51 protein-coding genes, 1 tRNA gene and 4 pseudogenes (1 of these 56 cut by a window edge) are annotated in these 54751 nt (G+C 67.2%); 25 read left to right on the plus strand and 31 right to left on the minus strand.

What is annotated here, in order from left to right; all coding sequences use genetic code 11:
- Positions 1-114, plus strand: a pseudogene (locus tag ACOHX0_RS15675) (IS5/IS1182 family transposase); the annotation flags it as partial.
- A 430-nt stretch (positions 115-544) separates the two neighbouring features.
- Here the strand turns inward: ACOHX0_RS15675 and ACOHX0_RS15680 are convergent.
- The 7 genes from ACOHX0_RS15680 to ACOHX0_RS15710 form a co-directional block, all read right to left on the minus strand.
- Positions 545-1471 carry a carbohydrate kinase family protein gene (locus ACOHX0_RS15680; RefSeq protein ID WP_420678013.1) on the minus strand — a complete coding sequence of 309 codons (927 nt, stop codon included), beginning with the start codon at positions 1469-1471 and terminating at the stop codon, positions 545-547.
- A complete protein-coding gene (locus tag ACOHX0_RS15685; RefSeq protein WP_420678015.1) occupies positions 1468-3012 on the minus strand; it encodes a mannitol dehydrogenase family protein in 1545 nt (514 codons plus the stop codon). Before ACOHX0_RS15685 ends, ACOHX0_RS15680 begins: the two co-directional genes overlap by 4 nt.
- Positions 3013-3058: 46 nt before the next feature.
- Positions 3059-4063, minus strand: coding sequence for an ABC transporter ATP-binding protein (locus ACOHX0_RS15690; protein WP_420678016.1), 1005 nt, complete (start codon positions 4061-4063; stop codon positions 3059-3061).
- A 12-nt stretch (positions 4064-4075) separates the two neighbouring features.
- Positions 4076-4906 (minus strand): carbohydrate ABC transporter permease, encoded by an 831-nt coding sequence (locus tag ACOHX0_RS15695; protein ID WP_420678017.1) that lies wholly within the window; start codon positions 4904-4906, stop codon positions 4076-4078.
- A 10-nt stretch (positions 4907-4916) separates the two neighbouring features.
- Positions 4917-5747, minus strand: coding sequence for a carbohydrate ABC transporter permease (locus ACOHX0_RS15700; RefSeq protein WP_420678160.1), 831 nt, complete (start codon positions 5745-5747; stop codon positions 4917-4919).
- A 241-nt stretch (positions 5748-5988) separates the two neighbouring features.
- A complete protein-coding gene (locus tag ACOHX0_RS15705) occupies positions 5989-7296 on the minus strand; it encodes an ABC transporter substrate-binding protein (RefSeq protein WP_420678019.1) in 1308 nt (435 codons plus the stop codon).
- A gap of 114 nt (positions 7297-7410) precedes the next feature.
- Positions 7411-8442, minus strand: coding sequence for a LacI family DNA-binding transcriptional regulator (locus ACOHX0_RS15710; protein ID WP_420678020.1), 1032 nt, complete (start codon positions 8440-8442; stop codon positions 7411-7413).
- 236 nt (positions 8443-8678) lie between these two features.
- On the opposite strand from ACOHX0_RS15710, the gene ACOHX0_RS15715 reads away from it, so the two are divergent.
- The 3 genes from ACOHX0_RS15715 to ACOHX0_RS15725 all read left to right on the plus strand — a co-directional run bounded on the left by ACOHX0_RS15715 (position 8679) and on the right by ACOHX0_RS15725 (position 11430).
- On the plus strand, positions 8679-9728 hold the full coding sequence (locus ACOHX0_RS15715; protein ID WP_420678022.1) for an aldehyde dehydrogenase family protein: 1050 nt from the start codon (positions 8679-8681) through the stop codon (positions 9726-9728).
- Positions 9729-9750: 22 nt separating this feature from the next.
- A complete protein-coding gene (locus tag ACOHX0_RS15720) occupies positions 9751-10365 on the plus strand; it encodes a glutathione S-transferase family protein (protein WP_420678024.1) in 615 nt (204 codons plus the stop codon).
- A 234-nt stretch (positions 10366-10599) separates the two neighbouring features.
- Positions 10600-11430: an isocitrate lyase/PEP mutase family protein gene (locus tag ACOHX0_RS15725; RefSeq protein ID WP_420678025.1), complete on the plus strand. Its 831-nt coding sequence runs from the start codon at positions 10600-10602 to the stop codon at positions 11428-11430.
- A 64-nt stretch (positions 11431-11494) separates the two neighbouring features.
- Here ACOHX0_RS15725 and ACOHX0_RS15730 read toward each other — a convergent pair whose 3' ends face one another.
- The 5 genes from ACOHX0_RS15730 to ACOHX0_RS15750 form a co-directional block, all read right to left on the minus strand.
- Positions 11495-13873 (minus strand): methyl-accepting chemotaxis protein, encoded by a 2379-nt coding sequence (locus ACOHX0_RS15730; RefSeq protein WP_420678027.1) that lies wholly within the window; start codon positions 13871-13873, stop codon positions 11495-11497.
- A gap of 80 nt (positions 13874-13953) precedes the next feature.
- Positions 13954-15732: a SulP family inorganic anion transporter gene (locus ACOHX0_RS15735; RefSeq protein ID WP_420678028.1), complete on the minus strand. Its 1779-nt coding sequence runs from the start codon at positions 15730-15732 to the stop codon at positions 13954-13956.
- 39 nt (positions 15733-15771) lie between these two features.
- Positions 15772-16689, minus strand: a complete 918-nt coding sequence (locus ACOHX0_RS15740) for an MBL fold metallo-hydrolase (protein WP_420678030.1) — start codon at positions 16687-16689, stop codon at positions 15772-15774.
- Positions 16686-17123, minus strand: coding sequence for a DUF6691 family protein (locus ACOHX0_RS15745; RefSeq protein WP_420678031.1), 438 nt, complete (start codon positions 17121-17123; stop codon positions 16686-16688). Before ACOHX0_RS15745 ends, ACOHX0_RS15740 begins: the two co-directional genes overlap by 4 nt.
- 1 nt (position 17124) lies before the next feature.
- Positions 17125-17559 (minus strand): YeeE/YedE family protein, encoded by a 435-nt coding sequence (locus tag ACOHX0_RS15750; RefSeq protein ID WP_420678032.1) that lies wholly within the window; start codon positions 17557-17559, stop codon positions 17125-17127.
- Between the two features lie 96 nt (positions 17560-17655).
- Between ACOHX0_RS15750 and ACOHX0_RS15755 the strand changes: the two genes are divergently transcribed.
- Positions 17656-17976 (plus strand): ArsR/SmtB family transcription factor, encoded by a 321-nt coding sequence (locus tag ACOHX0_RS15755; RefSeq protein ID WP_420678033.1) that lies wholly within the window; start codon positions 17656-17658, stop codon positions 17974-17976.
- On the opposite strand, the gene ACOHX0_RS15760 is transcribed toward ACOHX0_RS15755, so the two are convergent.
- From ACOHX0_RS15760 to ACOHX0_RS15780, 5 genes are all read right to left on the minus strand, one after another.
- Positions 17961-18161 (minus strand): hypothetical protein, encoded by a 201-nt coding sequence (locus ACOHX0_RS15760; protein WP_420678034.1) that lies wholly within the window; start codon positions 18159-18161, stop codon positions 17961-17963. The genes ACOHX0_RS15755 and ACOHX0_RS15760 overlap by 16 nt on opposite strands.
- A 143-nt stretch (positions 18162-18304) precedes the next feature.
- Positions 18305-18469, minus strand: a complete 165-nt coding sequence (locus tag ACOHX0_RS15765; protein WP_420678035.1) for a hypothetical protein — start codon at positions 18467-18469, stop codon at positions 18305-18307.
- Positions 18470-18721: 252 nt separating this feature from the next.
- Complete coding sequence (locus tag ACOHX0_RS15770) at positions 18722-18910, minus strand: hypothetical protein (protein ID WP_420678038.1); 189 nt, start codon at positions 18908-18910, stop codon at positions 18722-18724.
- 409 nt (positions 18911-19319) lie between these two features.
- Complete coding sequence (locus tag ACOHX0_RS15775) at positions 19320-19535, minus strand: hypothetical protein (protein WP_420678040.1); 216 nt, start codon at positions 19533-19535, stop codon at positions 19320-19322.
- Positions 19536-19651: 116 nt separating this feature from the next.
- Positions 19652-19813 carry a hypothetical protein gene (locus ACOHX0_RS15780; RefSeq protein WP_420678041.1) on the minus strand — a complete coding sequence of 54 codons (162 nt, stop codon included), beginning with the start codon at positions 19811-19813 and terminating at the stop codon, positions 19652-19654.
- Between the two features lie 792 nt (positions 19814-20605).
- Here ACOHX0_RS15780 and ACOHX0_RS15785 point away from each other — a divergent pair.
- From ACOHX0_RS15785 to ACOHX0_RS15800, 4 genes and pseudogenes are all read left to right on the plus strand, one after another.
- Positions 20606-20941: an ArsR/SmtB family transcription factor gene (locus tag ACOHX0_RS15785; RefSeq protein WP_420678042.1), complete on the plus strand. Its 336-nt coding sequence runs from the start codon at positions 20606-20608 to the stop codon at positions 20939-20941.
- Between the two features lie 49 nt (positions 20942-20990).
- A complete protein-coding gene (locus tag ACOHX0_RS15790) occupies positions 20991-21143 on the plus strand; it encodes a hypothetical protein (RefSeq protein WP_420678044.1) in 153 nt (50 codons plus the stop codon).
- A gap of 110 nt (positions 21144-21253) precedes the next feature.
- Positions 21254-21535 (plus strand): annotated as a pseudogene (locus tag ACOHX0_RS15795) (transposase).
- 379 nt (positions 21536-21914) lie between these two features.
- Positions 21915-22851 (plus strand): annotated as a pseudogene (locus ACOHX0_RS15800) (IS5 family transposase).
- A 75-nt stretch (positions 22852-22926) separates the two neighbouring features.
- On the opposite strand, the pseudogene ACOHX0_RS15805 reads toward ACOHX0_RS15800, so the two are convergent.
- Positions 22927-23435, minus strand: a pseudogene (locus ACOHX0_RS15805) (IS256 family transposase); the annotation flags it as partial.
- A gap of 82 nt (positions 23436-23517) precedes the next feature.
- Here ACOHX0_RS15805 and ACOHX0_RS15810 point away from each other — a divergent pair.
- Complete coding sequence (locus ACOHX0_RS15810) at positions 23518-23754, plus strand: hypothetical protein (RefSeq protein ID WP_420678046.1); 237 nt, start codon at positions 23518-23520, stop codon at positions 23752-23754.
- Here the strand turns inward: ACOHX0_RS15810 and ACOHX0_RS15815 are convergent.
- From ACOHX0_RS15815 to paaZ, 3 genes are all read right to left on the minus strand, one after another.
- A tRNA-Met gene (locus ACOHX0_RS15815) sits at positions 23749-23825 on the minus strand. The two genes, ACOHX0_RS15810 and ACOHX0_RS15815, sit on opposite strands and share 6 nt — an antisense overlap.
- A gap of 215 nt (positions 23826-24040) precedes the next feature.
- Positions 24041-24841, minus strand: a complete 801-nt coding sequence (locus tag ACOHX0_RS15820) for a PaaX family transcriptional regulator C-terminal domain-containing protein (protein ID WP_420678048.1) — start codon at positions 24839-24841, stop codon at positions 24041-24043.
- Between the two features lie 93 nt (positions 24842-24934).
- On the minus strand, positions 24935-26965 hold the full coding sequence (paaZ, locus tag ACOHX0_RS15825; protein WP_420678050.1) for a phenylacetic acid degradation bifunctional protein PaaZ: 2031 nt from the start codon (positions 26963-26965) through the stop codon (positions 24935-24937).
- A 176-nt stretch (positions 26966-27141) separates the two neighbouring features.
- On the opposite strand from paaZ, the gene paaG reads away from it, so the two are divergent.
- Genes paaG through ACOHX0_RS15845 form a run of 4 tightly spaced genes read left to right on the plus strand, consistent with a single transcriptional unit; the run spans position 27142 to position 30296 of the window.
- Positions 27142-27927 carry a 2-(1,2-epoxy-1,2-dihydrophenyl)acetyl-CoA isomerase PaaG gene (paaG, locus tag ACOHX0_RS15830; protein ID WP_420678051.1) on the plus strand — a complete coding sequence of 262 codons (786 nt, stop codon included), beginning with the start codon at positions 27142-27144 and terminating at the stop codon, positions 27925-27927.
- A gap of 2 nt (positions 27928-27929) precedes the next feature.
- Positions 27930-28355, plus strand: a complete 426-nt coding sequence (gene paaI / locus ACOHX0_RS15835) for a hydroxyphenylacetyl-CoA thioesterase PaaI (protein WP_420678053.1) — start codon at positions 27930-27932, stop codon at positions 28353-28355.
- A 15-nt stretch (positions 28356-28370) separates the two neighbouring features.
- A complete protein-coding gene (gene paaK, locus ACOHX0_RS15840; RefSeq protein ID WP_420678055.1) occupies positions 28371-29681 on the plus strand; it encodes a phenylacetate--CoA ligase PaaK in 1311 nt (436 codons plus the stop codon).
- A gap of 18 nt (positions 29682-29699) precedes the next feature.
- Positions 29700-30296 (plus strand): TetR/AcrR family transcriptional regulator, encoded by a 597-nt coding sequence (locus ACOHX0_RS15845; protein WP_420678057.1) that lies wholly within the window; start codon positions 29700-29702, stop codon positions 30294-30296.
- A 94-nt stretch (positions 30297-30390) separates the two neighbouring features.
- On the opposite strand, the gene ACOHX0_RS15850 is transcribed toward ACOHX0_RS15845, so the two are convergent.
- Together ACOHX0_RS15850 and trpS are read right to left on the minus strand one after the other, a co-directional pair.
- Positions 30391-32433 (minus strand): OmpA family protein, encoded by a 2043-nt coding sequence (locus ACOHX0_RS15850; RefSeq protein ID WP_420678059.1) that lies wholly within the window; start codon positions 32431-32433, stop codon positions 30391-30393.
- Positions 32434-32579: 146 nt separating this feature from the next.
- On the minus strand, positions 32580-33608 hold the full coding sequence (gene trpS, locus ACOHX0_RS15855; RefSeq protein ID WP_420678061.1) for a tryptophan--tRNA ligase: 1029 nt from the start codon (positions 33606-33608) through the stop codon (positions 32580-32582).
- Positions 33609-33713: 105 nt separating this feature from the next.
- Between trpS and ACOHX0_RS15860 the strand changes: the two genes are divergently transcribed.
- A complete protein-coding gene (locus tag ACOHX0_RS15860; RefSeq protein WP_420678063.1) occupies positions 33714-34448 on the plus strand; it encodes a rhomboid family intramembrane serine protease in 735 nt (244 codons plus the stop codon).
- 245 nt (positions 34449-34693) lie between these two features.
- Here ACOHX0_RS15860 and murJ read toward each other — a convergent pair whose 3' ends face one another.
- From murJ to ACOHX0_RS15875, 3 genes are read right to left on the minus strand one after another with little or no spacing between them, the layout of a single operon-like run.
- Positions 34694-36244, minus strand: a complete 1551-nt coding sequence (gene murJ / locus ACOHX0_RS15865; RefSeq protein WP_420678064.1) for a murein biosynthesis integral membrane protein MurJ — start codon at positions 36242-36244, stop codon at positions 34694-34696.
- Complete coding sequence (locus tag ACOHX0_RS15870) at positions 36241-39072, minus strand: [protein-PII] uridylyltransferase (RefSeq protein ID WP_420678065.1); 2832 nt, start codon at positions 39070-39072, stop codon at positions 36241-36243. Before ACOHX0_RS15870 ends, murJ begins: the two co-directional genes overlap by 4 nt.
- Positions 39032-40204, minus strand: coding sequence for a penicillin-binding protein activator (locus ACOHX0_RS15875; RefSeq protein ID WP_420678066.1), 1173 nt, complete (start codon positions 40202-40204; stop codon positions 39032-39034). Before ACOHX0_RS15875 ends, ACOHX0_RS15870 begins: the two co-directional genes overlap by 41 nt.
- A gap of 87 nt (positions 40205-40291) precedes the next feature.
- Here ACOHX0_RS15875 and rsmI point away from each other — a divergent pair, with 87 nt between their 5' ends.
- From rsmI to ACOHX0_RS15895, 4 genes are all read left to right on the plus strand, one after another.
- Positions 40292-41152 carry a 16S rRNA (cytidine(1402)-2'-O)-methyltransferase gene (rsmI, locus tag ACOHX0_RS15880; RefSeq protein WP_420678068.1) on the plus strand — a complete coding sequence of 287 codons (861 nt, stop codon included), beginning with the start codon at positions 40292-40294 and terminating at the stop codon, positions 41150-41152.
- Positions 41153-41158: 6 nt separating this feature from the next.
- The gene (locus ACOHX0_RS15885) at positions 41159-41530 is read left to right on the plus strand and encodes a YraN family protein (protein ID WP_420678069.1); all 372 of its coding nucleotides are present in this window, start codon (positions 41159-41161) and stop codon (positions 41528-41530) included.
- Between the two features lie 100 nt (positions 41531-41630).
- Positions 41631-42566, plus strand: a complete 936-nt coding sequence (gene gshB / locus ACOHX0_RS15890; protein WP_420678071.1) for a glutathione synthase — start codon at positions 41631-41633, stop codon at positions 42564-42566.
- Positions 42566-43477, plus strand: a complete 912-nt coding sequence (locus tag ACOHX0_RS15895; protein ID WP_420678072.1) for an alpha/beta hydrolase fold domain-containing protein — start codon at positions 42566-42568, stop codon at positions 43475-43477. Before gshB ends, ACOHX0_RS15895 begins: the two co-directional genes overlap by 1 nt.
- A 14-nt stretch (positions 43478-43491) precedes the next feature.
- On the opposite strand, the gene ACOHX0_RS15900 is transcribed toward ACOHX0_RS15895, so the two are convergent.
- The 4 genes from ACOHX0_RS15900 to cobU form a co-directional block, all read right to left on the minus strand.
- Positions 43492-45003 (minus strand): YifB family Mg chelatase-like AAA ATPase, encoded by a 1512-nt coding sequence (locus ACOHX0_RS15900; RefSeq protein ID WP_420678073.1) that lies wholly within the window; start codon positions 45001-45003, stop codon positions 43492-43494.
- Between the two features lie 131 nt (positions 45004-45134).
- Positions 45135-45830: a glutathione S-transferase gene (locus ACOHX0_RS15905; RefSeq protein WP_420678075.1), complete on the minus strand. Its 696-nt coding sequence runs from the start codon at positions 45828-45830 to the stop codon at positions 45135-45137.
- Positions 45831-45888: 58 nt separating this feature from the next.
- A complete protein-coding gene (locus ACOHX0_RS15910) occupies positions 45889-46479 on the minus strand; it encodes a histidine phosphatase family protein (protein ID WP_420678076.1) in 591 nt (196 codons plus the stop codon).
- Entirely contained in the window at positions 46476-46997 is a 522-nt protein-coding gene (cobU, locus tag ACOHX0_RS15915) for a bifunctional adenosylcobinamide kinase/adenosylcobinamide-phosphate guanylyltransferase (protein ID WP_420678078.1), read from the minus strand. Before cobU ends, ACOHX0_RS15910 begins: the two co-directional genes overlap by 4 nt.
- A gap of 283 nt (positions 46998-47280) precedes the next feature.
- Between cobU and ACOHX0_RS15920 the strand changes: the two genes are divergently transcribed.
- The 6 genes from ACOHX0_RS15920 to ACOHX0_RS15945 all read left to right on the plus strand — a co-directional run bounded on the left by ACOHX0_RS15920 (position 47281) and on the right by ACOHX0_RS15945 (position 54037).
- A complete protein-coding gene (locus tag ACOHX0_RS15920; protein WP_420678079.1) occupies positions 47281-48159 on the plus strand; it encodes an RNA polymerase factor sigma-32 in 879 nt (292 codons plus the stop codon).
- Complete coding sequence (locus tag ACOHX0_RS15925) at positions 48156-49025, plus strand: ChaN family lipoprotein (protein ID WP_420678080.1); 870 nt, start codon at positions 48156-48158, stop codon at positions 49023-49025. The genes ACOHX0_RS15920 and ACOHX0_RS15925 overlap by 4 nt, the downstream gene beginning before the upstream one ends.
- Before the next feature lie 183 nt (positions 49026-49208).
- Positions 49209-50405, plus strand: coding sequence for a bifunctional phosphopantothenoylcysteine decarboxylase/phosphopantothenate--cysteine ligase CoaBC (coaBC, locus tag ACOHX0_RS15930; protein ID WP_420678082.1), 1197 nt, complete (start codon positions 49209-49211; stop codon positions 50403-50405).
- Positions 50406-50442: 37 nt separating this feature from the next.
- Positions 50443-50898, plus strand: a complete 456-nt coding sequence (gene dut / locus ACOHX0_RS15935) for a dUTP diphosphatase (RefSeq protein WP_420678083.1) — start codon at positions 50443-50445, stop codon at positions 50896-50898.
- On the plus strand, positions 50898-51953 hold the full coding sequence (locus ACOHX0_RS15940; protein ID WP_420678085.1) for a HesA/MoeB/ThiF family protein: 1056 nt from the start codon (positions 50898-50900) through the stop codon (positions 51951-51953). The genes dut and ACOHX0_RS15940 overlap by 1 nt, the downstream gene beginning before the upstream one ends.
- A gap of 68 nt (positions 51954-52021) precedes the next feature.
- On the plus strand, positions 52022-54037 hold the full coding sequence (locus ACOHX0_RS15945) for a M3 family metallopeptidase (protein WP_420678086.1): 2016 nt from the start codon (positions 52022-52024) through the stop codon (positions 54035-54037).
- A 137-nt stretch (positions 54038-54174) separates the two neighbouring features.
- Here ACOHX0_RS15945 and ACOHX0_RS15950 read toward each other — a convergent pair whose 3' ends face one another.
- Positions 54175-54751 carry the 3' portion of a 2-hydroxyacid dehydrogenase gene (locus tag ACOHX0_RS15950; protein WP_420678088.1) on the minus strand. 356 nt of this gene lie beyond the right edge of the window, so 577 of the gene's 933 nt are visible here — the last part of the coding sequence; the start codon falls outside the window, past its right edge; its stop codon occupies positions 54175-54177.

The following is a 54751-nucleotide window of genomic DNA, read 5'->3' on the forward strand; positions in this document are numbered from 1 at the left end:
ATCATGTTCGGCAGGCTGAAGGATTGGCGGCGTGTGGCGACCCGATACGACAGATGCCCGAAGGTCTTCCTCTCAGCCATCGCCCTCGCCGCACTCGTCATTTACTGGCTATGAGTCCTGACCCTAGTGCTTTCCGAGGCATCAACGCCGAGACACCCGGCAAGAAAGCTCGCTCCTGCATTTGGGAAACTGGTCCATTCTGAACCGTTGAACCAACAAGCCCCACCGGCAACTTGTTCGGGGCTTGCATTCACATCCAGGTGTACACCCGCAAATGGCGTGTCAGGTAAAAAGGGGCACCCGAACCCCGCACGTTTGATTCTGAATATGTGAATCCGCAAAGTCAGAGGGTCCGCACGCCAAGCCGAGGGCCGGGCCGCAGCAGGCCGCCGGAATAAGTATCAAAAACCATGATGTCTCAGCCCGGCCAAGCCCGGGCGCGTTGGCCGGGCGGCGGGCTTGGCTTTTATACGCTGCTATACGCTGGGTCGGCCGGTTTGACTGGCACCGGACACAACGCAACAGCGGCGCTTGGGAGCCGCGGTTACAGCTCCGCGGCCCAGGGCGGGTTGGCGCCGGGGCGGGAGACAGTCACTGCCGCAACCCGCGCGCCGTGCTCCAACGCCTGTTCGAGGGTTTCGGGCGGCAGGGCGGCGAGCGCGGGTTTGGTGAGCTGTCCCAGCCCGGAAAGTTTGGCCAGCACGCCTGCGTTGAAGGTGTCGCCCGCGCCGACGGTATCGGCAATCTCGGCCCGCACGGCGGGGACCCGGACCTTGGCCCCGCTTGCCAGATAACCGGTGGCGCCCTCGCCGCCACGGGTCAGGATCACCACGGAAGGCCCGCGTTCCAAGAGGGCGGCGGCCTTCTGCTGCAGGGAGAGAGGATCGGGCAGCAGCCAGTTCAGGTCCTCGTCGGAGACCTTCACAATATCTGCTTGCGCCAGCATCCGCTCCAGCCGGGCGCGGTAGCGGGCCTCGTCCGCGATGAAGCGGGGGCGGATGTTCGGGTCGAGCATCACCGCGCGGCCTGCGCCCTCGCGTTCCAAGAGCGCGGCGTAGGCATCGGCGCAGGGTTCGGAGGCGAGGCTGATACCGCCGAAGAACAGGGCCGAGACCTCGGTGGGCAACTCCGGCATCGCTGCGGGCTCCAGCATCCGCCCGGCCGAGTTTTCGTCAAAGAAGCTGTAGCTGGCGTGGCCGTCCACCAGCCGGACGAAAGCGAGGGTGGTGGGGCGGCTGGATTCGAGCACCAGCGCGGTGTCCACGTGGCTGGCCTCCAGCGCCTCAAGCAGCTGGCGGCCGAACATGTCGGTGGAAAGGCCGGTCAGCATCCCCGCCCGCGCCCCCAGGCGGCCGAGCGCGATGGCGGTGTTGAAGACCGCGCCGCCGGCATGGGGGACGAAGCCCTCGGGGCCTCGCACGGTCGGGGCAGGGATCATGTCGATGAGGGCTTCGCCGCAGCAGAGGATCATGGGGCGGGTTTCCTTTGGCTGTCTTGCGCCCCGTCCAGGGGCTGGTCCTGTGCAACATAGGCGCGCAGCGCGGCTTCGCAGCCCTGATCCCAGATCAGAGTGAGCCAGCGGGCGAATTCGGCGGCAAAGCCGTCATCCTCCGCCAGTGTCCCGTAGATGTGGCGCTGTTCCAGCCAGGCCTGAGGGCGCAGCCGGGCCGCCTGGGCGGCGGCGTGCAGGCTGTCCCATTGCGGGTCGTTGGGCTCGATCGCGCTGCCATCCATGCGCGTTCCTGCGCACATCCGGGCCCAAAGCGCCTCCACCAGGCTCAGCCCCGCCACCGGGCCGCCGGCCGCCAGCGCGTCGCGCAGGACCGGCAGCACGAAACCCGGGTGCCGCGACGCGCCGTCGAAAGCCACGCGCCGGGTGGTGTCGCGGATCGCGGGGTTGGAGAAGCGGCGTTCGATCAGCTGCACGTAGTCTTCGGCCGCCATCCCCGGCACCGCGTCCACATAGGGCGCGATCTCCTGCCGCTGGACCTTGCGGAACAGGCCGGAGAGCAGCGGGTGCGTGATGCAATCGGCGATGGTTTCCAGCCCCAGCAGCTCACCTGCGTTGGCCAGCACCTGGTGGCCTGCGTTGAGGATGCGGATCTTCATCGTCTCGTAGTCATGCACCGACGGCGTGAACACCGCTCCGGCATTGTCCCAGTCGGGCCGGCCGGCGCAGAAGTCATCCTCGATCACCCACTGGCGGTAGTTTTCATGGGTGACGGGGGCGGCATCGTCGATGCCCAGCTTGCGGGCAAGGGCGATTTCCTCCGGGCCGGTCGCGGGCACGATGCAGTCGACCATGGAGTCCGGGAAGCTGCAGTTGGCATCGATCCACTCTGCCAGCGCCGGGTCGGAGAGGCCCGCGAGCGAGACCACCGCCTGGCGGCTGATGCGGCCGTTGCCGCGCAGGTTGTCGCAGCTCTGCACGGTGAAGGGGCCGGATCCATCATCGCGGCGCAGCTTCAGCGCCGCCACGATGGCGCCAAAGACGGTGTCCGGATGGTCCGGGTTTTCCACGTCATGGTGGATGTCCGGGTGAGCGGCGTCCAGCCCGCCGGTTGCCGGGTCGAGGTAATAGCCGCCCTCGGTCACGGTGAGCGACACGATGCGGATCTCTGGATCGGCCATGGCGCGGATCAGCGCACCGTTGCCTGCCTCGATCGGCAGGTAGCCGGTCATCGCGCCGGTGACCTCGGCCGCCACGCCTTCGGGGGAAAGCTCGATCAGCGTGGTCAGGCAGTCCTGCGCCAGCAGCTTCTGCCGCATGGCGGCATCATAGGGCCGCACCCCGGCGCCGAGGATGGCCCAGTCCTGCGCCAGCCCCTGCTGCATCAGCCGGTGCAGATACCAGGCCTGATGCGCGCGGTGGAAGTTGCCGAGCCCGATGTGGATGATGCCGGGCGTCAGGGCGCGGCGGTCATAACTTGGGCCCGGGATGCCTGCGGGCAGGCTCTGCAACGCTGCCTCGCTCAGTTTTACGGGCGCGGGGTTTTCCGTGTGCCGTTCCATCAGCCCCTCCATTGTTCACCTGTCCTGCAGTCCGGTTCGCGCGGGCTCATGCGATCCGCAGTCCTTCGGCATCAAACTTGTGGATCACATCGGCCCGCGGGGTCATGAAGATGCGGTCGCCGTGGCGGAAGCTCACTTCGCCGCTGGCGCGCACGGTCATGGTTTCCGCCAGCCCGGTGCCGTGGACATGGAAGAAGGTGTCCGAGCCCAAGTGCTCCGAGACGCTGACCGTGCCCGACCAGACGCCGTCCTCGCCCGAGACGTCGATATGCTCGGGACGGATACCGATGGTGCGGGCGCCGTATTTGTCGGCCTCGGGGCCTTCGATGAAATTCATCTTGGGGGAGCCGATGAAGCCCGCCACGAACTTGTTGCGCGGCGTGTGGTAGAGCTCGAGCGGCGAGCCGACCTGTTCGATCACACCGGCATGAAGCACTACGATCTTGTCGGCCATGGTCATCGCTTCGACCTGGTCGTGGGTCACGTAGATCATCGTGGTCTCCAGCCGTTCGTGCAGCTCGGAGATTTCCAGTCGCATCCCCACCCGCAGTGCCGCGTCGAGGTTCGACAGCGGCTCGTCGAACAGGAAGGCGGAAGGTTCGCGCACGATGGCGCGGCCGATCGCCACCCGCTGGCGCTGGCCGCCCGAAAGCTGGCCGGGGCGGCGGTCCAGGTAATCGGTGAGGTTCAGCGCCCTGGCGGCGGCCTCGATGCGCCGGTCCTGCTCCTCGGTCGGGACCTTGGCCATGCGCATCGGGAAGGCGATGTTCTTGCGCACCGACATATGCGGGTAAAGCGCGTAGGACTGGAACACCATGGCGAGGCCGCGTTTGGCGGGGGGCACATGGGTGGCGTCCTGCTTGTCGATGCGGATCTGGCCCGAGCTTACGTCCTCCAGCCCGGCGATCAGCCGCAGCAGGGTGGATTTGCCGCAGCCCGAGGGGCCGACAAAGACGGTGAACTCGCCATCTTCGATGGTCAGGTCCAGGGGCGGGATGACTTGCACGTCGCCAAAGCTTTTGGAGACCTTGTCCAGAGTAATGCGTCCCATAAGCGTGTCTCCTTATTTCACGGCGCCGAAGGTGAGGCCGCTGACGAGTTGTTTCTGGCTGAACCAGCCGAGGATCAGGATCGGGGCGATGGCCATGGTGGAGGCCGCGCTCAGCTTGGCGTAGAACAGGCCTTCGGGGCTGGAATAGCTGGCGATGAAGGCGGTGAGCGGGGCTGCCTTGGCCGCAGTGAGGTTCAGCGTCCAGAAGGCTTCATTCCAGGCCAGGATCACGTTGAGCAGCAGCGTCGAGGCGATGCCGGGAATGGCCATCGGGGTGAGGATATAGAGCACTTCTTCGCGTAGGGTGGCGCCATCCATCCGCGCCGCTTCCAGGATCTCGCCCGGGATCTCCTTGAAGTAGGTGTAGAGCATCCACACGATGATCGGCAGGTTGATGAGCATCAGCACGATGACCAGGCCGGTGCGGGTGTCCAGCAGCCCCATCTTGATGAAGATCAGGTAGATCGGGTAGAGCACGCCAACCGCCGGCAGCATCTTGGTCGACAGCATCCAAAGGAGGATGTCCTTGGTCCGCTTCGTCGGCACAAAGGCCATCGACCAGGCGGCGGGCACCGCGATGATGATGCCGAGGATGGTGGAGCCGCCCGCGATGATGATCGAGTTCCACAGGAAGCGGCCGTAGTTGGAGCGCTCCTGCACGACGGCGTAGTTCTCCAGCGTCCAGTCGAAGAACAGGAAGATCGGCGGGTCGGCGATGGCCTGAGCCTCGGTCTTGAAGCTGGTCAGCGCGGTCCAGAGGATCGGGAAGAAGATCAGGAGGCCCACTCCCCATGCGACGGCGGTGTTGAGGGCTTTGCGGTGCGGTGTTGTTGCGCGTGCCATGAGAGCCTCCTTACGCGTCCAGGTTCTTGCCGACGATGCGCATCAGGAAGATGGCAACGATGTTGGCGAGGATGATGGCGTAGACCCCGCCGGCCGAGCCGAGCCCGACGTTCTGGCTCTCCAGCACGCGCTGGAAGATCAGGTAGGTGAGGGTGCGGGTGCCGAAGGCGCCTTGGGTGGTGACGAAGATCTCGGCAAAGATCGACAACAGGAAGATGGTCTGGATCAGCACCACCACGGTGATCGCCCGCGACAGGTGGGGCAGGGTGATGAAAGCAAAGCGCTTCACCGGCGGGGCGCCGTCCATCTCGGCGGCCTCCAGCTGTTCGCTGTCCAGCGACTGGATCGCGGTCAGAAGGATCAGCGTGGCGAAGGGCAGCCACTGCCAGCTGACGATCAGGATGATCGACTGGGTGGAGGCCTCGGTCAGCCAGACCAGCGGGTCGGCACCGAAGGCGCGCCACAGATGCGCCAGAAGGCCGTTCACCGGGTCCATAAAGACGTTCTTCCAGACCAGGGCGGACACGGTGGGCATCACGAAGAACGGCGCGATCACCAGGATGCGCACGATGCCGCGGCCCCACATCGGCTGATTGAGCAGCAGCGCCAGCAGCACCCCCAGCACCACGGTGATCACCAGCACACCGCCGACGATCACCAGCGTCGCCTGCACGCTGGGCCAGAAGGCGCTGGAAGAGACGAAGCGGACGTAGTTGTCAAAACCGACCCAGCCGAGGTCGCCGCCGCGCAGCGGCAGGTATTTCTTGAAGGAGAAATAAAGCGTCATGGTCAGCGGCACCAGCATCCAGCCCAGGAGCAGCACCACTGCGGGGGCCAGCATCAGCCGGGCGGCGGCGCGGGCGTGCCGGGAGCCGGCCCTGTGGTCTGCCGGGGCGGGCGGGGTTGCCGCTCCGGTTTCCGGCGCGGGTGTGGCCATACCGAGCCGGTCCGCGGGTTGGGAGTGTTGCGTTGCCATTGGGTGTTCCTCCTCCCTTGGCGGCAGAGGCCGCCTTGGACGATCATGCGCTTTTTGGGGTGCCGGGGCGGCGGCGTGCCGCCCGCCCCGGTCTTGAGCGAAAGCGTCAGCGGTAGCCGGCGGCTTCCATCGCTTCGTTGGTGATGGCCTGCGCCTTCTCAAGCGCCTCGTCGATCGACTGCTGGCCTGCGTAGGCGGCGGAGAATTCCTGGCTCACTTCGGTTGCGATGCCGGCAAACTCCGGAATGGCGACGAACTGGATGCCGACATAGGGCACCGGCTTCTCCGTCGGGTTCTCCGGGTCGGAGGCCTTGATCGACTCGAGCGTCATGCCTGCAAAGGGCACTTCCTGGTAGTTGGCGTTCTCGTAGAGCGAGATGCGCGCACCGGGCGGAACGTTGGCCCAGCCTTCCTTGGCCGCGACCAGCTCGATATACTCCTTCGAGGTCGCCCACTCGATGAACTCCTTGGCCACATCGGCCTTCTGGGTGCCCGCCGGAATCCCCAGCGCCCAGGCCCAGAGCCAGTTGGCGCGCTTGCTTACGCCGTCCTTGTTGGGCGCAAGCGCGAAGCCCACCTTGTCAGCGACCTGCGACTCATCGGAATTGGTCACGAAGGAAGCCGCCACGGTGGCGTCGATCCACATGCCGCACTTACCCTGCTGGAACAGCGACAGGTTTTCGTTGAAGCCGTTGGTGGCGTAGCCTGCCGGACCGTAGTCGTTCATCAGGCTGACGTAGAACTCCAGCGCCTCTTTCCACTCGGGCTGGTCGAACTGGGCGTTCCAGTCCTCGTCGAACCAGCGCGCGCCGAAGGAGTTGGCGGTCACGGTGATGAAGGCGCCGCCTTCACCCCAGCCGGCCTTGCCGCGCAGACAGATGCCGTTGATGTCGGCTTCCGGATCATCCATCGCTGCCGCAGCTTCGCGGATGAACTCCCAGGTTGGCGCATCGGGCATTTCCAGACCGGCCTTCTCCATCAGGTCGGTGCGGTACATGATCATCGAGCTTTCGCCATAGAAGGGCGCCGCGTAGAGCGTCCCGTCATGGCTCAGACCGGCGCGCATGGCGGGCAGGATGTCCTCGGCGTCGTATTCCTCCGACAGATCGTCGAGCGGGACAAGCCATCCGTTCGCCCCCCAGATCGGGGTTTCGTACATGCCGATCGTCATGATGTCGAACTGGCCGCCCTTGGTGGTGATGTCGGTGGTCACCCGCTGGCGCAGGACGTTCTCCTCCAGCGTCACCCATTCGACCTCATGGCCGGTCTTGGCGGTGAACTCATCGGTCAGACCCTGCATCCGGATCATGTCGCCGTTGTTCACGGTCGCGATGGTGATGGTTTCGGCAGATGCGCCGCCCGCCGCGATTAGCGAAAGAGCAGTGGCCGCATAAAGCGCCTTTTTAACAAACATCCTCTACCTCCCTGTTGAGATGTCTGCCGTAAGGGTAGCGCCGTGGCTCCGTTTGCGTCAATTTAAAAATTTACGCGCGTAAAGTTTTTACCTTTGCCGGAAGAAATCAGCACCTTAGGCAGAACCCCGCATCACCAGCCGCCCGTCAAACAGGGTTTCCTGCCGCGAATCGGCGGGGGTTCCGGCCTCGATCAGCGCCATCACGGTTTCCACGCTCTGCCGGGCGATGGATTCGTAATCCTGCGACACGGTGGTCAGGCCCGGGCAGGTGTAGCGCGAGAACGGGTGGTCATCGTGACCCGCCACGCGCAGCGCGCAGCCCGGGTCCAGCCCGACGCGCAGTCCGGCCTCATAAGCCGCTGACAAGACCCCGATCGCAAGGCGGTCGTTACTGCACAGGATCGTGTCTGTGGGCAGGTTCCGGTCGCGTACCACCCGGGTGGCCTCGCGGAAGCCGATCTCCTCGAACTCCCAGCCGTCGCCTTCGGCCTGGATCAGATGCGGCTTGTGCCCCAGCCGCTCCATCGCGGCGAGATAGGCGTTGCGCCGCTTGTGGGCGTTCGGATTGGTGGGTGCCTTCATCTCGAAAAAGGCGGGCGGCTCGCCCGTGCGGCAGAGGTAATCGACAATGAGACCAACGCTTTGGCTGTTGTCTGAGCCGACAAATCCGGCCCCTGCGTCCTCGATGCTGGCGTCGAACATCACCGCCGGCACTTCCTCGCAGAAGGCTTTGATGTAGTCCCGGTCGGAGGTCCGGCCAAGCGGCGCCAGCAGCACGCCTGCGGGTTTCAGGAGCCGCAGGTTTTCGAGGTTGGCGATCTCCTGCTCCGTGCTGCCATGCGAGCCCAGCAGCACGGGCCGGTAGCTTGTGCCCAGGATATGATCCTCGATGGTGCCCGCGATCTTGGCAAAGAACGGGTCGGCCAGATTGGGCACCACGATGCCGATTGTCTTGGTCAGCCGCCGGTTCTGGTTCATCGCATAGAGGTTCGGGCGGAAGTCGTAGCGCTCCAGCGCGGCTTCGATGCGCTGCCGGGTCGAGGCGCGGACGCTGTCCGGGTCGTTGAAGAATTTCGACAGTGTCGGGCGGGAAATCCCGCTGACCGCGGCAAATTCCTCCATATTCCTTATCTTCTTGCCGTCCATACCGCTGTCCGCCTTGCCTTCTGTCCGCAGGGCACTGCCGAGGCGGCGGTGCCGGAAGTCTGCCTGCAACCATAGTTGACGCGCGGAAAATTTTACAGCCCATTTCCAGTCCGGCCCGGAGCGGCCCGGGCAGCCCCGGTCAGCCGGTGCGGCAAAATGGCAGGGGCGGTTTGCCCGGCTGCTTGGAACCGGCGCCTGCTCTGGCCGGTTGTGTTCACAGGACCAGAGGGAGCGCCATGGCGGCCATTACCAAAGAGCGGACTAGTGGCCGCGGCGGCAAGGGCGGCGCTGTCACCTATCAGCCGACCGGCGTGATCTGCTTGATCCAGCCGTGGGATTTCCCGCTCCGCCGGCCGGCACGTGTGCTGGCGGCCGACCTGATCGCGGGTAATGGCTGCACCCTGAAACCTGCCGGCACCTGCACCGGATCGGACCTGCAGCTGCGCGGACTGTGTATCGAGCCGGGGCTGCCCGTGGACCTGGTCCAGGTGATCCTGATCGGCCACGACGTGAGCGACATGCTGATGGGGCACTCCAAGGTGCGCGGCGTCACCATGACCGGCAGCGATGCCGCCGACCGCCACATCGACGCCACCGCCGCGAAGGCGCTGATAAAGACGGTGCTGGAGCTGGGCTCCAAGGACGCCTATCCGGTGCCGGAGGATGGCGGCTTCGAAACAGCCGTGAAATACTCGGTGACGGGTCGGCTCTACAACAACGGCGAGACCTGCGTGCCGGCCAAGTGCCTCATCGTCACGGATATGGCCTATGACGCCTTCACCGCGGCGTTCGTGGATCAGAGGCAAGAGATCCGCATGGGCGACCCGATGAAGAAGGACAGCCAGCCCGGCCCGCTCTCCAGCCAGGAGCAGTTCGGCACCGTGAAGAAACTGGTGGAGAAAAGTGCCGGACTCGGGGCCAAGATGCTCTGCGGCGATGAAGTGCCCACGGGCGGGGGCGCCAATTATCCGGCCGCCGTTCTTGCCGGGCTGAAACCCGGGATGCCCGCTTGTGATGACCAGATGCTCGGCACCGTCGTCTCGACTATCCGGGCCAAGGACGATGCAGACGCGATGCGGCTTGCCAATGAGAGCCGCTGTGGCCTGGGCGCCGGTATCTTCCCGCAGGACGGGCAACGGGCCTTGGAACTTGGGCGGCGTCACCTCGGCACCGGCATGATCCGCGTCAACTCCTTCGGGGCGGCGGACCCGAACATGCCCCTCGGCGGCGTCAAGGACTCGGGCTGCGGCCGCGAGCCCGGCGGCTTTGGCATGAGAAATTCGTAAACATAAAGGCGATCTATCTCCCATGATTACTCTGCACGCACTGAAATACTCCCGCGCAACCCGCGTTCTGTGGCTGCTGGCCGATCTGGACCAGCCCTGCGAGCGCATCGACTACGAGCGCACCGCCGAATTCCGCGCGCCGGAGGCGCTGTCCGGGGTGCACCCCCTCGGCAAGTCGCCGGTGATCGAGGACGGGGGGCAGATGATCGCCGAATCCGCGTCGATCCTGCGCTACCTGGCGGCCAAGTTCGGCGATACCAGCCACCAGCCGGAGGCCGGGACGGAGGCATTCTGGCGCCACGAGTCGCTGCTGGATTACGTCGAGTCCTCCTTTGCCGAGGCGGCACTGCCGGTGATCCTGCCCGCTTTCCGCGGCAAGGCGGCGCCGGAGCAGGCGAGAGCGGCGCTGAACAAGCACCTGAGTTACATCAGCGGCGAGCTGGGCGAGGGGCCGATGCTGTTTGGCAGCCAGCTGATGCTGGCGGATATCCAGATGTCTTACCTGCTGGCGCTGCTGGATCATTTCGGACTGATGGGCGGGCATCCCAAGGTCGCGGCCTATTGGCGGGCGCTGCAGCAGCAGCCCGGATACATCGCCGCGGCCGAGGCCGCAGGCCCGATGGCCCCGCCGAATTAACCCGGTGCGGGGCACCGCGCCGCGCCTGAAAACGAGATGATCGTGAGCCTGAAAGTTCTCGTCGCCGGGGCCGTGGCGACCGGACGCTTGGACGGCCAGGCGTTAAACCTGCAGCCGCTCTGACCCGCGCGCGGCCCTGATACAGGCCCTGACATGCTGCGCATTGTGCTTTCGCCCCGGCTGGCTCATGATCGCGGCCGAAGGGCGGGCCGGGCCCGCGGGGAGGGACAAGACATGACCATCGGCGAGACATTCCGCGCGCTGCATCAGCGGGGCAACCCCTTTATCCTGGCCAACGCTTGGGACGCGGGCAGCGCCAAGGTCCTGGCGGCGCTGGGCGCTCAGGCGATCGGCAGCACGTCGAGCGGCCATGCCTTCACGCTGGGGCGGCCCGACATGGGCCATGTCACCCGGGACGAGGCGCTGGCCCATGCGCAGGACTTGGTTGCGGCGACGCCGCTGCCGGTCTCGGGCGATTTCGAAAACGGCTATGGCGATGCGCCCGGGACCGTGGCCGAAACGGTGCGGCTGGCAGCGGAGGCGGGGCTTGCGGGCTGTTCGATCGAGGACACCGACATGGCTGATGGCGGCGCCTATGGCTTTGATCTGGCGGTGGAGCGCATCCGCGCCGCCGCCGCTGCCGCCCGCGCGCTGCCGCAGGATTTCGTGCTGGTGGCGCGGGCCGATGGCATCATGAACGGCGTCTACGATATCGAAGAGGCGCTGCGGCGCCTGCGCGCCTTCGATGCAGCCGGAGCGGACTGCCTCTATGTGCCGCTGCCGGCTGCGATGGCGGATCTGCAACGGGTTTGCGAAGCCACCGAAAAGCCGGTGAACGTGCTGGCGGCAGGTCCTTACGCCGGTGTACCGCGGGCGGAGTTTGCGCGGACCGGGGCGGCGCGGATCTCGCTCGGCTCGGCGCTGGCGCGGCTCACCCAGACGACGCTGATCGAGGCCGCCCGCGGCATTCTGGGGGAGGGCGATTTCTCCCGCCTGCTTGACGCGATGCCCGGAAGCGAAGTGGACAAGCTGCTGCTGGGCGGGCCGGGCAGCGCCGCGGACTAAGAGCGGGCAGAGGAGGGGGCGCCTCCGCCTGTCGGTGCCCCGTGGCCTGGCGGTCCGGCCGGGCTCAGAAATCCTGCCAGAGATCCTTTGCCGCATTGCCTTCCAGCGCTGCCTTGGCGGGTTTGGGCGGCTGCGCGTCCGCGTGCCAGCCGCGGCCATGGGCCGAGGCGGCCTGCGGCGCCGCGGCTTGCGGGGGCGCAGCGGACGGCGCCTGGGCAGGGGCTGCGGCCTTGGCGGCGGCGCCGGGACCGAGGTTGAAGTGTGAGACGAGTTCGGCCAGCTTCGACGCATCCGAGTTCAGCATGTGGCCGGCCGCGGTGGCCTCTTCGACCATGGCAGCGTTCTGCTGGGTCACCTCGTCGAGCTGGCTGACACCGGTGTTAATCTCGGCCAGGCCAGTGGACTGTTCCGCCGCGCCCTCGGCGATACCCGAGACCAGCCCGGCGATATGGCTCACCCGGCTGACGATCCCGCTCAGCGCCTCGCCGGTCTTGCCGACAAGGTCGACGCCGCGCGCCACGTGTTTCGAACTGTCGCCGATCAGCGTCTTGATCTCCATCGCCGCATCCGACGAGCGCTGTGCGAGCGCGCGGACTTCGCTTGCGACCACGGCAAAGCCCTTGCCCGCTTCGCCCGCGCGCGCGGCCTCGACACCTGCATTCAGGGCAAGCAGGTTGGTCTGGAAGGCGATGTCGTCGATCACGCTGATGATCTGCGAGATATGCGTGGAGGACTGTTCGATCTCGGTCATTGCGGCCACCGCGTCGCGGACCACGCCGCTGCTGGCCTCGGCCTCGCTGCGGGCTTCGCCCATGGTGCTTTCCACCGAGCGCGCGCCTTCGGCGGCGGATTTGACGCTGGCGGTCAGCTCATCGAGCGCCGCGGCGGTTTCCTCCAGCGTTGCGGCCTGGGTTTCGGTGCGGCGCGACAGGTCATCGGAGGACTGGCTGATCTCGCCCGCGCCGCTGCGGATGCTGCTCGCGGCCTCGATCACCTGTGCGATGGTGCTGTGCAGCGTCTTGACGGTCATGTTGAAGTCGTGCCGCAGCTGTTCGTGGCCGGCCGGGAAGGGCGCCTTGATCGGCTGCGAGAAGTCGCCGCCCGCGAGGCGCACCAGCCCCGCGCTGAGGCTTGCAACCACCGCCTCCTGTTCCTGCTGCTGCTGGGCGCGCTTCTCCTCCGCGGCGCGGCCCTCTCGCAGGTCGTCCTGCAGGCTCACCAGGGTCTTGCCGATCTTGCCGATTTCGTCGCCGCGCCGGGCCTCGGCCACTTCGGTGTCGAAATTGCCGCCCGAGACCGCCTCCATGCTGTTGCAGATGCCATCGAGCGGCCGGGTGATCGAGCGGGCAAAGAGCCAGCCGAAGACCGACAGCAGCGCCGCTCCAGCAAGCGAGATCAGGATCTGGATGTTGCGGTCGCGCGCCACCGGCGCCAGCAGCTCGGCGCGGTCCTGCTCGATTGCGATGGCCCAGGTGGTGTTGAGCATCGGTACCGGTGCGGCATAAGCCGCCACGCTCTGGCCGCTGAGGCCGGTGGTTTCGGCAAAGAATCCCGCGGTTCCGTCCAGCGCCGCCGCGATATGGGGGCCGCCGGGCAGGGTTTCGAGCGCCGCATGGCCGCCGCCGAAGCGCGAGTTGGAGCGCGCCCGCAGGTCCTGACCGATCAGGTAGACCTCGGCGGTCTCGCCGATGCCCTTGGCGTCGTTCATGATGGTGTTCATCATGTCCACCGGCACCCGCAGCACCAGCACGCCCGCGGTGGAACCGGCATCCGTGCCCACCTTGGTGGCCACAAAGGCGGCCGGCGCGCCGCCGTCAGCCGCATAAGGCGCAATGTCGGAGAACAGCACCGCGCCGTCCTCGGCTTCCAGCGCGGCCTGGAACAGTTTTGCGGCGTCGCTGTCCTTGTAGGGCCCGCTCACCAGGTTGGTGCCGTATTCGTCGCGCTTGAAGACGGTGTAGATCACCTCTCCCGGCACGCTCACGAGGAAGGCGTCGGTATAGCCCTTGGCGGTCAGCAGGGTGCGGAAGGAATGGTGGAATTTCGAATGGTGGATGTTGTAGGGGATCGTCTTCTGGCCGCGGTCCAGCAGGTGCCGTTCGCCCGGCGGGTGCGGGTTGGCGGTGATGAAGGTCTCGCGCATCTGGCTGCCCGCATCGGCGCCCAGGCTGCCCCAGGCGGCCGAGAGGCGCTGCAGCGCGGTGGCAGTGGAGGGCGTGCCGGCCAGCGTCCGCAGGTCGGCGTTGATCGCGCCGATCAGCGTCTCCAGCGCGGTCTTGCGGCTGGTCACCATCGCCTCGAACTGTTCGTTCGCCTGTTTGATGGCCCGGTTCTGAAAATTCACCGTGCTGGTCACCACCATGAAGGCGGTGATCAGAATGCCGAAGCCGACCACGAAGAGCGGCAGCTTGTAGGCGATCTTCAGAGATGAAAGTGCTTTCATGTCGTCCTCCCCTGCCGCGCGAGCCGGAGGGCTGCGCGGAATCTCGGCAGGCAGAAGACAGCGCAGGCGTTAATTTACCGCTAAGCGCCGCATTTGGAGGAAATTGCTGCGGTTTCCGCCGCACGGGGGGCTCCACCGGGTTCCGGTTTGGCCAGGGTGCAAGCGGCTTCGTGCTGGCTCAGGAACACCTCACCGGTCAGATCCTCCAGGAAATGGCTGCGCTTCAGCCGGTCCATCACCGGGCCTTTCACCTCGCTCAGATGCAGCCGGATGCCCGCTTCCCGCAGGCGGGTGTTGATTGTCTCCAGCGATTCGAGCGCCGAGAGGTCGATCTCGTTCACGGCCGGGAACATCAGCACCACGTCGGTCAGTTCGGGCTTGGCGGCGGCATAAGCGGCAAGCTGGTCCTCCAGGTAGCGGGCGTTCGGGAAGTAGAGGCTTTCGTCCACTCTCAGCGACAGCACATGCGGCTGGGTTTCCACCCGATGGCGCAGCACGTTGCGGAAATGCTCAGTGCCGGGCACGCGGCCGACCACCGCCATATGCGGGCGCGAGGTCTTGTAGAGATGCACGAGGATCGACGTCAGCACACCAGCCGACACACCGGCCTCCACCCCGGCCAGCAGGGTGAGCGCGATGGTGATGGCGACGGCGGCAAAGTCGGCGCGGCTGAAGGCCCAGGCGCGTTTCAGGATTGAAAAGTCGACCAGGCTCAGCACTGCGGTGATGATAGTCGCGGCAAGCACCGCCTTCGGCAAGTAGTGGATCAGCGGTGTGAGGTACAGCGCGGCCAGCGCCAGCCCAAGCGCGGTGAAGGCGCCCGCGGCGGGGGTCTCGGCGCCGGCATCATGGTTCACCACCGAGCGGGAGAAGCCGCCCGTGACAGGGAAGCCGCCGCTGAAAGCCGCGCCGAGGTTTGCTGCGCCAAGCCCGATCAGCTCCTGATCGGGGTCGATGCGCTGGCGCTTTTTTGCGGCAAGTGTCTGCGCGACGGAGATGCTTTCGACAAAGCCGATGATGGAGATCAGCAGCGCGGGAAGCGCCAGCTGCGAAATCAGCGCTGGTGAGAAGGACGGGAGGGTCAGCGGAGGCAGGCTTTGCGGCACGTCGCCGACGATGGCAACGCCGCGCGCCTCCAGCCCGAAAGCCCGCACCGCAAGCGTCGCGGCAGCAATGGCAAGCACCGGCCCGGCCTTGGCGCCCAGATCAGCGAGCCGCGGGCCGAGCCCGATCCGGCGCAAAAGCGGTTTCAGCCCGCCGCGCACCCAAAACAGGAAGGCGGTTGCCGAAACACCGATAAGCAGCGTGATGACATTCGTGCTGCCGAGGTTCTCCGACAGGCCCGCAAGGATCTCCGGCAGCGTGTGGCCGCCGCCTTCCACGCCAAGGATGTGGCGCAGCTGGCTGGCGGCGATCAGCAAGCCGCTGGCGGTGATGAAGCCCGCGATCACGGGGTGCGACAGGAAGTTGGCCAGAAACCCAAGCCGCAGAAGCCCCAGCGCCAGAAGCATTGCTCCCGAGAGCCCCGCCAGCGTCAGCGCCGCCGCTGCGTATCCTGCCGTGCCGCTCTGCGCCGCCTCACCCACGGCAGCCGCGGTCATAAGTGACACCACGGCCACCGGTCCCACCGCCAGCGAGCGCGAGGTGCCGAAGACCGCATAAAGCAGGATCGGCACGATCGAGGCATAGATCCCGGCCTCGGGCGGCAGACCGGCCAGCAGCGCATAGGCCAGGGACTGCGGGATCAGCATGATAGTCACGATCACCGCCGCCACCGCATCGCCGGTGAATTCAGCGCGGCCATAGCGGCGGCCCCAGTCGAGGATGGGCAGGTATTGCGTCAGCGGGCGCAGGGACATCGCGGGAACCGTTTTAAGGGGATGGGGCGGTGCGCCCGTTCAGCGGAAGCGGTTGGCGGGCAGTTTCAGGTAATGGTGGCCGTCATCCTCGGCCTTGGGCAGGCGGCCGCCGCGCAAGTTCACCTGAAGCGCGGCCAGGATGCGGTCGGGCAGCGCCAAGGTCGCATCGCGCTCCTGCCGGCGCTTGATATAGTCCTCCCGCGTGGTGCCCTCCTTCACATGTTTGTTCTCCGCCTTGTGTTCGGCCACGGTCGCCTCCCACCTCGGCTCGTCCCGCCCCGGCGCGCCGTAGTCGTGGCCGATGAAAAGGCGGGTCTCCGGGGGCAGGGACAGGATGGCCTGGATCGTCTCCCACAGCTCGCCCGTGTCGCCCCCCGGGAAGTCTGACCGCGAGGTGCCCACGTCCGGCTGCATCAGCGTGTCGTGCACGAAAGCCGCATCGCCGCAGACATAGGTGATCGAACCAAGCGTATGGCCCGGCGACAGCATGACCCTGACGCCGAGGTTGCCGATCTCGAAAGTCTCGCCCTCCTGGAACAGACGGTCGAAGTCGCGCTTGGGGTCGAAGGCATTCGGCAGGTTGTAGAGGTCCGCCCAGATTTTGGCGATCTCCTGCACCAGCGCGCCGATGGCATTGGGCGCGCCGGTGCGCTCCTTCAGCTGCGCCGAGGCCATCACGTGGTCGGCATGCGGATGGGTGTCGAGCACCCAGACCACCTCCAGCCCGTTTTCCTCGACCAGGCCCAGCACCTGCTCCAGACTCTCGGTAGAGAACGTGCCGCTGCGGTGGTCGAAATTCCACACCACGTCGATCAGCGCCGCCTTTTTCGTCTCCGGGTCGGCGCAGATGTACTGGATCGAGCCGGTATCGGGTTCGTAGATGCCCCAGACATCGGGGCTGCCCGGGCCGGTGGCGGGGGAAAAGCGCACGACAGGGGTTTCCAGGGGATCGCTCATTGGGCTGCTCCTTTCGAAAACAGGGTGGGGAGGTTGCCTGCATTGCGGGCAAGCCACATGCCCGCAAGCATGAAGGGCACAAAGATCAGCGTGCCGGTGGCGCCAATCGGCAGCGCGGTGAGCGCCGGGCCGGGGCAGAAGCCGCCGAGCCCCCAGCCGACACCGAACAGTGCTGCGCCAGTGAGGAGTTTGGGGTCGGTGCGGGTGGGGATGCGGAACTCATTGTCGAACAGCGGCTTTTGCAGGCGGTTGGTCAGCAGTGCGAAGCCCGGTGCGGTGACCGCAATGGCGCCGCCCATTACGAAGGCGAGCGAGGGGTCCCACGAGCCGAAGAGATCGAGGAAGTTCAGAACCTTGGCCGGGTTTGCCATACCCGAGAGAATGAGGCCGAGGCCGAAGATCAGGCCGGAGAGAAGCGCAAAAATCTGTTTCACGTCAGCCTCCGAACCCGTGACGGACGACCAGCACGGTCACAAACGCCGTCGCCATGAAGGTGACTGTCGCCAGGATCGACCGCATCGAGCCGCGGGAGATGCCGCAAACGCCATGGCCCGAGGTGCAGCCGCTGCCGAAGACCGCGCCAAAGCCCACCAGGAGCCCGGCCGCTGCCATCAGGAGCGGGCTGGAGGGCACCCATTGCTGCGGCCAGCCGCCGGAGGCGAGCGCCCAGAGCGGTGCCGCCAGCAACAGCCCCAGCACGAACATCGCCGAGACGCCGCGCGCCTCGCCATCGGTGGACCGCGCGAAGATGCGCGAGGTAAGACCGCTGATCCCGGCGATGCGGCCATTGGTGGCCATCAAGAGCACCGCGGAGACGCCAATCAGCGCGCCGCCCGCGAGCGAGGCCAAGGGGGTGAACTCAGTTTCCATGTCAGCACTCCGTATTCAGGCAGACAACGCCGCCGTGCTTTCCATCGTTCCATGCTATGCATATATTCCTATTTTCGCATATTCAATAGGGCTAATATGCGGGAAGCTGAAGATATTCAGGCCGGCGATTTCCTCGACGGAGACATCACGGGCGCTGCGGCGCTGATGGGCATGCTGGCGTCGGAGGCGCGGCTTCAGATCCTGTGCCGCCTGGCGGGCGGGCGGGAGCGTTCGGGGGGGGAACTGGCGCGGCTCTGCGCGATGCCGCAGCCCTCCATGTCGCAGCAGCTGAAGCGGCTGAAGGGGGCCGGACTGGCGGCGGCCCGGCGCGACGGGCAGACCATCTACTGCCGGGTCAACAGCCCCGAGGCGGCGGCTGTGCTGGAGACGCTGCACCGGCTCTATTGCGCGCGCTGAGAGCAGGCGAGGGGGCTTGGCCGGGCAGGTGACAGGCAAGCCCCGGTGCCTGCGTCCTCTGCGGCGGCCTGTTCCTCCGTCTCCGTTGCTGGCGCCGCCTCTGCGTCGCTCTCCCGGGTCTCCGGTGACACGTTCAGCACCGCCGTGCGCATGGTGATCTCGACGCTGTCCCAGCAGCCCTCCATGCAGGCCTCGCCGCGAACGCGGGGAGCTCGGTTTGCGCCCGAACGTCGGGCTTGAAGCCGCCTTCGTTCGGCAGGGTGACGTCTGCGAAACTCTCCCGCGGCAGTTCGAAATCGTCGTCCGCCACGTTGTTGAGATAGAGCAGTCAGGCGGCGACCGCATAGACTTCGTCCGGCTCCGGCGACTGCGCACCGCCAAAGGGCATGGTGCGGTTGACGTAATCCCAGACGGTGGAGAGATACGGCCAGCAGGAGCCGATGGTCTTGACCGGATCCTTGGGGTCGAGCGGGTCCGGGGCGCCCGCCAGCACCGTTCAGCACCGGCCAGCGCCCGGCCGCCGCGCCGAAATCGACGTGGCAGGAAGCGCATTTGGCGGCAAAGACCTCCTCCTTGGTCAAGACATCGCCCGCGCCCGGCGGCAGGCCAGTGCCATCCGCGGCGGCGGTATTTGCGGCACTGGCGGGCAGGACGCTTGCCGCCAGTACCTGAAACAGTGCCAGCGCCGGGGCGGGGCCAAGGGCTGTTGGGCTCGCAACCCCAAGATACGCCGGCATTTTCCGCCTCACACCGTGCGTAGACATGCCAGGTCTGGAGGCCGTTGTTGCGGCAGAACGAATTCTCGCCGCTGCTCTTGCAGAGCCTGCTTCGTATGCTGCACGTAACCGGTGGAATCATGCACACGGCTTTGCAAGAGCAGCGGTTTGACGTCCCAGCCGAACTCGAAATAGAACCGGTGCATGGTCTTGCCCAAGCGCGGCCCCGGCATCCGGGCCTGATGCCAATTGGTGCCAGCCTTACATCGATGCCGGGCACTTCGGCGGCTATCTTGCGGTCGGCGCCAAAACCATTGTGGGACAGCACCACGACCACCTCGGCACCGGCATCGCGGGCCTGCCGCACCACCGCCGCCGTCCGCGCCTGGCGCACGCCGAGGCTGAGACCGGGGAATATCCAGGACGGGTTGGCAATCGGCAGATAGGGGAAGGTCTGGCCGATCACCCCGACTTTTGCGCCGCCGCGTTCGAACATCTTCATCGGCCCTTAGGCCGGCTCGTCCCAGATGGCGTCGAAGATGCTGGCGCCGGGGAAGGCGGGGTCAAGCTCCTTCTCGATGATCTCGTTCACGCGGCCGATGCCGGGGGTGAATGCCTAATGCGAGGTCATCGCCTCGGTTCCGTGCGCATCGAGCAGGCGCACCATGCCGACACCTTCGCTGCGCGACGCGGGCAGGGAGCCCGCCAGGTGTCGCCGCCATCGAACAGGATCGCATCGGGACGCTCGGCCCGGATCGCCTTCACCACCGTGGCAGTGCGGTCAAGGCCGCCGATCTTGCCGCAGGCCCTCCCAAGCGCCACAAAGTCTTCATAGGTCAGCACTTAGTCCGGCGCCGACCCGTCCTCGATCCCGTTAGCTTTCGGAAGCTGGCGCCGGTTACATGCGGCACCTTGCCCTGCGCGGCACCAACGCCGAGGTCGATCTCCGGCTCGCAGAATCACAGCGGCTGGGGCTGGGCGTGAGTGCCGGTGATATGGGTCAGCGTCAGCGCGCCCTTGCCGCCGCCGCCGATCAGACCCTCCTGGGTGAGCCTTTGCCGGGCTGCAAGCCGCGACCGGATGCCAATGCCCGAAGCGCCCCCGTAGGGCGGAGGCGGCACGGCCCGCCAGAAGGAAATGGCGGCGGGAAATGATGGCCGGTTGCCTTGTATCGGCGGCATCGCCGGTGAAGGCACCGCCTGCCCGAATAAATCAGGAGCACCTGCCTCCGGTTCGACGGGCTGGCCGGTGAGGGATGTCCGATGGCGTCATAATCTCCGCAGGCGGCGCTTTGCGGCGCCACCACGTGAGCCTCGGCGGCCGCGCCTGCCAGCGCCAGCGCGCAGGCGAAAGGTCAGTTGTCGCGACATGTGTCCTCCCTAAAAAGCGTTGTCCTCCGCAGGGATGCTAGCAGGGGAGAATTGTTTCAGGCGATAACACATTTGATTTTGTGAGTACGATGGGTGGAGACCTGTCCCGCCTGCACCCGGCGCCCGCTTCAGTACCGGCATTTCCCTGTGCAAACGGGCTCCTAAAGGGCCCTGGCGCTTGCATGCGTTACATTGCAATACTACCATATGAGAAAGCCGAGCCGCCCATCGGCGCCGCATCCCCGGGAGGCCTATTGCCCGAATTGCATCACGGCTCGCAGGCGCCGCGCTTGCCCTGACCTTTGCCGCGCCCGCCTTCCGGCTGGCCGAAGACGGTATCGGGACCGGCCGTATCGAGAGCTGCCCGGGCGAGGCCTTCCTCCGGAGGCTGCTGCAGAAGCTGCTGGCCGGACACGCGGCCCCGGTTCCGGCGCCGCTGGGCTGAGACCGCATGGCGCACCCGGATTGCAATAGACAAATGGCCGGCGTAGACCCGGGCCACAGATCAGGCGGTGGCTGTCCGCCCTACCGGAGAATGTGCAGATGGCGCTGCCCAAGATCACCGAGAAAATGAGCGACGAGGACCGCGACCTGATGATGCGCAACGCGCGCGCGGCCGCGGATTTCCTCAAGGCGCTGGGCCATGAGGGCCGGCTGATGATCCTGTGCCACCTGGTCTCGGGCGAGAAATCGGTGACCGAACTGGAGCAGCTGCTGTCGGCGCGCCAGGCGGCGGTCTCGCAGCAGCTGGCGCGGCTGCGGCTGGAGGGGCTGGTGACCCCGCGCCGCGAGGGCAAGGTGATCTACTACAGTCTGGCCGACGAGCGGCCGCGCCGGATCATGGAGCTGATCTACGACCTGTTCTGCCAGCCGGACTGACGGTGCTGCGCCGGGGAGGGCGCGGGTGCGGGCGAGGGAGGACGGCAAGATGCTGGAATGGCTGGAGGAACCCGTGATCGCGGCCCTGATCGGGCTCGCCAGCGGCGCGGTGCTGGGGCTGTCGGCGCGGCCGGGCGGCTTCTGCACTACGTTGTTGCACATACCGCTGAAGGGGGGCCACTGTGCGAATCCTGGCAGTTAAGTCAGGCACGTACCGAAGCCTTCTCCGCCCGCTGCCGCACGGCCAACTGGTTCGACGAGAACGCCGCGCCGCGCAATAGAGGCGCGTTGTCCGTCTGGTTCGGCCCTGACATGGTCTGGCATGCCGCGACGTGCGGCAAGTGGGGAGGCCCCGAGACTTTTTCCGATGCCGCAATCCAGGCATGTCTTACGGTGATGTGCTATCCGGTCTGCCGCTGCGCCGGACGGCCGGACTGGCCGAGAGCCTGATCCGGATGGCGGCGGCCCGGCTGGCCGGTGCCGGATTTTTCGACGGTGTGCCGGCGCCAGGCGCGGATCGCTGTGCAGATCCCGTATCGCGCCTCCGCGCAGCCGCGGAACCTCCTGATCCCCTCTCGTGACATCACTGCGTGATGCACTGCCGGTCAGCGGACAGCAACGGCGCCAAGTTGCGTGGCGATGGTGGGAGGCTGGTCCGCCAGCATGCCGGACACCGCGATCGAACTGCTCTCCCGCCCAAGCATTGCCGAGGGTCAGCCGGTGGATCTTGTCTTTCCGTCCTCAGGCGGCGGCCCTCTCTGCAACTGGGACCGGACACAGGACACGATCAATCGCGCCGGCGGAACACCTGGATGGCACCGCCACGTCCTCCGGCGGACCACGGCGGCCATTCTTGGGCAGCTGGGGGTAAAGCCAGCCGTCATCAACACCCTCTTGTGCCATCTGAACCGGCTTTGCTGCATAAATCCGCCTTGGGATTCACTGCGTGAATCCAGCCTGATAGCTGGAAGCCATGAGCAGTTGGGCCCCTGCGAAGCACAAGACCGCGAACTGGCCGTCTTACCATGACGCGCTGGAACAGCGCGGATTGCTGCCAATCTGGTTTGACCCGGAGATGATCCGGGTGCCGCGGCCGGGCGGCAGGCGTGGACGCCAGTGCCAGGTCAGCGGCGCCGCGATCCAGACCTGCCTGACGATGAAGGTGCTGTTTGGTATGCCGTTGAGGCAGGCGGCGGGTTTCGTCCGGAGCCTTTTGCGGTTGGCCGGGTTGGACTGGGCTGTCCCGGATTTCAGCCCGCTGTGCCGCCGTCAGTAGACCTTGGACGTGAGCCTGCCCTATCGCGGCGGCACTGGCCCGGTGACCCTCCGCATCGGCAGCACCGGTATCAAGGCCGAAGGCGAAGGCGAAGGGGAATGGACCGCAGGCAAGCGCGGCGGCCCGAAACGCCGCATCTGGCGTGAGATGCACATAGGCACAGACGCGGAAACGCCGGAAGTGCGCGCCGCCGAGGTCACCGCCAGCACCGCCGGTGTTGCCCCCGTGCTACCCGGACTGCTGAACCAGCTCCCGTCCGATCAGGACATTGGACCGGTCACCGCCGATGGCCTGCGGCACGCGCAAATGCCTTGACGCGATCGCGGCCCGCGGCGCTCATGCCGTCCTCCCGCCGCGCAAGAACGGCAAGTCCTGAAAATCCGCAAGTGCCGGCGCCATCGCCGGGAACGGGGCGGTCCATGCCTCGCGACACCTCGGCGGCGCCCTCTGGCGGCGATGGAGCGGATACCATCGCCGGAGCCGTGTTGAGAGCAAGATGAACTGTATCAAGCTGCTTGGCCAATCCCCGATGGCCGGAGACTTCGGCCGGCAGGCCGCGGAAATCCAAGTCCGCGCCGCCGTCCTGAACCGGCACACAGCTCTTGGCATCCCTGTCACCGGGGCCGTAGGATAAGTCCGTCCGGGGAAAGGGGAAGTCTCCCCATCACCGTAACTGCGCAACAAAGCCCCTTGAAAGCATCGTGCCGGTCTCGGTCAAATCGGCGGTCGGGGCGCTGTAAATCCGGCGCAGGCCGGCGGCCACGGCCTTGCGGTCCTTCCAGGAGCAGAAATTCAGGGCATGGCGCGCCAGATGCACTGGGCAGGTTTGGACCACGGCATCCGGGAAGGCGGCGGTGATGGCCTCGGGAAAGCCCTTCAGCCGTCCACGACGGCGGTCAGGACGTCCTCGACGCCCCGGTTTTTCAGCTCGTTCATCACCGGGAGGCAGAATTTGGCGCGCTCGTCCCCGGCGCTCCACAGGCCCAGAACCTCACGGCTCCCATTACGGGTGACGCCGGGAGCGGCGCAGAGGGCCTTGCGCCTGACGGTCCGGCTGTTGGCATCACGGATCTTCACCCGCAGCGCGCTGAAGACCCCGATGGGATTCCTTCGGTTCAGGGCGCGGCTCTGCCATTCCCTGACTTCGTCCAGCGCCGCACCGGTGACGCGGCTGATCCAGCCGGGCGGGACCTTCAGACCGTAGAGATCAAGCAGATGGGCATTCGCCATTGTGCTTGAACCAATGGCGCATTGCCCCGCACCGTCAGACCGGCGGTGTATGCGAACGAGAGATCGGTCCATGTCTCGACAACCCAAAACACATCAGGCCGTATCGGGGAAAAATTCTCCGCATCTCGCCGGCAGCTACAAGAGGTTGCTGTGGCCGACCCGCATGCGGATCATCGGATGCGTGGAGCCGGGCGCTTGGCAGCAGCCGCGCGATTTCGCCACCCCGGCGCCGCCCCGGAATGGTTTCCGCAATGCGGAAATCAGCCATATGGAAGGAAGTCGCCGAAAACATTGGGAAAAGTGGTAGCGGAGGAGGGACTTGAACCCCCGACACGCGGATTATGATTCCGCTGCTCTAACCAACTGAGCTACTCCGCCGCTCGCTGTGTGGAGGCGATTTACGGAATGGGCGCGGCAGGGTCAAGCGGGAAAAGCCGCCGCGGGGCGGATTTTGGCGGATTTTTTTGGGGCCCCGTGGAAAACCGAGCCGTGTCAAGGGATTGGCCGCGCCGGGGGCGGCCGTTGCTCGAAGGGGCGGGCGCGGGAGCGCGGCTTGAGTGCCACGGCAGATGTGCTGCCTGCAAGCGGGGCGGTCAGTCCCGGGTGTCGTCCAGAGTAGTGAGGGCCGGGCGCGGCAGCTCGTCGAGAAGGCGGAACACCCGCTCGCGGCAGCTCTCGCCGCACCAGCCGGGCGGGTGGAAGTCCGGCGGCAGGTCGGGGTGGCGCAGCACCACCCGGCGCCAGCGGTGCACGATCAGGGTGCGCAGGGTACCTGTCTGGGCGGCAGTCAGCCCGGGCGGCGGCAGCGGCGTCTGCTCCAGCGCGTCCTGCAGGCTGGCGCAGGCCGCGGCCAGATCTTGGGGGAACAGCCGCGCCTTCAGCCAGCCGGGCACCGAGATGCGGCTCACCTCCGCTGCCAGCAAGTCGTCGAGGCTGCGCGGCATGCTGCCGTGCCCCAGCGCGGTGTTGCGGTTCACCGCGATGTAGTTCGGCAGCAGCAGCAGCTCCTCCAGGGTGGCCTGCCCGGCGCTGTCCTCGGCGATCAGCAGGTGCCAGTCGCGGGGAGCTGCGGCCTTGCGCTCGTAGATGCGGGGGGTGACGGCGGCAGACTGGCTGCGGCCGTAGCGGGTGAGGTAATGCACCGAGGCGCGGCCTGCGCGCGCGCTTTCGATCCAGCCGTCCTTGCGCAACCGGTGCAGGGCGACGCGGATCGCCTCGGGCTTGATGCCCATCGGGGTGATGATGCGGGTGAGCGCGCTGCCGCTGATGCGGCTGCCCTTCTCTTGCGCGAGATCGCCGAACAGCGAGACGATCACCGACCAGACCCGCTGGTTCTGCGGATCGTTCAGCCGCTGCACGGCATTGTCAAACCAGAGGTTTTGCGCGTTGTTCATAGGTAAAACAATAGGCCGCCCAGGCGGGATAGACCAGCCCGGGCGGCAGGAAAGCCATGCGCCGCAGCCGCCCGGGCCGCAGCGCGGAAGGGCTCAGTAGGCGTTCATGGTCAGCAGCTCGTACTCGGCCGCGATCTCATCGTTCTGGTTGGTGAGCGTCACGTGCCAGCGCACCTCGCCATACTCCTCGTTGCGCGGGGTCTTCTTCTTCACCGTGAGGCGCACTTTGATGCTGTCGCCTGCCGAAACCGGCTTCATGAAGCGCAGATTGTCGAGACCGGTGTTGGCCAGGACCGGGCCTTCGTCCGGCTGCACGAACATGCCCGCTGCAAAGCTGATCAGCAGGTACCCATGCGCCACCCGGCCCGGGAAGAAGGGGTTCCGCTGCGCGGCTTCGTCGTCCATGTGGGCATAAAAGGTATCGCCGGTGAAATGGGCGAAGGTCTCGATATCCTCCAGCGTCACCTGGCGCGGCGCGGTGTTGAGGGTCTCGCCCAGTTGCAGCTCGCCGAACTTGCGGGTGAAGGGATGCGCGGGGCCTGCGGTCTCGGTGCCGCCAGGGACCCATTTCTCGCCAATCGCGGTCAGGATGTCGGGAGAGCCCTGGATTGCGGTGCGCTGCATGTAGTGTTTGACGCCGCGCACGCCGCCCATTTCCTCGCCGCCGCCCGCGCGGCCGGGGCCGCCGTGCACCATGTGGGGCAGGGGGGAGCCATGGCCGGTCGACTCCTTCATCGAGTCGCGGTTGTTGAAGTAGAGGCGGCCGTGATAGGCACCGGCGCCGATGGCCACTTCCCGCGCGACGCTGGGGTCCCGGGTGATGACAGAGGCCACCAGCGAGCCCTGACCGCGATTGGCGAGGTCGATCGCGTGGTCCAGGTCGCGGTAGCCCATGATGGTGGAGACAGGGCCGAAGGCCTCGGTGTCATGCACGCGCTGGGCCTTGTCAGGGTCGGTGCAGTGGAACAGCATCGGTGGCACAAAGGCGCCTTTTTCCGCATCGGCGCCGTGGACCGTGAAGTTGTCCGGGTCGCCAAAGACCCGCTCGGCTTCGGCGCTCAGGATTCGCGCCTTCTCCAGCACGTCGCGCTTCTGCCCGCCCGAGACCAGCGCGCCCATGCGCGTGGTTTCCAGCCGGGGGTCGCCGATGGTGGTCTTGGCCAGCCGCCCGGACAGGGCTTCGATCACCGCATCCACCTGCGCCTGAGGTGCAATAATGCGACGGATGGCGGTGCATTTCTGGCCCGCCTTGGTGGTCATCTCGCGGCTGACTTCCTTGACAAACAAGTCGAATTCCGGCGTGCCGGGCTGTGCGTCGGGGCCAAGGATCGAGGCGTTGAGACTGTCCTGCTCGGCCACAAACCGCACCGAGTTTTCCAGGATCACCGGGTTGGCGCGCAGTTTCAGCGCGGTGCTGGCGGAGCCGGTGAAGCTGACCACATCCTGCATGGTGAGATGATCGAGCATGTCGCCCAAGCCCCCGGAGACCAGTTGCAGCGCGCCTTCGGGCAGGATCCCTGAGTCGAGCATCAGCTTCACCGCCAGTTCAGTGACATAGCAGCTGTTGGTCGCAGGTTTAACGATGGCGGGGACGCCGGCCAGCAGGGTGGGGGCCAGCTTCTCCAGCATCCCCCAGACCGGGAAGTTGAAGGCGTTGATATGCACCGCGACGCCGCGCAGGGGGGTGCAGATGTGCTGGCCGAGGAAAGTGCCGTTACGCGACAGTTGCTCCACATCGCCGTCGAGGTAAACATGCGCGTCCGGCATCTCGCGGCGGCCCTTGGAGGCGAAGACGAACATGGTGCCGATGCCGCCGTCGATGTCGATCAGGTGGTCGGACTGGGTGGCCCCGGTGTGAAAGCTGAGGTCATAGAGCGCCTGCTTGTGCTGGTTCAGATGGCCCGCCAGCGCCTTAAGCATCCGGGCGCGGTCGTGGAAGGTCAGCTTCCGCAGGTTTGCACCGCCAACGCTGCGGGCGTGGTGCAGCATCGCCTGCACATTCAGCGCGTCATTGCCGGCGCTCGCCATGACCTCGCCGGTGATGGCGCTGGCGATATTGCGGGCACCGGCGCCCGGTGCGACCCATTGTCCGGCGGCGAAGCTGGAAATCTCAAGAAGGCTCATGATGCTGTCCTTATCAACGGGCCGGCAGCGGCCGGCGGGCTGGAAACTGATGCTGGAATATATTGACCGTCCGGTCGGTTTATGCAAGAAATTTGTCGAAACCACGGTCTGAGCTTTGCGATTGAAACCGTGAGGGGAGGGCTGCGGTGCAGGGAGAGAGGGAGAAGGCGAGCGATATGTCGGATACGATTCTGGTCGAAGATCACGGCGCCTGGGTGGAGATCACCCTGAACCGTCCGGACCGTCTGAACAGCTTCAACGAGGAAATGCACCACGCCTTGCGCGCAGCTTTGGAAGCGGCGCGCGACGGCGGCAAGCGCTGCGTGCTGCTGACGGGTGCGGGCCGCGGTTTCTGCGCCGGGCAGGATCTGGGCGACCGTGATCCGCGCAAGATGGACGGGCCGCCGGACCTCAGCAAGACCGTGCGCACTTTCTACGCGCCGCTGGTGCGGCTGATCCGCGCGCTGGATTTCCCGGTGATCTGCGCGGTGAACGGCGTTGCCGCCGGGGCAGGGGCCAATCTGGCGCTGGCCTGCGACATGGTGCTGGCGGGCGAAAGTGCGAAGTTCATCCAGTCCTTCTCCAAAGTTGGCCTGATCCCCGACACCGGCGGAAGCTGGCACCTGCCGCGCCTGCTGGGCGAGGCGCGCGCCAAGGGACTGGCACTCACTGCCGAGCCGCTGCCCGCCAAGAAGGCCGAGGACTGGGGCCTGATCTGGAAAGCGCTGCCGGACGGCGGGCTGATGGGTGAGGCCCGCGCGATGGCAGAGAGGTTCGCAAACGGCCCGACACTGGGCCTGGGCCTCACCAAGCAGACGATCCAGGCCGCGGCGGTCAACACGCTGTCCGATCAGCTGGAGATCGAGGCCGACGCGATGAAGACCTGCGGTGAAAGCGCGGATTACGCCGAGGGCGTCGCCAGCTTCCTGGAAAAACGCGCGCCGGTCTTCAAGGGGGAATGAGGATGACCCCGAGAGAGCGCGCCGAGAAATCCGCCGCCGCAATGTGGGCAGACGATCACGCCTCCAAGTGGGCCGGGATGGAGATCACCCATGTGGATGAAGGTGCCGCCACACTGGAGCTGACCATCGCGCAGCACCATTGCAACGGCCACGGCATCTGCCACGGCGGCGTCACCTTCATGCTCGCCGACAGCGCCTTTGCCTTTGCCTGCAACAGCCGCAATCAGGCAACCGTGGCGCAGCACAACGTGATCAGCTTCACCGCGCCCGGGCGGCTGGGCGACACGCTGATTGCCAATGCCCGCGAGGTCTCCCTCAACGGACGCAGCGGCATCTATGATGTGACAGTGACCAACCAGGACGGCCAGCAGATCGCCGAGTTCCGGGGCTTCTCCCGGGCGGTCAAAGGCCAGTTGTTCGACGAATAAGGCGCGGAGGATGCCATGGAAGACCTGACCCCGAACCGGGCCGAACTGGACCCGATCGAGATCGCCTCGATCGACGAGATCCGCGCGCTGCAGCTTGAGCGGCTGAAGTGGTCGCTGCGCCATGCCTATGACAACGTGCCGATGTATAAACAGCGGTTCGACGAGGCGGGTGTGCACCCCGACGACCTGCAGGAGCTGAAGGACCTCGCAAAGTTCCCCTTCACCTACAAGAACGACCTGCGCGACAACTACCCCTTTGGCCTGTTTGCCGTCCCGCGTGCGCAGATCATCCGCCTGCATGCGTCCTCCGGCACCACCGGCAAGCCGACCGTGGTGGGCTATACGGCGAATGACATCAGCAACTGGGCCGATCTGGTCGCGCGCAGCTTGCGCGCCTCCGGCCTGCGCAAGGGCGACATGGTGCACAATGCCTATGGCTACGGGCTGTTCACCGGCGGGCTTGGCGCGCATTACGGGATTGAACGCCTGGGCGCGACGGTGGTGCCAATGTCCGGCGGGCAGACCGAGAAGCAGGTGGGCCTGATCACCGATTTCAAGCCCGACGGGATCATGGTGACGCCCTCCTACATGCTCAACATCCTGGAGCAGTACCACAAGGTGGGGCTGGACCCGCGGGCCAGCTCCCTGAAGGTCGGTGTGTTCGGCGCCGAACCCTGGACCGACGCGATGCGCAAGGAGGTCGAGGCGGCTTTCGACATGCACGCGGTCGACATCTACGGGCTCAGCGAGATCATGGGGCCGGGCGTCGCCAATGAATGTGTGGAGACCAAGGACGGCCCGGTGATCTGGGAGGACCACTTCCTACCGGAGATCATCGACCCGGAAAGCGGCGAAGTGCTGCCCGATGGCGAGATGGGCGAGCTGGTCTTCACCACGCTGACCAAGGAAGGCCTGCCGATGGTGCGCTACCGCACCCGTGACCTCACGCGGCTGCTGCCCGGCACCGCGCGCTCGATGCGGCGGATGGAGAAGATCACCGGGCGCAGCGACGATATGATCATCCTGCGCGGCGTCAACGTCTTCCCCAGCCAGATCGAAGAGCAGCTGATGGCGACCGGCGGGCTGGCGCCGCACTACCAGATCGAGCTGTATAAATCCGGCCGCATGGATGCGATGCGGGTCTTTGTGGAGGCCGATCCGGACAAGGCAGATGAACTCAGCCGCACCGCCGCTGCGCGGATGCTGAGCAAGCGGATCAAAGACGTGGTGGGTGTCTCGACCGAGATCATCGTCGGCGATCCCGGCTCGGTGGAGCGCAGCCAGGGCAAGGCCAAGCGCGTCGTCGACAACCGCGGCAAGACCTGAGCGGGAAGGACAAGAGCATTGGCCCGCACGATCGCCAAGGACCACGACCAGAAACGCGCCCAGATCCTGAAATCCGCCGCCAAGGTGTTTGCGGATGCGGGCTATGACCGCGCGTCGATGACCCAGCTTGCGCGCGAGTGCGGCATCTCCAAGGCCAATATCTACCACTATTATGACAGCAAGGATGCCGTTCTTTTCGGCCTCCTTGAGACCTATCTCAGCGAGTTGCGCGACCGGGTTTGCGGGGTGGAGCTGGACGGTTTCGGCCCCGAGGAGCGCCTGCGCCGCATCGTGGCGGAGATCCTGATGGCCTACCAGGGCGCCGACAACGAGCATCAGGTGCAGATCAGCGCCATGGGGGCGCTGCCGGAAGACCAGCAGAAGCTGTTGCGCGGCTACCAGCGGCAGATGGTGCAATTCATGAGCGACGCGCTGGCCGGTGCCGCGCCTGAGACCTTCGGCCGCCACCCGGAGAAGCTGCGCGCCGCGACCATGTCGGTTTTCGGCATGTTGAATTGGTACTACATGTGGAATTCCGGCGCCGGGGCCGGGGCACGGGAGGATTACGCCGATCTGGTCGCCAACCTGACGCTGAACGGGCTGCGCGGGCTGTAGACCCCGCCGCCCGCTGACGCCGGCGGTCAGGGCCAAATGCAAAATGCCCCGGCTTTGGCCGGGGCATTTCTGTGTTCACGAGGCGGGTGTGCGCTTAGCTGCCTGCACCCAGCAGGGGGGTGATGCGGCGGACCGAGACGCGGCGGTTGGCGCGTTCGGCGTCCAGCGTCTGCACCGCGAGGTCGCTTTCGCCATAGCCCTGCACCACCATGTTTTCCGGCGGCACGTCGAAGTACTCGGTCAGCGCCAGCGCCACGGTTTCCGCCCGGCGGTCCGACAGAGCGAGGTTGTAGGTCGCAGCGCCCACCGCATCGGTGTGGCCCTCGATCAGGAAGACCTCGCCCGGGTTCTTGTCGATCACCTCGCGCAGGGCGTTGCCGAGATCCGCAAGCTCCTCGGCCTCCTGCGGACGGATCACGGACGAACCGGTGTCGAAGTTGACTTGATCGACGTTGATCTCCGGCACCAGGCGGCGCACCGCGTCGATGTTGCGGATCTGCGCCAGCGAGAAGCTGCGGTTCACGGCCGGCGCCTGCTGCGACGCCAGCGCCGCGGCCAGCTCCTGGGCCGAAACCTGATCCGTGCCGATCATCGCCCGGCGGTTCTGCTGCACCTGCGGCAGCTCGTTGACCACCACCTTTTCGGCTTCCTGCGTATCGTCAAACAGCACCACGGTGCGCCCGTCGGGCAGAGTGCGGGTGCGGCGCAGCACGCGGCCGTTGGCGGACCGGATAGTTTCCACCTCGGTGCCGTTCTCGCGCAGAACAACGGTGCGGGTGGAGCCGTCCTTGAACTTGTAGGTGGTCACGTTGGAGCCCGGCTGGCGCAGCAGCGCGTCATCGTCCTTCAGCACGCGGTACTGGCCGTCCTGTTCCACGATGGCGCGGTCGCCGGTGTTGGCCACCACCTTGCCGCCGTTGTTCAGGAGCGAGCCGATGGCAAGCGCGCCGAGCCCGATCAGCGCCTGGCGCTGCCGGTCGGAGAGGCCGCTGTCGTCATCTTCGGCGGCATTAGCCTGCGGGGCAGGAGCTTGCGCGCCCGCCTCGGCGCCAGCTTCCGCCTGCGCGGCCTCCGGCGCGGTTTCGCCCACTTGGGTTTCGAACTCCTCGTCAGAGCTGCGGGAAGTGTCCTCAGTCACGGTTTCTTCGACCACCTCGGCTTCGGCAGCGGCGTCTTCGCCAGCCGCAGCGGCTGCGGCAGCAGCAGTTCCGGTTTCCGCCTCGGCAAGCGCATCGGCCTGGGCCTGGCTGTCCTGCTCGACCAGTTCGGGATTGTCGGCCTGGGCCTCGGTTCCGGCAGCGGCCTCGGCCTCAACCTGACCCTCAGCCTGTGCTTCACCCTGCTCCCCGGCGAGGTCCTGAGCGATGGCTTCGCCCGTGGCGCCTTCGGCACCAGCTTCAGCCTGGCCGTCCGCAGCGGCGTCTTGCCCGGCCTGCTGCTGGCCCTCGGCTGCGGCCTCATCCTGCGCCGCCGCGCCGGCCTGCTCCTGGTCTTGGGCAAGATCCTGCGCAATGGCTTCGGCGGTTGCACCTGCGGTGCCTGCTTCGGCAGCGGGCTGCTCCTCAGCCGCGGTGTCCTGTTCGGCTTGCTGCTGCGCTTCGGCGGCGGCCTCTTGTTCGGCCTGCTGCTGCGCCGCGGCAGCGGCAGCGGCTTCCTCTTCGGCCTGAAGCTGCTTCTTCAGCTGAGCTTCCGCTTCAGCCTGAGCGTCAGCTTCGGCCTGTGCCTGGGCTCCGGCTTCGGCTTCAGCCTCTGCGCCCGCCTGGGTTTCAGCTTCTGCCTCCGCCTGCGCCTCTGCGCCTGCCTCCGCTTCTGCTGTCATGTCAGCAACGCTGGCCAGCACCGTGGCCGCTTGCAGCTCGCCGGGCAGCTGGCTGTCGAAGGCACCAGCGCTGTAATCCGCGCAGAACTTGGCGACTGGGCCGGATTTCTCTTCGACTTCCTTGCCTCTGTCCAATTTCTTCTGCCGCCGCTCGGCGCGCTTTCTGCAGCGCTCGACCAGTTCGCCGATCTCGGCACCGGACATCTGGGTGAGGTCGATACGCTTGCCGCCCTGGCCCTGCGACAGGGCGGGCAGCGGGGCAGCCAGCGAGACCATCACTGCCAGCGCCGTGGTCGATTTGAAAATTCCCGATTTCATAGCGGTTCCTTCCTTGTTCCGGCACATGGCCGCGCCGGATCAACTCGCCAGCGGCGGAAAAGTTGCATCGGAGGCCGGGAAAAGAAAAAGGCCGCCCCGGGGGAGCGGCCTTGCAGTGAATGATCTGGGGCGCCATGCGCGGCGGTTCAGACCTCGGCGGGCGGTACCATGCCGACAATATCGTAGGTCTGCCGCAGAATCGGAGCAGTGATCGCGCGGGCGCGCTCGGCGCCGCGGGTCAGGATGCGGTCGATCTCCGCCTGCTCATCCATCAGCCGCGCCATCTCACCGGAGATCGGCGCGAGCTTGGCCACTGCCAGATCGGCCAGCATCGGCTTGAACTCGGAGAATTGCTTGCCGCCTGTCTCGGCCAGCACCTGCTCCACCGTCTGATCGGCGAGTGCCGCGTAGATGTTCACCAGGTTGCGCGCCTCGGGACGCTCGTCCAGACCCTCGGCCTCGGAGGGCAGCGCCTCGGGGTCGGTCTTGGCCTTGCGGATCTTCTTGGCGATGGCGTCGGCGTCATCGGTCATGTTGATGCGGCTGGCATCCGAAGGGTCGGATTTCGACATCTTTTTGGAGCCGTCGCGCAAGCTCATCACCCGCGTTGCCGCGCCTTCGATCACCGGTTCGGTCAGCGGGAAGAAGTCCACCCCATAGTCGTGGTTGAACTTGGCGGCAATGTCGCGGGTCAGCTCCAGGTGCTGCTTCTGGTCCTCGCCCACCGGCACATGAGTGGCGTGGTAGGTAAGGATGTCCGCCGCCATCAGCGCCGGATAAGCAAAGAGGCCAAGCGAGGCGTTCTGGGCATTCTTGCCGGCCTTATCCTTGAACTGGGTCATCCGCTGCATCCAGCCCATGCGGGCGACGCAGTTGAAGATCCAGGCCAGCTGGGCGTGCTCGGGCACCTGGGACTGGTTGATGAGGATGGATTTCTCCGGGTCCAGGCCGGCCGCGATGAAGCCCGCGCAAAGCTCGCGGGTGGATTTGCGCAGGTCCGCGGGATCCTGCCAGACGGTGATTGCGTGCAGGTCCACCATGCAATAGATGGTTTCCACATCCTTGGCCTGCCAGTCGACGAACCGCTTCAGCGCCCCCAGGTAGTTGCCCAAGTGCAGGTTGCCGGAGGGCTGGATTCCCGAGAACACGCGCGGGGTGAATGTGGTTTCGCTCATGTGGGCGTAACTCCCGTCTGGAAATAGCAACCCCGGTGCCTTACCCATGGGCTCGTGATCCGTCAACAGGCGCGGCCGCCCCCGCGAGACTTTAGGAGGCCTTAGATGAGCAGCCCGCAGAACACCCCGCCCCGGAGGCTCGCAGGCCCGCCTGAGGGCCATGCGCCGGGCGGCGCCCCGATCAACCCGCTGCCCGCCGCGGTGGTGGCGCTGGTGCTGGTGATCATCGGCGTGGAGGCCGCATTCTCGCTTGGCGCGCGCGGCATCCTCGGCGGGCCGGAGGCGGTTGGCTGGCGGCTCTCCGCACTGCAATCCTATGCGTTTTCCAGCGAGGTGTTCTGGTGGATGCAGGAAAGCGGGCGCTGGCCGGCGGAACACCTGATGCGCTTTGTTTCCTATATCTTTGTGCACGGCGGCTTCACCCATGCGCTGTTTGTCTGCGTCTTTGTGCTGGCGATGGGCAAGATGGTGGGCGAGGTGATGGGCGATCTGGCGATGGTGCTGATCTTCCTCTTGTCGGGAGCGGGCGGCGCGCTGGGCTATGCGTTGGCGGTTGGCGGCGGCCATCCGCTGGCGGGCGGCTTCCCGGCGGTCTACGGGCTGATCGGTGCCTTCACCTTCCTGCTCTGGCGCTCGCTGGCGACGGTGGGGGCGCAGCAGAGCCGGGCGTTCACGCTGATTGCCTTTCTGATGGGTGTGCAGCTGCTGTTTGGGCTGCTGTTCGGCGGTCAGAACGACTGGGTGGCGGACCTGACGGGGTTTGCCACCGGGTTCGGCCTGTCCTTTTTCCTCGCCCCGGGCGGCTGGGCCCGCATCCGCAGCAAGATCCGCCACGATTGAACGGAACGGGCGCGCTCCCGCCCGCCTGTGACGGCCCCTGGCGGGGCCATCATCGGCCGTTGGGCCGGGCAGCGCGCTTGCGCGCGCTGTTTTGTTTTGCCGGGAAGCGCTTCAGGGGCAGGTCTGCCCTGTAGGCGCTATCGCCATTTTGCAACCGGCAATGACCGCCTCAAGGGTAAACCGCGCGTGCCGCGCGGCCGCTGGCGCGGCCCTTGACCCGGCGACTGCCCGGGGGCGTGTTGCAGTCAGGCCTGCTTGCGGCGGCTGAGGGCGCTGCGGAACTCCGACAGGTGGAAGGCGCCAAGCGCCTGGCCCGCGCCGAAATAGACCGCGCCGCCAAGCACGACCAGACCGAGCAGGGCGAGATAGCGCCAGTAGGCGAGGTAGAACGCCCACTCCGCCGCCTCGGACGCCCCATATAGTGCCGCACCCATCACCGCAGAGGCCGTGAGGATGCGCCAGGCGCGGCTCCTGAAGCGGCGGTCGAACTGCGCAGCTTCTCCCATGCCCCGGGCGCCGAGCCAGAGCAGCAGAACCATCGTCCAGCCCGCTGCCGAGGTTGCGATGGCGGGCGCAATCCAGCCCAGGGCGGGCTTCAGCCCGAAGGCGAGGCCTGCGTTGATCAGCATCGCCACCAGCGCATAGCGGAAGGGGGTGCGGGTATCCTCGCGCGCGAAATAGAGCGGCTGCAGCACCTTTTGCAGCATGAAGGCGGGCAGGCCCGCGCCGTAGACCGCGACCGCCAGGGCAATCGCCGCCACGTCCTCCGGTCCGGTGGCGCCGCGTTCGTAGAGCACCGAGACCAGCGGCACCGGCACCGCGATGAAGGCCACGGCCGAGGGCACCGCGAGCAGCAACGAGAACTCGCCTGCGCGCGACAGCGCATCGCGCGCGCCGGCATGGTTCCCTGCCCGCAGGCGGCGCGACAGCGCGGGCAGCAGCACGATGCCGATGGCGATGCCGACGACGCCCAGCGGCAGCTGGTAGAGCCGGTCGGCGATGAACAGCCAGCTGGCCGCCTTTTCAATGTCCGAGGCCACGTATTGCCCGACCACCAGGTTGATCTGGGTTACACCCATGGCCAGCGCCGCGGGCAGTGCTACCTGCACCAGCCGGCGCATCTCGCCGTTCCAGCGCGGCCGTCCGGGGCGCAGGGTGACGCCCGCGCGCGCCGCCGCCACCCAGACCAATGCCAGCTGCGCCACGCCGGCAAGCGGCACAGTCCAGACCAGCCAGGTGATCACCTCGCCGCCCAGCAGCGCACCGGCGGTCATCGCCGCACAGGTGAGGATGTTGAGCAGCACCGGCGCGGCTGCCGCGGCGGCAAAGCGGCCCGTCGCGTTCAGAACGCCGGAGAACAGCGCCGCCAGCGACATGAACAGGATATAGGGGAAGACGATGTGGCCATAGCCCACCGCCATATCGAACCGCGCATCGCCCACGAAGCCGCCCGCAGTGAGCCAGACCAGCCCGGGCATGAACACCATCCCCAAGCCTACCAGCGTCAGCACCGCTGCCGCGAGCAGGTTGAAGGCATCCTGAGCAAAGGCGCGGGGGTCCTCACCGGCCTCGTATTTCTTGGCGAAGGCCGGCACGAAGGCGGCGTTGAAGGCGCCCTCGGCAAAGAACCGGCGGAACAGGTTGGGCAGGCGGAAGGCGGCGATAAAGGCGTCGAGCACCGGGCCGGGGCCGATGAAGGCGGCAATCAGGATCTCGCGGGCAAAGCCCAGAATCCGGCTCGCCAGCGTCCAGAACCCGACGGTCAGAAACCCCGTCAGCAATTTGATCGGTTTCATGTGCCGGCCCGTCTCGCCCCTTCGGCGATGGCTTCGCGCAGCTTCTTCTCGAGCGATCTCTGCTTGGAGAGCGAATGGTATTTCAAACCGAACATATCCTTGACGTAGAAGGCATCCACCACCTGCTCGCCATAAGTGGCGATCACCGCATTGGCAATATAGACGTTGGCCGCCGCCAGGGTGCGCGCGAGGTCATAGAGCAGGCCGGGGCGGTCGCGGGTGTCGACCTCGATGATGGTGTAGATCTCCGAGCCGTCGTTGTCGAAGGTGATGTGGGTCGGCACGTTGAAGGCGCGCTCGCGCTTCTTGATCTTGTCGCGCGATTGCAGCGCGTCGCGGGTGATCAGCTCGCCGCGCAGGGTCTTTTGGATCATCTCGTTCAGCCGCGGCAGGCGGGCAGAGTCGAAGGGGTGGCCCTCGCTGTCCTGGATCCAGAAGGCATCGGTGACGTAGCCGTCCTTGGTGGTGTAGGAGCGCGCATCGACCACATTGGCGCCGACCAGCGCCAGAGCGCCGACAATCCGGGCAAAGATGCCGGGGTGGTCCACCATCACGAAACAGGCGCGGGTGGCGTCGCGGTCCTCGTCCGGGGTGAGGCGGATCAGCACCTCGCCGGGGTCGTCCTTGGCGGTGAGATCGCGCAGCATTCCGGCGAAATCCAGATGCGCGGTGAGATGCAGCCCGTGCCAGTAGGGCGGGTAGTGGCGGGCAGTCTCGAGCTTCAGCTCACTCTTGGACCAGTCTGGCAGCGCCTTGCGCAGGGCCTTCTTGGCGGCGGTGCCGCGGTGTTCGCGGTTGAGCGCCTCCATCCCGCCTTCCAGCGCGGCACGGGTCTGGTTGTAGAGCGCGCGCAGGAGCGCGGCCTTCCAGTTGTTCCAGGTGTCCGGGCCGACGCCGCGGATGTCGCAGACGGTGAGCAGCAGCAACAGGTCGAGCCGTTTGACGGTCTGCACCGCCTTGGCAAAATCGCGCACCGTGCGCGGGTCGGCAATGTCGCGTTTCTGCGCCATGTCCGACATCAGGAGGTGATAGCGCACCAGCCATTCTACGGTTTCGCATTCCACAGGCTTCAGCCCGAGCCGGGGCGCGACCTTGCGGGCGATCTGGGCGCCGAGGATGGAATGATCCTGCGCCCGGCCTTTGCCGATGTCATGCAGCAGCATCGCCACCATCAGCACCTTGCGGTTCAGCCCCTTGCGCAGCACTTCCGAGGACAGCGGCAGCTCGTCTTCCAGATCGCCGCGCTCGATGGCGGCGAAGTTGACGATCACCTGGATGGTGTGTTCGTCCACCGTGTAGGAGTGGTACATGTTGAACTGCATCATCGCGACGATCGGCTCGAACTCGGGCAGGAAGGCGGAGAGCACGCCGAGCTCGTTCATCCGCCGCAGCGCGCGTTCAGGGTTGCCGTGTTTCAGCAGCAGGTCGAGGAAGATGCGCCGCGCCTCCTTGTCAGCCCGCATGCTGTCGTCGATCAGGTGCAGGTTGGCGGTGACCAGCCGCATCGCATCGGGGTGGATCAGCATGCCGGTGCGCAGCGCCTCCTCGAACAGGCGCAGGAGGTTCACCTTGTCCTTCAGGAAAGCGTCCGGATCGACCACGTCGAGCCGGTTGTGCACCACCCGGTAGCCGGGCTTGATGCGCGGGCGGCGGCGGAAGATGCGCTCCAGGAGCGGGGCGCCCTTCTGCTGGCTTGCCTCCAGCTTGGTCAGGAAGATGCGGGTGACGTCGCCGACGCGGGTGGCGTGGCGGAAATACTCCTGCATGAAGACCTCGACGCCGCGGCGCCCGGCCTTGTCCTCGTAGCCCATGCGGCTCGCGACCTCGACCTGCATGTCGAAGGTCAGCTGCTCGGTGGCGCGCCCGGTGACCAGATGCAGATGCGCGCGCACCGCCCAGAGGAAGCGCTCGGCCTTGGAAAACAGCTCCAGCTCTTCCGGGCGGAACAGGCCCAGCGGCACCAGATCGCGCACGCTCTTGACCTGGTAGAGGTACTTGGCGATCCAGTAGAGCGATTGCAGGTCGCGCAAGCCGCCCTTGCCCTCCTTGACGTTGGGCTCCACCACGTAGCGCTGGCCCTGCTTCAGGTGGCGGGCGTCGCGTTCGGCCAGCTTGGCCTCGATGAAAGCCTGGGCGTCCTGCGAGAACAGCTCGGCCTTCAGCCGCTTGGCAAGCTCCCGCGCCAGCGGCGCGTGGCCCGCGAGATAGCGCTGCTCCAGCATCGCGGTGCGGATTGTGTAATCCTCGCCGCCAAGCCGGACGCAATCCTTGATGGTGCGGCTGGCGTGTCCGACCTTCAGCCGCAAGTCCCAGAGGATGTAGAGCATCGACTCGATCACGCTCTCGGCCCAGGCGGTGATCTTGTAGGGGGTGAGAAACAACAGGTCGACGTCCGAGGCCGGCGCCATCTCGCCGCGGCCGTAGCCGCCGACCGCGATCACCGCGATGCGCTCGCCCCTCGTGGGGGTGGCGAGCGGGTGCAGGAGCTCGGAAGCCACGAACAGCGCGGTGGTGACCAGCCCGTCGGTCAGGAAAGTGTAGGAGCGGGTCAGCTCGCGCGACGCGAAGGGCTGCGCGGCAAAGGCCTCGGCAATTGCTGCGCGGCCCGCTTTGTTGGCGGCGCGCAGCAGTTTCACCGTCTCGGCCCGCAGGGTGGCGGCATCGGCGCCTTCGGCCAGGGCGCGGATTTCGGCGCGCACCGCGGCGGCATCGAAGATCGCCGCGGCATCGCAGATCAGCGGGCCCAGAGGGACCGGGACGCGGGTGGCCGCCGGTTCGGCGGCCGGATCAGAAGCCGGCGCCTGTGAAGCTGCTTGGGGCTGGGTCAATGACGACGACTTTCTGTGCCTGGATGGTGGCGACCGCAAGGCCGCGCTCGTTGGTGCCGTCGGGCCGCAGGCGGAAGATGCCGCCGGTGCCCTGGAAGCCCGCGCCCTGGGTGAGCGCGGCGGCGGTCAGCGCGTTCGAGCGCCCGGCGCCGGCCAGAGCTCCAATCGCGGCGATGCCGTCATAGGCCAGCCCGCCGATCGGATGCGGCGCGGCGCCATAGGCGGCCTGGTAGCGATTACGGAAGCTTTCCGCCTTGATCGGGTCGGGCAAAGCAAACCAGCCGCCCTGCACGCCGGGCAGCGACAAGGTCTGGGGCGGGATGTCCCAGCGGGTGAGGCCGATGTACTGGGTCACTGCGGGGTCGACGCCCGCCTCCGGGAGCAGCTGGGTCAGCAGCGGCAGCGCGCCTGCGGTATTGGCGGTCAGGAACAACGCGTCGGCGCCGGTCCGCGCCAGGTCGCTCTGGATCGCCGGCACCGCGTTGATCACGCCCTGCTGCGATAGCTCGAAGCCGACGTTGCCCACCACGGACGCCCGGGACTGGCTTGCGGCGCGCATTATCGCCTCGCGCCCGGCCCGGCCTGCGGCGTCATTGCTGCTGGCGATCAGGATATTGCCCTTGCCTTGGCGCACAGCATAGCGGGTGAGCCTGCGGGCGGTGTTCTCAAATGTCGGGCCGAGAATGAAGACGTTGCCGCCGGCAATCGCGGTGTTGTTGGAGAAGGACAGCACGTTCACGCCGCTCTGCGCGGCGGCGATGCCGGCCGCGTTGGCGGCTTCGGCATAGAGCGGGCCCAGAATGATGCGGGCACCGTCATTCACCGCCTGGGTGGCCACATTAGCAGCAACCTGCGGATTGCCCGCGGTATCATAGACGCGCAAGTCGATCTGCACGTTGCCGAGGTCGGCAATCGCCAGGCGGGCGGCGTTCTCCAGGCTCTGCGCCAGCACGCTGTCGCCATGCTGGCCCGAGCCGCGCGGCACCAGCAGCGCCACCGGAACGGGTTTCGAAGTGTCGATGCTGGGGCCGGTATTGAGCGGGACCGTATCGCAGGCCGCCAGCGCAACTGTGGAAACCGCCGCAACCGCGGCCAGTGCCGCCTTGCGGGCTTTTCGAAAAACAGCAAACATAATGGACTTGAAACTCCGTTCTCCCGGCGCCGCGGCGCCGTGTGGGTTTGAAGCCGATAATAGACAACGACAAAGGCGGGTCCAGCGTTGAATTTCAAGAATGTCAATTTGGCCCCGGGCCTTTACTTCGTCGCCACCCCGATCGGCACCGCCCGCGACATCACCCTGCGCGCGCTGGACGTTCTGGCCTCGGCCGAGGTGCTGGCGGCGGAGGATACCCGCTCCCTGCGCAAGCTGATGGAGATCCACGGCGTGCCCTTGGGCGGCCGCCGCATCATCGCCTATCACGACCACAGCGGCGAAGGCGCCCGCGCCAAGCTGATGGCGGCGCTGGCCGAAGGCAAATCGCTGGCCTATGCCTCCGAAGCCGGGATGCCGCTGATCGCCGACCCGGGCTACGGGCTCAGCCGCGCGGCGTCCGAAGCGGGCCATCTGGTCACTGCCGCGCCCGGTGCAACCGCCGCGGTGACGGCGCTGACGCTTGCGGGGCTGCCCACCGATGCCTTCTTCTTTGCGGGCTTCCTGCCGAATGCCGCCGGCGCGCGCCGCAAGCGGCTTGAGGAGCTGCGGGAGGTGCCGGGCACGCTCGTCTTCTACGAATCCCCCAAGCGCGTGGCGGCCTCGGTTGCGGATATGGCGGCGGTCCTGGGCAACCGCCCGGCGGCGCTGGCGCGCGAGCTGACCAAGAAGTTCGAGGAGGTGCGCCGCGCGCCGCTGGAAGAGCTCGCCACCGGGCTGGAGACGGCGCCTGTGAAGGGAGAGATCGTGCTGCTGGTCGACCGCGCGGCCGCGGCGGAGGCGAGCGACGGCGATATCGAGGCCGATCTGCGCGCCGCGCTTGGCGCCAATTCCGTGAAAGATGCCGCCGCCATCGTGGCAGAGACCCACGGGCTGCCGCGGCGCAAGGTCTACCAGCTGGCGTTGCAGCTGGCCAAGGACGAAGGCTAGGGGCGCATGGCGGCGCCCCGCAGCCGGCGCGGTCGCCGCGCGCATCTGGCAGGCGCCGCCGCCGAGGAGATCGCCGCGCGCCACTACGAGCGCCGCGGCTACCAGGTCGCGGAACGGCGCTGGCGCGGCCCGGGCGGCGAGATCGACCTGATCCTGCGCGGCCCGGAAGAGCTGGTCTTTGCCGAGGTCAAGCATTCCACCGCAGGCTCCGCGGCCCTGCGGATCACGCCGCAGCAGGCGGCCCGCATCTATGCCAGTGCCGGTCAGTACCTGGAAAACGAACCGCTCGGCCAGCTTACCCCGCTGCGCTTTGACGTGGCGCTGGTGGACGGGCAGGGCCGGGTGGAGATCATCGAAAATGCCTTTGGCCACGATTGACAGGGCCTGAGCCGCGCCCGTGTGCCGCGCCGCTGTCATGGGGCATTGAACCCGGGCGGAGGCTGGGCCATGTATTTGCTACCTTACAAGGGATATTGCCATGAAAATCGCTTTTCAGATGGACCCGGTCATGGGCGTGGACATCAACGCGGACAGCAGCTTCCGCCTGGCCGAGGAAGCCCAGGCGCGCGGCCATGAGCTGTTCTACTACGGCCCCGACCATCTGGCCTATCAGGAAGGCCGCATCACCGCCCGCGGCCACGACATGAGGGTGCAGCGGGTGGCTGGCGCCCCGGCCGAGCTCGGCCCCGAGCGCGAGGTGGACCTGGCGGATTTCGACGTGGTCTGGCTGCGCCAGGACCCGCCGTTCGACATGCACTACATCACCTCGACCCACCTGCTGGACCGGCTGAAGGGCAAGGCGCTGGTGGTGAACGACCCGTTTTGGGTTCGCAACTACCCCGAAAAGCTTCTGGTGCTGGACTTCCCCGGGCTGACCCCGCCCACCGCGGTGGCGCGCGACCTCGCGACCATCAAGGCGTTCAAGGAAAAGCACGGCGACATCATCCTGAAGCCGCTCTACGGCAACGGCGGCGCGGGCGTGTTCCGGCTCGATGCGGGCGACCGCAACCTCACCGCGCTGCACGAGCTGTTCACCGGGTTCAGCCGCGAACCCCTGATCGTGCAGAAATTCCTGCCGGCGGTGAGCCAAGGCGACAAGCGCATCATCCTGGTCGATGGCGAGCCGGTGGGCGCGATCAACCGCGTCCCGGCCGAGGGCGAGACCCGCTCCAACATGCATGTGGGCGGCCGCCCGGAGAAGATCGGCCTGAGCGCGCGCGACCGCGAGATCTGCGCCGCCATCGGCCCGCTCCTGCGCGAAAAGGGGCAGATCTTTGTCGGCATCGACGTGATCGGCGACTACCTCACGGAAATCAACGTGACCTCGCCCACCGGCATCCAGGAACTGGAACGCTTCGACGGCGCAAACATCGCGGCGAAGATCTGGCAGGCGATCGAAGCCAAGACCGGCTGATGAGCTGGCAGCGCCGGGTGCTCAACGGCTATTTCCGCTATGGAATGAAGCCGGTATTGCGGCTGGTCCGCAGCCCGGGGCTGGCGCGCTGCTGTTTCGAGTGCCTGGCGCCGGTCTTCTGCCCGCCGCTGCCGCATACGATGCTGCTCCAGCGCTCCAATGCGCCGGTGCCCATGTCCTTTGTCAGCGCCGGGCGCACGCGGCGGCGGGAGGTGATCCTTTACCTGCATGGCGGCGCCTTCCTCGCGGGCAGCGCGCGCTCCTACATCGGCCTGCTGTCGCGGCTGTCACGGGCGGCAGAGACTGTCGTGGCCGCGCCGGATTACCGCCTGTTGCAGGAGGCGCCGTTTCCGGCCGCCTTCGAGGATGCGCTTGCGGCCTGGCAGTATCTGCGCGCGCGCGGATATCCGGCGGAGCGCATCCTGCTGGCGGGGGACAGCGCGGGCGGCGGGCTGGCGCTGGCGCTTCTGTCGGCGCTCTTGCGCCGCGGCGAGCGGCCTGGGGCTGTGGCGGTGTTCTCCCCCTGGTGCGACCTCACGCTGAGCGGGGCCAGCATAAAGAAAAACCGCGCCCGCGACGTGCTGATCCCGGCGGCGCGGATGCGGGAGGTGATCGCGCTCTACCTCGATGGCGCCGCCCCGGAAGACCCGCGTGCCTCGCCGCTGTTTGCCCGCTACCCTGACCCGCCACCGGTGCTGATCCAGGCGGGCGATACCGAAGTGCTCCTGTCCGATGCGGAGCGCATCGCCGCCCGGCTGCGGCAGGCGGGCGGGCGTGTGAAGCTGAGCCTGTGGCGTGATGTGCCGCATGTCTGGCAGTTCATGGCCGACAATCTGCCCGAGGGCCGCGCTGCCCTGTCCGAGGCAGGCGCCTTCCTGCGCGCGCCGCCCGGCCCTCCCAAGCCACGCTGAAGTTCCGGCCGGGCTTACGGCCCTGACGCGGGCAGCCGGAAGCTCAGCGCCTCGCCAATGTGGGCACGTTCCACCCTTTCACAGGCCGCCAGGTCTGCAATGGTGCGCGCTACCCGCAAGACCCGGTGATAACCGCGTGCGGTCAGTCCAAAGCGCTCGGCGGCGCGCAACAGCAGGTCGCGGCCCTCACCGCAGGGCGCGGCCACCTCTTCCAGGAGCGCGCCCTCGGCATCGGCGTTCTGGCGCAGCCCGGGGTGATCGCGGAAGCGCGCGGCCTGGATTTCCCGCGCGATGGCGACGCGCTGGGCGACCTCGGCTGAACCTTCAGCGGCGGGCGGCAAGTCGAGACTGGCAAAGCTCACAGGCGGCACGTCGATACGCAAATCAAAGCGGTCCAGCAGCGGCCCCGACAGGCGGCCGAGGTAGTCCGCGCCGCATTGCGGCGCCCGGGCGCAGGCGCGCGAGGCATCGGCCAGGTGGCCGCATTTGCAGGGGTTTGCCGCCGCCGCCAGCATGAAGCGGCTGGGGTATTTCACATGCGCGTTGGCCCGCGCCACCATCACTTCGCCGGTCTCCAGCGGCTGGCGCAGCGTCTCCAGCACCGGGCGGGCGAACTCCGGCAGTTCGTCGAGGAACAGGACGCCATTGTGCGCGAGACTGATCTCGCCCGGCTGCGCCCGCCTCCCGCCGCCCGCAATCGCCGCCATCGAGGCCGTGTGATGCGGCTCCCGGAAGGGGCGGGCGCGGCTGATGCCGCCGTCGCCGATCAGCCCGCAGAGCGAATGGATCATCGAGGTCTCCAGCGCCTCCGCCGCACTGAGGGGCGGCAGGATCGAAGGCAGCCGCGCCGCCAGCATCGACTTGCCCGAGCCCGGCGGGCCGGTCATCAGGAAGTGGTGCCGCCCGGCGGCAGCGATCTCCAGCGCGCGCTTGGCCCGTTCCTGGCCCTTCACGTCGCGCAGATCCTTGCCGCCGCCCGGCAACGTGACCTCGCCCGGCCGGGCGGGTTCGATCAGGCGCTGGCCGGTGAAATGCTGCACCGCCTCGGTGAGGGAGGCAGCACCCGTGACCCGCGCAGCGCCGACCCAGGCAGCTTCCGCGCCGGAGGCTTTGGGGCAAAGGAGCATCCGGTCCGTTTCCGCCGCCGTCACCGCCGCAGGCAGCGCGCCGGTCACCGGCATCAGCGTGCCATCAAGCGACAGCTCCCCCAGCGCGATGGTCTCCGCCGCGGTTTCCGGCGGCACGATGCCGATCGCGGCGAGCAGTGCCAGGGCGATCGGCAGGTCGAAGTGGCTGCCCTCCTTGGGCAGGTCGGCAGGCGAGAGGTTCACCGTGATGCGGCGCGAGGGCAGGGCGATGGACATGGCGGCAAAGGCTGCGCGCACCCGCTCGCGCGCCTCGCTCACCGCTTTGTCAGGCAGGCCGACGACGGAGAAAGCGGGGAGGCCCGGGGCCACCGCGCATTGCACCTCGACAAGCCGGGCCTCGACCCCTTGGAAGGCAACGGTGTAGGCGCGTGAAATCATGGCTCCCCAGGTTCCCTGTTCCCTTGTTCTGGGCAGCCATGCTCGGCAGTCGTGGTTTCCGAAAGGTTAACGCGCCGGGCGGCAGCGCGCGAATTCACGCAGTCTTGCCGCTTGGCCCGGGCGTCCCGGTCTCAATCCAGTGTCGCCTTCAGAGACCAAGGCCGGCGCGGCAGGTCGAGCTTGTAGGGCTCGGGGTCATATTCCACCTCCTGCGCCAGCGCCTGCCACCGCAAGACCGCCGGGTCGGACAGCAGCGCGCGGCAGTAAGCAAGGGTTGCGTCAGAGACCGGCAGCCCATAGCCGATAATCCGCGCCGCCACCGGGGTGTAGAAGACATCGGCCAGCGAATAGGCGCCGAACAGCCAGCCCTCCGCAGCGCCCGAGACGGCCCGGGCATGGGCAAACAACGTCTCGACCCGGGCAAGATCGCCGCGCACCGCCGGGGCGGGGTCAAAGCCCTCGTAGACATGCGCGAGCTGCATCGGGCAAGCGCTGCGCAGGGCACCGAAACCCGCCGCCATCTCCGCCGCCAGCCAGCGCGCGGTTGCGCGGGCGGCAGGGTCCGCAGGCCAGAGCCCGGCCTCCGGGTGGCGCTCGGCCAGGGTTTCGGCAATGGCGAGGCTTTCGCCCACCACCGTGCCCTCGGGCGTGCGCAGCGCGGGCACCAGCCGGGCCGGCGCCAAATGCGCCAAGTCCCGCGCCATCGTGCCGGAGTAAAGCCCCACCATGTGAACCCGGTGGGGCAGGGAGAATTTTTCGAGCATGAGCCAGCCGCGCAGGGACCAGCTGGAGAACATGCGATCGCCGATATAAAGGTCATATGTCATGCCGTGACGCTAGCGCGGCGGCGGGGTTTTCAGAACGGAATGTTTGTGATGCAGAGGCTCACGGACGGTGATTGATCCGCCCGCAGCGCCAGCCCGCGGGGCCGGAGGCAAGCTCCGTGACCGAGAGGTTGTCGATCTTGTGGCCAAATGCCTGCAAGGCCGTGAGGCCCGCGGCGCGCTGGATCTGGGTCAGGATCTGGCCGAAATGGCCAACCACGATCAGGTCATGCCCGGCATGGGCGGCCAAGAGCCCGTCCACCGCAGCGTTCACCCGGGCGCAGGTCTGATGCCAGCTTTCGCCGCCAGGCGGGGTGCTGTCGCCGGGCTCATCCCAATAGGCGCGGATGCGGGCCGGGTCCTCGGCATCCACCTCCTGCCAGCTGCGCATCTCCCAGGCGCCGAAATGGATCTCCCGCAGCCCATGCAGATCCGGCAGGCGGCGGCGGCCGCCCGCAAGCGCAGCGGCGGTATCACCCGCGCGGCGCAGGTCCGAGGCCACCACCAGCGCCTCCGGGGGCAGATACTCCGACAGCCGCTGCAGCGCGGCGGTATCCGAGAGGTCGGCGGCGAGATCGGTCCAGCCCACCATGCCCTTGGCATGGGTGGGCCCGTGCCGCACCAGGAACAGCCGGGTCTCCGCGCGGCTCATGCGGGCGGCCCCTTCAGCACCAGCGGCAGCCCGGCGGTCACCTGCACCACACGGTCCGCCTGTGCCGCCAGCGCGATGTTGAGCCGGCCCTGCGCCTCGCGGAACTGCCGCGCCAGCCGGTTCTCCGGCACGATGCCCAGCCCGGTTTCGTTAGAGACGATCACCAGCTCCGAGGCGCAACCTTCAATTGCAGAGAGCAGCGCTTCCTGGGCTGCGGCAAGGCCGTTGCCCGCCAGCAAGTGGCTGGTCAGCCACATGGTGGCGCAGTCCATCAGGCAGATCTGGCCGGGCGCAAGTGCGCCCAGAACGCGGCCTGCATCCTGCGGCTCTTCAACAGTGGTCCACCCGGGGCCTCTTTGTTTCACGTGGCGTGACACTTTTGCCGCCATTTCACCATCAAGGACTTGTGAAGTTGCCCAATAAACCCTGTCTTTTCCGCTGCTTGCGCAAAGGCTCTCGGCATAGGCCGATTTTCCCGATGCGGCCCCGCCCAGAATAAATGTGACATTTAGCGGCAATTTTATTACCCTTGAAGTACTGAAGCCGTTCCTGTGGGTAACCGCGGGGCCCGGTTAAGACAAGAGACCGCAGCACCCCCGGGGTTCCACTCGTCAAGCCGGGGAGGTCTGTAAAAGGGCCAAAGATCATTTTCACGAGATATTTTTGGCCCGTGGATGTGTGCCCCGCCAGCTTGGGGCAAGGTCCGCCGCGCCAGCTGCAGAACATGGGTGTACCGGGCCCAATGTAATCCAAGCGCTGCCTCAGGACGTAGTTTGTTAAACAGTTTCCGGGGGGAGAAACATGCCACTTGATCACGCGACAGAAAACCCGTTGCCGAAACAGGCGATGAAGGCCGAGCTTTTGGATGCCGAAACCGAGTTGCGCCTGGCCTATGCCTGGCGCGACGACCGCGATGTGGAATCGCTGCACCGCCTGATCAACGCCTACATGCGGCTGGCAATCTCCATGGCCGCCAAGTTCAAGCGCTACGGCGCGCCGATGAATGACCTGATCCAGGAGGCGGGGCTGGGGCTGATGAAGGCCGCCGACAAGTTCGACCCGGACCGCGGCGTGCGGTTCTCCACCTATGCGGTGTGGTGGATCAAGGCCTCGATCCAGGACTACGTGATGCGCAACTGGTCGATGGTGCGCACCGGCTCGACCTCCTCGCAGAAATCGCTGTTCTTCAACATGCGCCGCGTGCAGGCCCAGCTGGAACGCGCGGCGCGCGCCTCGGGCGAGCGGCTGGACCAGCACCAGCTGCACCAGAAGATCGCCAGCGAAATCGGCGTGCCGCTGCGCGACGTCGAGATGATGGAGGGGCGGCTCTCGGGCGCGGACTTCTCGCTCAACGCGGTGCAATCCTCCGACGAGGACGGCCGCGAGTGGATCGATGCGCTGGAAGACGAAAGCTCCCAGGCGGACGAGCTGGTGCAGGCCCGCCACGACCGCCGCCAGCTGCGCAAATGGCTGGTGTCGGCGCTGCAGTCGCTGAATGACCGCGAGCGCTTCATCATCACCGAACGCAAGCTGCGCGAGCGGCCGCGCACGCTGGAAAGCCTCGGCACCGAACTGGGCCTCTCCAAGGAGCGGGTGCGGCAGCTGGAGGCGGGGGCCTTCCAGAAGATGCGCAAATGCCTTGAAAGCCAGTCGCGCGAGGTGCAAAGACTGCTTTCATGACCGCCCCGTTGCAGGCACTGAAGGCTCTCACGGGCGCCGCCGTTCTGGCGGCGCTTGTTGCGTTTGGGCCGGCCGCGTCCGGAGTGGTTGCGGAAGAGGCGGCAGGGACGGCAGAGGCGGCAGACCTGAAGCAAGCCGCCGCACGGCTCTCGGCGGCCGATGCGGTTCTTCTGGGCGAGGTGCATGACAATCCGCAGCATCATCTGAACCAGGCGGCGCTGCTGCGTGCCTTGAGGCCGCGGGCGGTGGTCTGGGAAATGCTCTCGCCCGCCCAGGCCGCCGGGTTGACGCCGGACCTGATACAGGATGCGGCCGCGCTGGCCCGCCGCCTGGACTGGGCTGCTTCCGGCTGGCCGGACTTTGCGCTCTACGCGCCGGTCTTCGCCGCCGCCGGTGACGCGCGCCACTACGGCGCGCTCCTGCCGCGCACCGCGGCGCGGGCGGCGCTTGAGCGGGGGGCGGCGGGGTATTTCGGCCCTGAGGACGCCGCTGGTCTGGGCCTGCTGGCGGCGCTGCCGCCAGCCGAACAGGCAGCGCGCGAGGCGGAGCAGATGGCGGCTCATTGCGGCGCGCTGCCGGCAGAGATGCTGCCCGGTATGGTGGAGATCCAGCGCCTGCGCGACGCCCGGCTGGCGTCCGAGGCGGCGCGGGCCCTGGCAGAGACCGGCGGCCCTGTGGCGGTGATCACCGGCAACGGCCATGCCCGGAGCGACCGCGGCATCGCCGTCTATCTGGCGCGGCTGAACCCCGGGGCCACGGTCCTCAGCCTGGGGCAGTCCGAAGCGGGCCGGCTCGACGGCCGGTTCGACGTGGTGCTGGACGCTCCCGCCGCACCCCGGTCCGATCCTTGCACGGCCTTCCGGTGACACGCCCCCGCCTTGCGCAGCAAGGCGCCCGGCCCACCGCCGCCAAGGCCCGAGAGGGCCTGCGGGGGCGGGAGCGCTCCGCAGGTGCGGGCGCCGGGCAGGGCGGGGGAACGGGGAAAAGGCGTTTCCTCTTGCGGCCCTGCACGGTACAGTCGGCGCCGGTGCAACGGCAGGGGCGCGCAGATGCTGGCTGGCAAACATATTCTTCTGATCATCGGCGGCGGCATCGCGGCCTATAAATCGCTGGAGCTGATCCGCCGCCTGCAAGACCAGGGCGCGCGGGTGACGCCGGTGCTGACCCGCGCGGGCGAGGAGTTCGTGACCCCGCTGTCGGTTGCGGCGCTGGCGGGAGCGGCGGTGCACCGCGATCTCTTCGACCTTACTGCCGAAGCCGAGATGGGCCATATCCAGCTGTCGCGCAGCGCCGGCCTCCTGGTGGTGGCACCCGCCACCGCCGATTTGATGGCGAAGATGGCGCAGGGCCACGCCAACGACCTCGCCTCGACCCTTCTGCTCGCGACCGACACGCCGGTGCTGCTGGCGCCTGCAATGAATGTTCGCATGTGGGACCACCCGGCCACCCGGCGCAACCTCGCCACGCTGAAGGCGGATGGCGTTGCCACCGTGGGCCCGAACGAGGGCAGCATGGCCTGCGGCGAATACGGCCCCGGCCGCATGGCGGAGCCCGATGAGATCGTCGCGGCCATCGCGGCCCGGTTCGCGGAAGGCCCGCTGCACGGCAAGCGCATCCTCGTCACCTCCGGCCCGACGCATGAACCGATCGACCCGGTACGCTACATCGCCAACCGCTCTTCGGGTGCGCAGGGGGCGGCGGTGGCCCGTGCTCTGCGCGACCTGGGTGCGGAAGTGGTGTTCATCACGGGCCCGGCAGCGGTCGGCCCCCCCGAGGGCGTGCAGGTGGTGGCGGTGGAAACCGCGCGCGAAATGGCGGCCGCGGTTGAGGCGGCGCTGCCTGCCGATGCCGGCGTCTTTGCCGCGGCAGTGGCGGACTGGCGGGTGGCGGGCGCCTCGGACCGCAAGCTGAAGAAATCGAAGGACGGCCTGCCCGCGCTGGAATTTGCCGAGAATCCCGACATCCTGAAGACGGTGTCGCAAATGGAGACCGGGCGGCCGCCGCTGGTGGTCGGTTTCGCTGCGGAGACCAACGACGTGGTCGAAAACGCCGCCGCCAAGCGGCTGCGCAAGGGCTGCGACTGGATAGTCGCCAATGATGTCTCGCCCGCGACCGGCATCATGGGCGGCAGCGAAAACGCGGTGACGCTGATTTCGGACCAGGGCCCGGAAGCCTGGCCGCGCATGGGCAAGGATGCGGTCGCACGCCAGCTGGCAGAGCGGATCGCGGCGGCGCTGGCCGGGTGAAAGTGAGTATTTTCGGCAAGATGACGAGGGGGCGGTCATGGTGACCATAAGGCTGATCCACGACGAAGGCGCCGATACCGGCGTGCCGCTGCCGTCCTACGAGACCGCGGGCGCTGCGGGCGCTGATCTGCGCGCCAATCTGCCGGACCGCGGCGAGATCCGCTTGGCACCCGGCGCGCGGGCGCTGGTGCCCACCGGCCTGAGGATCGAGATTCCGCAAGGTTACGAGGTGCAGATCCGGCCGCGCTCTGGATTGGCTCTGAAACACGGGCTGACCCTGCCCAACACCCCCGGCACCATCGACAGCGATTACCGCGGGCCGCTCGGAGTGATCCTGATGAACGCGGGGCAGGAGAGCTTCTCAATCACCCACGGCGCCCGCATCGCGCAAATGGTGGTGGCACCGGTGCTGCAGGCTTGTTTCGAGCTGGCCGAAGGCCTGAGCGAGACCACCCGCGGCCGCGGTGGCTTCGGTTCGACCGGGACCGGCTGATGCTGGCGGTTCTGGGCATTGCCGGGCTGATCTGGTGGGGCGGCCGCCTGGCCGGGCTGGAGACGCCCTTGCGGCTGGCGCTGCTTGGGCTTCTGTTCGCCGCGGTGATTGCCGTGCAGCTGACCCTGCCCGCGGGCAGCCCGCTGCGTGAGGCCACCGGCGGCTCCCCGGCGCCCTGGCTGATGCTCGCAGGCTTTGGCGCTCTTGCAGCGCTGTACGGCCGTGTTGTCGCCGGGCTGAAGGCGCGCGCGCAGGCGGGCGAAGCGGAGGCTGCCGTTCAGGCCGGCCAGGTGGCGTTTTCCGAGACCGAGCTGGACCGCTATGCCCGCCACATCGTGCTGCGCGAGGTGGGGGGCGCAGGGCAAAAGAAGCTGAAAGCAGCGAAGGTGCTGGTGATCGGCGCCGGCGGGTTGGGCGCACCCGCGCTGCAATACCTCGCCGCGGCCGGTACCGGCACTATCGGGGTGATCGACTTCGATATTGTGGAAAACGCCAACCTGCAGCGTCAGGTGATCCACCGGGATACCGATATCGGCATGCCAAAGGTGTTTTCTGCCCAGGCCGCGATGCTGGCACAGAACCCCTACGTCACCGTGCGCCCCTATCACCGCCGCCTGAGCGAAGAGATCGCGGAGGAGCTGTTTGCCGAGTATGATCTGATCCTCGATGGGACCGACAACTTCGCCGCCCGCTACCTCGCCAACCGAGCCGCGGTGAAACTGGGCAAGCCCCTGATATCGGGCGCGCTGTCGCAATGGGAGGGGCAGCTTTCGCTGTTCCACCCGGACGCGGGCGGCCCCTGCTACCAGTGCATCTTCCCCGAGGCGCCCGCCCCCGGCCTCGCACCCAGCTGCGCCGAGGCAGGCGTGATCGGCCCCCTGCCGGGCGTCATGGGGTCGATGATGGCGGTTGAGGCGGTAAAGCAGATCACTGGCGCCGGGGTACCTCTGCGCGGGGCGATGCTGATCTATGACGCGCTTTACGGCGAAACCCGCCGCATCGCGTTGAAGCCGCGGGCGGATTGCCCGGTCTGCGGCGGATTGGGCGCGTCCTAGAGGTTCGTCGCAGCCTCTGGACGCCGCTGGCCTGCCCGCATAGCCTGCCCGCAAAGGAGGCTTCGAGCATGACCAACCCGCTTCTGTCCCAATGGGTCACGCCCTTCGGGATCGCGCCCTTCGCGGAGATTTCCGACAAGGACTTTGCCCCGGCGCTGGATGCCGCGCTGACGGCCCACAATGCGCAGGTCGCGGCCATCGCCAGCGACCCCGCACCGCCGGACTTCGCAAATGTGATCGGCGCGCTGGAAACGCCCTGCCGCGAGCTGGAGCAGGTGCTCTCGGTCTTCTTCACCGTGGCGGGCGCCGACAGCAATCCCAAGCGGCAGGAGCTGCAGCGGGAATTCTCGCCGCGGCTGGCGGCGCATTTCTCCGCCATCACCGCGAACAAGGCGCTTTATGCGCGGGTGAAGGCGGTCTGGGAGCAGCGCGACAGCCTGGAGCTGACGGACGAGCAGCAGCGCGTGCTGATGCTGACCCACCGCGGCTTCGTGCGCGGCGGCGCGGCGCTGGAAGGGGCAGAGGACGTCCGCATGCAGGAGATCAAGGGCAGGCTTGCGGCACTTGGCACCCAGTTCACCCAGAACCTGCTGGCGGATGAGCGGGAGCGGATTCTGCCGCTTGCCGAAGCGGACCTCGAAGGGCTGCCGGATTTTATTGTCCGTTCGGCCCGCGCGGCAGGCGAAGAGAAGGGCGCCGGTGGCCCGGTCATCACGCTGTCGCGCTCGCTGATCGTGCCCTTCCTGCAGTTCTCGCCGCGCCGCGACCTGCGCGAGAAAGCCTTCACCGCCTGGGCTGCGCGCGGCGCCGGCGGCGGCGAGACAGACAACCGCGGCATCGCTGCCGAGATCCTGCAGCTGCGCGAGGAGCGCGCCAGGCTGCTCGGATATGACAGCTTTGCGGCCTACAAGCTGGAAACCGAAATGGCCAAAACGCCCGAGGCGGTGCGCAGCCTCCTGATGGAGGTCTGGGGGCCGGCGAAGGCGCGTGCCGAAGCAGATGCCGCGGTGCTGACAGAGATGATGCACGCCGATGGCATCAACGGCGATCTCGAGCCCTGGGACTGGCGCTACTACGCGGCCAAGCGGCGCAAGGCCGAGCATGATCTCGATGAGGCGGAACTGAAACCCTACCTGCAGCTCGACCGGATGATCGAGGCCGCCTTCGCCTGCGCCACGCGCCTCTTCGGGCTGTCGTTCAAGCCGCTGGACATCCCGCTCTACCACCCGGACTGCCGGGCCTGGGAGGTGACCCGCGACGGCGAACATCTTGCGGTTTTCATCGGCGACTATTTTGCCCGCGGCTCCAAACGCTCCGGTGCCTGGTGCTCGGCGATGCGCAGCCAGGCGAAACACCCCGAGCGGCAGACACCTGTGGTGATCAACGTCTGCAACTTCGCCAAGGGCGACCCGGCGCTCCTGTCCTGGGACGATGCCGGCACGCTGTTCCACGAATTCGGCCACGCGCTGCATCAGATGCTGTCGGACGTGACCTATGACAGCATCTCGGGCACCTCGGTGGCGCGCGATTTCGTGGAACTGCCGAGCCAGCTTTACGAACACTGGCTGGAGGTGCCGGAGGTGCTGCAGGAGTTCGCCACCCATGCGGAGACCGGCACGCCGATGCCGGAAGACCTGCTGCAGAAGGTGCTGGGGGCGGCCAATTTCGACATGGGGTTCCAGACCGTGGAATACGTGGCCTCGGCGCTGGTGGATCTCGCGTTCCACGACGGCCCGGCGCCCGCCGATCCGATGGCGGAGCAGGCCCGGGTGCTGGAGGGGATCGGCCTGCCGCATGCCATCACCATGCGCCATGCGACGCCGCATTTCGCGCATGTGTTCTCGGGAGACGGCTATTCCTCGGGGTACTACAGCTACATGTGGTCTGAGGTGATGGACGCGGATGCCTTTGCCGCCTTCAAGGAAGCGGGCGGCCCCTTCGACGCCGAGCGCGCCGCCGCGCTGGAGGAGCATATCCTGTCAGCGGGCGGCTCGCGCGATCCGGCCGAACTCTACACCGCCTTCCGCGGCCGCCTGCCCGGAGTCGACGCCTTGCTGACGGGCCGCGGTTTGGTGCCAAGCTGAGAAAGCGCCCTGCCGGGCGCTGCCTCCGGCGGGGGTATTTCCGGCCAGAAAGTGGCAGCGGGCGCCTGCGCCACTTTCTGGCCGGAAATACCCTGGGGAAAATGCGCCGCAAGGCGCAGGGGGGCAAGCCCCCCGCCTCAGTAGCCGCGCTGGCGGTCCACCAGATGCAGAAGCGGCTCGCCCGCCTCGCTGCGGCGGATGTTTTCGGCGATGAGTTCGGCGGCTGTGCTATCCCGGGTCTCCGAGGCGATGTGCGGGGTCACGGTCACCTGCGGGTGTTGCCAATAGGGGTGCGAGGCGGGCAGCGGTTCCATACGGAAGACGTCGAGCGTGGCGTGGCCGATCTCGCCGCTGTCCAGTGCCCTGAGCAGCGCCGCGTCATCGATCAACGGGCCGCGGCCCGGATTGAGGATGCGCGCGCCGCGCGGCAGCCAGGCGAGGGTTTTGGCGTTGAGGGTGTTTTCCGTCTCCGGCGTATCGGCCAGCAGGAGGACAAGAATTTCTGCTTCCGAAAGCGCGGCCTTCAGACCCTCGGATCCGTTATGGCAGGTAATGCCCTCGATGTCCTTGGGGCTGCGGCTCCAGCCGGTGACGTTGAAGCCCAGACCGGCCAGCGTGCGGGCGGCGGCGGACCCCAGCGCGCCGAGGCCCAGCACGGTCACCTTGCGGTTGCGCGCCAGCGGCGGCACGCGGCGGTGCCAGCGCCCGTTCAGC

This window comes from Cribrihabitans pelagius (assembly GCF_048820915.1).
GTDB lineage: Bacteria > Pseudomonadota > Alphaproteobacteria > Rhodobacterales > Rhodobacteraceae > Cribrihabitans_A > Cribrihabitans_A pelagius.

Coding starts and splice junctions, on each gene's coding strand:
- ACOHX0_RS15680 (WP_420678013.1), bottom strand. CDS start 1,471: ATGATCCTCTGCTGCGGCGAAGCCCTCATCGACATGATCCCTGCCCCG.
- ACOHX0_RS15685 (WP_420678015.1), bottom strand. CDS start 3,012: ATGGAACGGCACACGGAAAACCCCGCGCCCGTAAAACTGAGCGAGGCA.
- ACOHX0_RS15690 (WP_420678016.1), bottom strand. CDS start 4,063: ATGGGACGCATTACTCTGGACAAGGTCTCCAAAAGCTTTGGCGACGTG.
- ACOHX0_RS15695 (WP_420678017.1), bottom strand. CDS start 4,906: ATGGCACGCGCAACAACACCGCACCGCAAAGCCCTCAACACCGCCGTC.
- ACOHX0_RS15700 (WP_420678160.1), bottom strand. CDS start 5,747: ATGCTGGCCCCCGCAGTGGTGCTGCTCCTGGGCTGGATGCTGGTGCCG.
- ACOHX0_RS15705 (WP_420678019.1), bottom strand. CDS start 7,296: ATGTTTGTTAAAAAGGCGCTTTATGCGGCCACTGCTCTTTCGCTAATC.
- ACOHX0_RS15710 (WP_420678020.1), bottom strand. CDS start 8,442: ATGGACGGCAAGAAGATAAGGAATATGGAGGAATTTGCCGCGGTCAGC.
- ACOHX0_RS15715 (WP_420678022.1), top strand. CDS start 8,679: ATGGCGGCCATTACCAAAGAGCGGACTAGTGGCCGCGGCGGCAAGGGC.
- ACOHX0_RS15720 (WP_420678024.1), top strand. CDS start 9,751: ATGATTACTCTGCACGCACTGAAATACTCCCGCGCAACCCGCGTTCTG.
- ACOHX0_RS15725 (WP_420678025.1), top strand. CDS start 10,600: ATGACCATCGGCGAGACATTCCGCGCGCTGCATCAGCGGGGCAACCCC.
- ACOHX0_RS15730 (WP_420678027.1), bottom strand. CDS start 13,873: ATGAAAGCACTTTCATCTCTGAAGATCGCCTACAAGCTGCCGCTCTTC.
- ACOHX0_RS15735 (WP_420678028.1), bottom strand. CDS start 15,732: ATGTCCCTGCGCCCGCTGACGCAATACCTGCCCATCCTCGACTGGGGC.
- ACOHX0_RS15740 (WP_420678030.1), bottom strand. CDS start 16,689: ATGAGCGATCCCCTGGAAACCCCTGTCGTGCGCTTTTCCCCCGCCACC.
- ACOHX0_RS15750 (WP_420678032.1), bottom strand. CDS start 17,559: ATGGAAACTGAGTTCACCCCCTTGGCCTCGCTCGCGGGCGGCGCGCTG.
- ACOHX0_RS15755 (WP_420678033.1), top strand. CDS start 17,656: ATGCGGGAAGCTGAAGATATTCAGGCCGGCGATTTCCTCGACGGAGAC.
- ACOHX0_RS15760 (WP_420678034.1), bottom strand. CDS start 18,161: ATGGAGGGCTGCTGGGACAGCGTCGAGATCACCATGCGCACGGCGGTG.
- ACOHX0_RS15785 (WP_420678042.1), top strand. CDS start 20,606: ATGGCGCTGCCCAAGATCACCGAGAAAATGAGCGACGAGGACCGCGAC.
- ACOHX0_RS15790 (WP_420678044.1), top strand. CDS start 20,991: ATGCTGGAATGGCTGGAGGAACCCGTGATCGCGGCCCTGATCGGGCTC.
- ACOHX0_RS15810 (WP_420678046.1), top strand. CDS start 23,518: ATGTCTCGACAACCCAAAACACATCAGGCCGTATCGGGGAAAAATTCT.
- ACOHX0_RS15820 (WP_420678048.1), bottom strand. CDS start 24,841: ATGAACAACGCGCAAAACCTCTGGTTTGACAATGCCGTGCAGCGGCTG.
- paaZ (WP_420678050.1), bottom strand. CDS start 26,965: ATGAGCCTTCTTGAGATTTCCAGCTTCGCCGCCGGACAATGGGTCGCA.
- paaG (WP_420678051.1), top strand. CDS start 27,142: ATGTCGGATACGATTCTGGTCGAAGATCACGGCGCCTGGGTGGAGATC.
- paaI (WP_420678053.1), top strand. CDS start 27,930: ATGACCCCGAGAGAGCGCGCCGAGAAATCCGCCGCCGCAATGTGGGCA.
- paaK (WP_420678055.1), top strand. CDS start 28,371: ATGGAAGACCTGACCCCGAACCGGGCCGAACTGGACCCGATCGAGATC.
- ACOHX0_RS15850 (WP_420678059.1), bottom strand. CDS start 32,433: ATGAAATCGGGAATTTTCAAATCGACCACGGCGCTGGCAGTGATGGTC.
- trpS (WP_420678061.1), bottom strand. CDS start 33,608: ATGAGCGAAACCACATTCACCCCGCGCGTGTTCTCGGGAATCCAGCCC.
- ACOHX0_RS15860 (WP_420678063.1), top strand. CDS start 33,714: ATGAGCAGCCCGCAGAACACCCCGCCCCGGAGGCTCGCAGGCCCGCCT.
- murJ (WP_420678064.1), bottom strand. CDS start 36,244: ATGAAACCGATCAAATTGCTGACGGGGTTTCTGACCGTCGGGTTCTGG.
- ACOHX0_RS15875 (WP_420678066.1), bottom strand. CDS start 40,204: ATGTTTGCTGTTTTTCGAAAAGCCCGCAAGGCGGCACTGGCCGCGGTT.
- ACOHX0_RS15885 (WP_420678069.1), top strand. CDS start 41,159: ATGGCGGCGCCCCGCAGCCGGCGCGGTCGCCGCGCGCATCTGGCAGGC.
- gshB (WP_420678071.1), top strand. CDS start 41,631: ATGAAAATCGCTTTTCAGATGGACCCGGTCATGGGCGTGGACATCAAC.
- ACOHX0_RS15895 (WP_420678072.1), top strand. CDS start 42,566: ATGAGCTGGCAGCGCCGGGTGCTCAACGGCTATTTCCGCTATGGAATG.
- ACOHX0_RS15900 (WP_420678073.1), bottom strand. CDS start 45,003: ATGATTTCACGCGCCTACACCGTTGCCTTCCAAGGGGTCGAGGCCCGG.
- ACOHX0_RS15905 (WP_420678075.1), bottom strand. CDS start 45,830: ATGACATATGACCTTTATATCGGCGATCGCATGTTCTCCAGCTGGTCC.
- ACOHX0_RS15910 (WP_420678076.1), bottom strand. CDS start 46,479: ATGAGCCGCGCGGAGACCCGGCTGTTCCTGGTGCGGCACGGGCCCACC.
- ACOHX0_RS15920 (WP_420678079.1), top strand. CDS start 47,281: ATGCCACTTGATCACGCGACAGAAAACCCGTTGCCGAAACAGGCGATG.
- ACOHX0_RS15925 (WP_420678080.1), top strand. CDS start 48,156: ATGACCGCCCCGTTGCAGGCACTGAAGGCTCTCACGGGCGCCGCCGTT.
- coaBC (WP_420678082.1), top strand. CDS start 49,209: ATGCTGGCTGGCAAACATATTCTTCTGATCATCGGCGGCGGCATCGCG.
- dut (WP_420678083.1), top strand. CDS start 50,443: ATGGTGACCATAAGGCTGATCCACGACGAAGGCGCCGATACCGGCGTG.
- ACOHX0_RS15940 (WP_420678085.1), top strand. CDS start 50,898: ATGCTGGCGGTTCTGGGCATTGCCGGGCTGATCTGGTGGGGCGGCCGC.
- ACOHX0_RS15945 (WP_420678086.1), top strand. CDS start 52,022: ATGACCAACCCGCTTCTGTCCCAATGGGTCACGCCCTTCGGGATCGCG.